The organism is Streptomyces sp. UG1 (assembly GCF_049974585.1).
Taxonomy (GTDB): domain Bacteria; phylum Actinomycetota; class Actinomycetes; order Streptomycetales; family Streptomycetaceae; genus Streptomyces.
The window spans coordinates 1-57,671 of sequence record NZ_JBNGGG010000021.1 but is presented as its reverse complement, the minus strand read 5'-3'; the positions used below and the strand labels follow the sequence as shown (position 1 = coordinate 57,671).

The 57,671-nt window shown below is 70.1% G+C and carries 41 protein-coding genes and 5 pseudogenes (1 of these 46 running past the window's edge); 24 read left to right on the top strand and 22 right to left on the bottom strand.

Annotated elements, in window-relative coordinates; all coding sequences use genetic code 11:
- Both ACP4J3_RS23420 and ACP4J3_RS23415 read left to right on the top strand, forming a co-directional pair.
- Positions 1–1,017 carry the 3' portion of a glycoside hydrolase family 30 beta sandwich domain-containing protein gene (locus tag ACP4J3_RS23420; protein WP_426537494.1) on the top strand. 774 nt of this gene lie to the left of the window's left edge, so 1,017 of the gene's 1,791 nt are visible here — the last part of the coding sequence; its start codon lies off the left edge, out of view; the stop codon is at positions 1,015–1,017.
- A gap of 41 nt (positions 1,018–1,058) precedes the next feature.
- A complete protein-coding gene (locus tag ACP4J3_RS23415) occupies positions 1,059–2,462 on the top strand; it encodes a family 43 glycosylhydrolase (protein WP_426537492.1) in 1,404 nt (467 codons plus the stop codon).
- A gap of 184 nt (positions 2,463–2,646) precedes the next feature.
- Here the strand turns inward: ACP4J3_RS23415 and ACP4J3_RS23410 are convergent, their stop codons facing one another.
- The 7 genes from ACP4J3_RS23410 to ACP4J3_RS23380 all read right to left on the bottom strand — a co-directional run bounded on the left by ACP4J3_RS23410 (position 2,647) and on the right by ACP4J3_RS23380 (position 14,956).
- The gene (locus tag ACP4J3_RS23410; RefSeq protein ID WP_426537490.1) at positions 2,647–3,540 is read right to left on the bottom strand and encodes a carbohydrate ABC transporter permease; all 894 of its coding nucleotides are present in this window, start codon (positions 3,538–3,540) and stop codon (positions 2,647–2,649) included.
- Positions 3,537–4,481 (bottom strand): carbohydrate ABC transporter permease, encoded by a 945-nt coding sequence (locus tag ACP4J3_RS23405; RefSeq protein ID WP_149830766.1) that lies wholly within the window; start codon positions 4,479–4,481, stop codon positions 3,537–3,539. Before ACP4J3_RS23405 ends, ACP4J3_RS23410 begins: the two co-directional genes overlap by 4 nt.
- A gap of 8 nt (positions 4,482–4,489) precedes the next feature.
- Complete coding sequence (locus ACP4J3_RS23400; protein WP_426537488.1) at positions 4,490–5,911, bottom strand: ABC transporter substrate-binding protein; 1,422 nt, start codon at positions 5,909–5,911, stop codon at positions 4,490–4,492.
- A gap of 801 nt (positions 5,912–6,712) precedes the next feature.
- Positions 6,713–9,106: a beta-galactosidase gene (locus ACP4J3_RS23395; RefSeq protein ID WP_426537486.1), complete on the bottom strand. Its 2,394-nt coding sequence runs from the start codon at positions 9,104–9,106 to the stop codon at positions 6,713–6,715.
- A 223-nt stretch (positions 9,107–9,329) separates the two neighbouring features.
- The gene (locus tag ACP4J3_RS23390) at positions 9,330–10,298 is read right to left on the bottom strand and encodes a dienelactone hydrolase family protein (protein ID WP_426537484.1); all 969 of its coding nucleotides are present in this window, start codon (positions 10,296–10,298) and stop codon (positions 9,330–9,332) included.
- A gap of 58 nt (positions 10,299–10,356) precedes the next feature.
- Positions 10,357–13,083 (bottom strand): Tat pathway signal sequence domain protein, encoded by a 2,727-nt coding sequence (locus tag ACP4J3_RS23385; RefSeq protein ID WP_426537482.1) that lies wholly within the window; start codon positions 13,081–13,083, stop codon positions 10,357–10,359.
- Positions 13,084–13,129: 46 nt separating this feature from the next.
- The gene (locus ACP4J3_RS23380; RefSeq protein WP_426537480.1) at positions 13,130–14,956 is read right to left on the bottom strand and encodes a hypothetical protein; all 1,827 of its coding nucleotides are present in this window, start codon (positions 14,954–14,956) and stop codon (positions 13,130–13,132) included.
- Between the two features lie 317 nt (positions 14,957–15,273).
- On the opposite strand from ACP4J3_RS23380, the gene ACP4J3_RS23375 reads away from it, so the two are divergent.
- The 3 genes and pseudogenes from ACP4J3_RS23375 (at position 15,274) to ACP4J3_RS23365 (ending at position 19,187) form a co-directional block, all read left to right on the top strand.
- Positions 15,274–16,302 (top strand): LacI family DNA-binding transcriptional regulator, encoded by a 1,029-nt coding sequence (locus tag ACP4J3_RS23375; RefSeq protein WP_426537478.1) that lies wholly within the window; start codon positions 15,274–15,276, stop codon positions 16,300–16,302.
- 13 nt (positions 16,303–16,315) lie between these two features.
- Positions 16,316–17,323: a hydroxyacid dehydrogenase gene (locus ACP4J3_RS23370; RefSeq protein ID WP_426537476.1), complete on the top strand. Its 1,008-nt coding sequence runs from the start codon at positions 16,316–16,318 to the stop codon at positions 17,321–17,323.
- Positions 17,324–17,448: 125 nt separating this feature from the next.
- A pseudogene (locus ACP4J3_RS23365) lies at positions 17,449–19,187 on the top strand (rhamnogalacturonan lyase).
- Here ACP4J3_RS23365 and ACP4J3_RS23360 read toward each other — a convergent pair.
- The 5 genes from ACP4J3_RS23360 to ACP4J3_RS23340 form a co-directional block, all read right to left on the bottom strand.
- Positions 19,106–21,148, bottom strand: coding sequence for a DUF2264 domain-containing protein (locus tag ACP4J3_RS23360; protein ID WP_426537474.1), 2,043 nt, complete (start codon positions 21,146–21,148; stop codon positions 19,106–19,108). The pseudogene ACP4J3_RS23365 and the gene ACP4J3_RS23360 sit on opposite strands and share 82 nt — an antisense overlap.
- 22 nt (positions 21,149–21,170) lie before the next feature.
- Positions 21,171–22,226 (bottom strand): LacI family DNA-binding transcriptional regulator, encoded by a 1,056-nt coding sequence (locus ACP4J3_RS23355; RefSeq protein WP_426537472.1) that lies wholly within the window; start codon positions 22,224–22,226, stop codon positions 21,171–21,173.
- Positions 22,227–22,287: 61 nt separating this feature from the next.
- On the bottom strand, positions 22,288–23,901 hold the full coding sequence (locus tag ACP4J3_RS23350; RefSeq protein WP_426537470.1) for an extracellular solute-binding protein: 1,614 nt from the start codon (positions 23,899–23,901) through the stop codon (positions 22,288–22,290).
- Between the two features lie 74 nt (positions 23,902–23,975).
- Positions 23,976–24,836, bottom strand: a complete 861-nt coding sequence (locus tag ACP4J3_RS23345; protein ID WP_426537667.1) for a carbohydrate ABC transporter permease — start codon at positions 24,834–24,836, stop codon at positions 23,976–23,978.
- Positions 24,837–24,862: 26 nt separating this feature from the next.
- A complete protein-coding gene (locus ACP4J3_RS23340; protein WP_426537468.1) occupies positions 24,863–25,717 on the bottom strand; it encodes an ABC transporter permease in 855 nt (284 codons plus the stop codon).
- 207 nt (positions 25,718–25,924) lie between these two features.
- Between ACP4J3_RS23340 and ACP4J3_RS23335 the strand changes: the two genes are divergently transcribed.
- Together ACP4J3_RS23335 and ACP4J3_RS23330 are read left to right on the top strand one after the other, a co-directional pair.
- Positions 25,925–26,077 carry a hypothetical protein gene (locus ACP4J3_RS23335; RefSeq protein WP_426537466.1) on the top strand — a complete coding sequence of 51 codons (153 nt, stop codon included), beginning with the start codon at positions 25,925–25,927 and terminating at the stop codon, positions 26,075–26,077.
- A 23-nt stretch (positions 26,078–26,100) separates the two neighbouring features.
- On the top strand, positions 26,101–26,334 hold the full coding sequence (locus tag ACP4J3_RS23330) for a hypothetical protein (RefSeq protein ID WP_426537464.1): 234 nt from the start codon (positions 26,101–26,103) through the stop codon (positions 26,332–26,334).
- 577 nt (positions 26,335–26,911) lie between these two features.
- Here the strand turns inward: ACP4J3_RS23330 and ACP4J3_RS23325 are convergent.
- Both ACP4J3_RS23325 and ACP4J3_RS23320 read right to left on the bottom strand, forming a co-directional pair.
- Complete coding sequence (locus ACP4J3_RS23325) at positions 26,912–27,646, bottom strand: hypothetical protein (RefSeq protein ID WP_426537462.1); 735 nt, start codon at positions 27,644–27,646, stop codon at positions 26,912–26,914.
- A 303-nt stretch (positions 27,647–27,949) separates the two neighbouring features.
- Positions 27,950–28,486, bottom strand: a complete 537-nt coding sequence (locus tag ACP4J3_RS23320) for a hypothetical protein (RefSeq protein ID WP_426537460.1) — start codon at positions 28,484–28,486, stop codon at positions 27,950–27,952.
- A 157-nt stretch (positions 28,487–28,643) separates the two neighbouring features.
- On the opposite strand from ACP4J3_RS23320, the pseudogene ACP4J3_RS23315 reads away from it, so the two are divergent.
- A pseudogene (locus ACP4J3_RS23315) lies at positions 28,644–28,796 on the top strand (transposase family protein); the annotation flags it as partial.
- A 226-nt stretch (positions 28,797–29,022) separates the two neighbouring features.
- Here ACP4J3_RS23315 and ACP4J3_RS23310 read toward each other — a convergent pair.
- Positions 29,023–29,316: a hypothetical protein gene (locus tag ACP4J3_RS23310; RefSeq protein WP_426537686.1), complete on the bottom strand. Its 294-nt coding sequence runs from the start codon at positions 29,314–29,316 to the stop codon at positions 29,023–29,025.
- A gap of 346 nt (positions 29,317–29,662) precedes the next feature.
- Here ACP4J3_RS23310 and ACP4J3_RS23305 point away from each other — a divergent pair, with 346 nt between their 5' ends.
- From ACP4J3_RS23305 to ACP4J3_RS23295, 3 genes and pseudogenes are all read left to right on the top strand, one after another.
- The gene (locus ACP4J3_RS23305) at positions 29,663–30,442 is read left to right on the top strand and encodes an ISL3 family transposase (RefSeq protein ID WP_426537458.1); all 780 of its coding nucleotides are present in this window, start codon (positions 29,663–29,665) and stop codon (positions 30,440–30,442) included.
- Positions 30,387–30,642 (top strand): annotated as a pseudogene (locus tag ACP4J3_RS23300) (maturase); the annotation flags it as partial. The gene ACP4J3_RS23305 and the pseudogene ACP4J3_RS23300, both read left to right, overlap by 56 nt.
- Positions 30,643–30,981: 339 nt before the next feature.
- Entirely contained in the window at positions 30,982–31,932 is a 951-nt protein-coding gene (locus ACP4J3_RS23295) for a hypothetical protein (RefSeq protein WP_426537456.1), read from the top strand.
- Between the two features lie 600 nt (positions 31,933–32,532).
- Here ACP4J3_RS23295 and ACP4J3_RS23290 read toward each other — a convergent pair.
- A complete protein-coding gene (locus tag ACP4J3_RS23290; protein WP_126396174.1) occupies positions 32,533–32,922 on the bottom strand; it encodes a ribonuclease domain-containing protein in 390 nt (129 codons plus the stop codon).
- Between the two features lie 255 nt (positions 32,923–33,177).
- A complete protein-coding gene (locus tag ACP4J3_RS23285; protein WP_426537684.1) occupies positions 33,178–33,810 on the bottom strand; it encodes a hypothetical protein in 633 nt (210 codons plus the stop codon).
- On the opposite strand from ACP4J3_RS23285, the pseudogene ACP4J3_RS23280 reads away from it, so the two are divergent.
- Positions 33,770–33,886 (top strand): annotated as a pseudogene (locus tag ACP4J3_RS23280) (ribonuclease domain-containing protein); the annotation flags it as partial. The gene ACP4J3_RS23285 and the pseudogene ACP4J3_RS23280 sit on opposite strands and share 41 nt — an antisense overlap.
- Before the next feature lie 60 nt (positions 33,887–33,946).
- Here the strand turns inward: ACP4J3_RS23280 and ACP4J3_RS23275 are convergent.
- Positions 33,947–34,147, bottom strand: a complete 201-nt coding sequence (locus ACP4J3_RS23275; protein WP_426537454.1) for a hypothetical protein — start codon at positions 34,145–34,147, stop codon at positions 33,947–33,949.
- A 181-nt stretch (positions 34,148–34,328) separates the two neighbouring features.
- Here ACP4J3_RS23275 and ACP4J3_RS23270 point away from each other — a divergent pair, with 181 nt between their 5' ends.
- Genes ACP4J3_RS23270 through ACP4J3_RS23260 form a run of 3 tightly spaced genes read left to right on the top strand, consistent with a single transcriptional unit; the run spans position 34,329 to position 37,532 of the window.
- Positions 34,329–35,573, top strand: coding sequence for a histidine kinase (locus ACP4J3_RS23270; protein WP_426537452.1), 1,245 nt, complete (start codon positions 34,329–34,331; stop codon positions 35,571–35,573).
- 58 nt (positions 35,574–35,631) lie between these two features.
- Positions 35,632–36,312: a response regulator transcription factor gene (locus ACP4J3_RS23265; RefSeq protein ID WP_426537450.1), complete on the top strand. Its 681-nt coding sequence runs from the start codon at positions 35,632–35,634 to the stop codon at positions 36,310–36,312.
- 41 nt (positions 36,313–36,353) lie between these two features.
- Positions 36,354–37,532 (top strand): cytochrome P450 family protein, encoded by a 1,179-nt coding sequence (locus ACP4J3_RS23260; RefSeq protein ID WP_426537448.1) that lies wholly within the window; start codon positions 36,354–36,356, stop codon positions 37,530–37,532.
- A 454-nt stretch (positions 37,533–37,986) separates the two neighbouring features.
- On the opposite strand, the gene ACP4J3_RS23255 is transcribed toward ACP4J3_RS23260, so the two are convergent.
- A complete protein-coding gene (locus ACP4J3_RS23255; protein ID WP_426537446.1) occupies positions 37,987–39,012 on the bottom strand; it encodes a Gfo/Idh/MocA family protein in 1,026 nt (341 codons plus the stop codon).
- 129 nt (positions 39,013–39,141) lie between these two features.
- On the opposite strand from ACP4J3_RS23255, the gene ACP4J3_RS23250 reads away from it, so the two are divergent.
- The 7 genes from ACP4J3_RS23250 (at position 39,142) to ACP4J3_RS23220 (ending at position 50,433) form a co-directional block, all read left to right on the top strand.
- A complete protein-coding gene (locus ACP4J3_RS23250) occupies positions 39,142–39,879 on the top strand; it encodes a GntR family transcriptional regulator (protein ID WP_426537444.1) in 738 nt (245 codons plus the stop codon).
- A gap of 158 nt (positions 39,880–40,037) precedes the next feature.
- On the top strand, positions 40,038–41,189 hold the full coding sequence (locus tag ACP4J3_RS23245) for an ROK family glucokinase (protein ID WP_426537442.1): 1,152 nt from the start codon (positions 40,038–40,040) through the stop codon (positions 41,187–41,189).
- Positions 41,186–41,767 carry a sugar kinase gene (locus ACP4J3_RS23240; protein ID WP_426537440.1) on the top strand — a complete coding sequence of 194 codons (582 nt, stop codon included), beginning with the start codon at positions 41,186–41,188 and terminating at the stop codon, positions 41,765–41,767. Before ACP4J3_RS23245 ends, ACP4J3_RS23240 begins: the two co-directional genes overlap by 4 nt.
- 113 nt (positions 41,768–41,880) lie before the next feature.
- Entirely contained in the window at positions 41,881–44,703 is a 2,823-nt protein-coding gene (locus ACP4J3_RS23235; protein WP_426537438.1) for a DEAD/DEAH box helicase, read from the top strand.
- Between the two features lie 1,637 nt (positions 44,704–46,340).
- Positions 46,341–47,969 (top strand): SWIM zinc finger family protein, encoded by a 1,629-nt coding sequence (locus tag ACP4J3_RS23230; protein WP_426537436.1) that lies wholly within the window; start codon positions 46,341–46,343, stop codon positions 47,967–47,969.
- A gap of 267 nt (positions 47,970–48,236) precedes the next feature.
- The gene (locus ACP4J3_RS23225; RefSeq protein ID WP_426537434.1) at positions 48,237–48,392 is read left to right on the top strand and encodes a hypothetical protein; all 156 of its coding nucleotides are present in this window, start codon (positions 48,237–48,239) and stop codon (positions 48,390–48,392) included.
- 541 nt (positions 48,393–48,933) lie between these two features.
- A complete protein-coding gene (locus ACP4J3_RS23220) occupies positions 48,934–50,433 on the top strand; it encodes a helix-turn-helix domain-containing protein (protein WP_426537432.1) in 1,500 nt (499 codons plus the stop codon).
- 1,321 nt (positions 50,434–51,754) lie between these two features.
- Here ACP4J3_RS23220 and ACP4J3_RS23215 read toward each other — a convergent pair.
- Entirely contained in the window at positions 51,755–51,988 is a 234-nt protein-coding gene (locus tag ACP4J3_RS23215) for a hypothetical protein (RefSeq protein ID WP_426537430.1), read from the bottom strand.
- Positions 51,989–52,171: 183 nt separating this feature from the next.
- Between ACP4J3_RS23215 and ACP4J3_RS23210 the strand changes: the two genes are divergently transcribed.
- Positions 52,172–52,444 (top strand): hypothetical protein, encoded by a 273-nt coding sequence (locus tag ACP4J3_RS23210; RefSeq protein WP_426537428.1) that lies wholly within the window; start codon positions 52,172–52,174, stop codon positions 52,442–52,444.
- 295 nt (positions 52,445–52,739) lie between these two features.
- Here the strand turns inward: ACP4J3_RS23210 and ACP4J3_RS23205 are convergent, their stop codons facing one another.
- The gene (locus ACP4J3_RS23205) at positions 52,740–53,126 is read right to left on the bottom strand and encodes a hypothetical protein (protein ID WP_426537426.1); all 387 of its coding nucleotides are present in this window, start codon (positions 53,124–53,126) and stop codon (positions 52,740–52,742) included.
- 256 nt (positions 53,127–53,382) lie between these two features.
- Here ACP4J3_RS23205 and ACP4J3_RS23200 point away from each other — a divergent pair, with 256 nt between their 5' ends.
- Positions 53,383–57,231: an XRE family transcriptional regulator gene (locus ACP4J3_RS23200; RefSeq protein ID WP_426537424.1), complete on the top strand. Its 3,849-nt coding sequence runs from the start codon at positions 53,383–53,385 to the stop codon at positions 57,229–57,231.
- 214 nt (positions 57,232–57,445) lie between these two features.
- Here ACP4J3_RS23200 and ACP4J3_RS23195 read toward each other — a convergent pair.
- A pseudogene (locus tag ACP4J3_RS23195) lies at positions 57,446–57,538 on the bottom strand (helix-turn-helix domain-containing protein); the annotation flags it as partial.
- Positions 57,539–57,671 lie beyond the last annotated feature (133 nt).

Below are 57,671 nucleotides of genomic sequence, written 5' to 3'. Positions count from 1 at the left end.
GACAGCACAGCACGCGGGCTGGTCGACCTGCACACGGGTCACTCGTACGGCAGCTACCCGAGCACACCCCTGCCCACATCGAAGCCGACGTGGATGTCCGAGTGGTCACCGGACGGCACCACGTGGAACGAAGCCTGGGACGACGGCAGCGGCTACGACGGATACCGGGTGGCCAATGAGATTCACACGGCGCTGACCGGTGGCAACGTCAACGCCTACGTGTACTGGTATGGCGCATCCACCGGGGCCACCCGCGGCTTCATCCAGCTCGATGGCGATGCATACCGCGTGTCCAAGCGGCTATGGGCGATGGCCAACTACAGCCGGTTCATTCGTCCGGGGGCGACCCGAATCGCAGCATCGACATCGGACAGGAATCTGCGCATGTCCTCCTTCCGCAACACGGACGGCACCGTGGTCATGGTCGCCCTCAACGCGGCAACGAGCGCCAACGAGGTCACGTTCTCCTTGCGGAACACCGGTATCGGCGGCGGCATGGCGACGCCGTACCTCACGAACGGCGGCAACAGCATGACGGCCCAGCCCGCGCTTGCCGTGACGGACGGTGCTTTCACCGCAACCGTGCCGGCGCGGTCGGCCGTCACCTACGTCGTGCGGGGCAGCGACTCCGCCTCGCGGTACGAGGCGGAGTCGGCGCCGACGGTGTGCAGCGGCACCATCGACGCCAACTGGCCCGGCTATTCGGGCACCGGATTCTGCAACGGTGACAACGCCGCCGGCGCCTATGCACAGTTCACCGTCAACGCGGCCGGCGCGGGCACCGCCACCATCGCGGTCAGGTTCGCCAATGGCACCACGACGGCCCGGCCCGCGGATCTCATCGTCAACGGCACGCGAGTCCAGCAGGTGTCGTTCGAGGGCACGGGCGCATGGTCCAGGTGGATGTCGAAGACGCTGACCGTCAACGTCGGCGAGGGCAGCAACATCATCCGCTTCAACCCCACCGGCGGCGGCGGTCTGCCCAACCTCGACTACGTCGAACTCGCCCCGGGCTGAACAGCACCCGCATTCCTCCGATCACACCTTCAGGAGTTGTCATGCGAACGGCAGGCAGAACGGCGCTCACCGGCATACTCGGCCTCGGGTTGGCCCTCACCACCGTCTCCCCGGCGGCGGCCGCCCACCATCTGACCGACGGGACCTCGGTCGAGCTGATCGCCCGGCACTCGGGCAAGTGCGCCGACGTCGTCAGCGCCTCGACGGCCGACGGCGCCGAGGTCGGCCAGTACACGTGCAATGACGGGCTGAATCAGCTGTGGCGCATCCGCGACCTCGGTAACGGGTATGTGCAGCTCGCCGCCCGCCACTCCGGCAAGTGCCTGGACGTCTCGGGTGCCTCTGCCGCCGACAACGCGGCGGTCATCCAGTGGCCGTGCTCCTCCAGGACCAACCAGCAGTGGAAGATCGAGAACACCGGCGCCGGCCACACCCGGCTGATGGCGCGGCATTCCGGCAAATGCCTCGAGGTCCCGGGCGCCTCGACCGCCAACGGCACCCGCCTCCGGCAGCAGACCTGCGGCACCGGGACCAACCAGCAGTGGGAGCTGAACACGGTGTCGAACCCCGCGATCCCGGGACTGTTCGCCGACCCCAACATCGTGCGGTTCGGCGACACGTACTACCTCTACGCGACCACCGACGGCTTCGCCGGCTGGTCGGGCACCCAGTTCCGGGCCTTCTCCTCCAAGGACCTGGTCAACTGGACCGACCACGGCGTGATCCTGGACGTCGACAGCGACATCGCATGGGCGGACAACTCGGCCTGGGCCCCGGGCATCGCCGAGAAGAACGGCACGTACTACTTCTACTTCTCGGCCGGTCGCGCCGGCGGCGACACCCGCAAGCACCTGGGTGTGGCGGTGGCCGACTCACCCACCGGCCCGTTCCGCGACGCCCTCGGCAAGCCGCTCGTGCCGGCCGGCTCCCATGCGGGCCAGATGATCGACCCGGCCGTATTCACCGACGCCGACGGCAGGTCGTACCTGTACTGGGGCCAGGGCTCCTCGCACCAGGTGCCGCTGAACAGCGACATGGTCTCGTTCAACTCCTCGCAGGTGCGCACCTACCGGCCGGCGAACTACAACGAGGGCAGCTTCGTCGCCAGGCGCGGCAACACGTACTACTTCATGTGGTCGGAGAACGACACCCGCTCAGAGGACTACCGGGTCGCCTACGCCACCGGCTCCTCACCGACCGGGCCCTGGAGCAACCGCGTCGGGACGATCCTCCAGAAGGACCTGAGCCAAGGCATCAAGGCCACCGGTCACCACTCGGTCGTCCAGGTCCCCGGCACCGACCAGTGGTACATCGCCTACCACCGCTTCGCCATCCCGAACGGCGACGGCACCCACCGCGAAACCATGATCGACCGCCTGTACTTCAATGCCGATGGCAGCATCCGACCGGTCGTGCCGACCATTGACGGCGTCGACCCGATATAGGGATCTTCATCAGCGGGGGTATGGCGGCGTGAGGTCGGGTGGGCAGTGTCCAGCAGGCGGGCGTCTTCGGACTCGGTGAAGCCTTTGCGGCGGCCGTGGCATGGACCGCGGTCGCGTTCACGGCGGATGCGGTGGATCGGACGGTCGCGCCATCCGCGACCGCCAGAACCAGGCGTATCGAGGTTTATCCCTTCAAGCCCGAACTGACGACGCCGCGGATGAAGTAGCGCTGAGCGAACAGGAAGATCACCAGGACGGGTACCACGTAGAGGGTGGCGGCGGCCGCCTGCACCGTGGCGTCGGGGTTGCCATGAGGGTCGACGTACAACGAGGCGATAGCGACCGACAGTGTGGTCTGGTCGGGATCGAGGAACAGGGCCGGGGCGATCCAATCGCCCCAGGTCCAGGTGAACGAGAGCACAAAAGAAGTCAACAGCACGGGCCGGGACAGCGGCAGGAAGATCTGCACGAAGATCCGGCCGTACCCGCACCCGTCGATGATCGCCGCCTCCTCCAGTGAGGCGGGGATGGCGGCGAAGAACTGGCGGAACAAGAACACCAGGAATGGCGACGCCGCGAGGCCCCACATCACCCATGGCCAGTACGTGTTGACCAGTCCCACCCTGGCGAACAGCACGTACGTCGGGATCAGGGTGAGGATCTGCGGCAGCATCATGGTGGACAGCACCAACACGAACAGCGGGCGTTTGCCGCGCCCACGCAGGCGGGCGAAGGCAAACCCGACCGCCGCACTGGACAACGTCACAAGAGTCGCGAACACGAACGACAGGAACGCCGAATTCCCCAGGTACGCCAGGAAGTTGATCTCGGTGAGGGCCTGCGTGAAGTTCCCCCACTGTGGATCCTCCGGCAGGATGGTCGCCGGGATCGTCACCCATTCCGCCTTGGTCTTCAACGCGGCAAGCACAAGCCACACGAAGGGGCCGGCGAACAGCACCGCGAGCGCCATCAGGATCAGGTAGGTGCGCGCCGCGTTGCCCCGACGGCGTGGGCGCCGACGCCGGGCAGTCGGCGGTGTGCTGACGGCGGGCGGCGTGGCCGCGGTGGTCTGCGTCATCGGTCAGCCTCGCTGTCGACCTCGTAATGCACCCACAGCCGGCTGGACCGCAGCACGATGAGCGTGACGACCAGGATGACCAGGAAGAACACCCACAGCATCGCGGAGGCGTAACCGTAGCGATTGTTGGCGAAGTACTCCTCGTACACCTGCACCATGAACAGGTGGGTGCTCTCCGGCACGTGAGTCACCTGGCCGACCTCGCGCGTCTGCGACAGCAACAGCGGCTGAATGACGATCTGGAAGGTGAAGATGACGCCGGTCACCACCTGGAAGAAGATGACCGGCGAGATCATCGGAACGGTGACGTTCCGGAAAACCTGCCAGCGGTTGGCGCCGTCGATGATCGCCGCCTCTTCCAGTTCAGCCGGCACGCCCTGCAGGGCGGCAAGCATGATCACCATCCCGCCGCCGAGTCCCCACAGGATGAGGATGACCAGCGCGTAGAACGCGTTCGGGTCGACCAGCCAGGTGACCGGAGGGATGCTGATCACATCGAGAATCTCGTTGAGGATGCCGACGTCCCGGTTGAAGATCAGCTTCCACATGATGGCCGCGGCAACCATCGGGACGACCGATGGCAGGAAGAAGATCGCCCGGAACAGGCCGACCGCCTTCAGCCGCTGGTTGAGCAGCACCGCCAGACCGAGCCCGCCGGCCACCATGATCGGCACCGCGATCGCAGTGAACGCGAGGGTGCGGACCATGCTGGCGAGGACATCCGCGTCGTCAAAGAGTTCGGTGTAGTTGCGCAAGCCCACCCAGCGCCAACGTGGGCTGCGACCGTCGAAGTTGGTAAAGCTGATCGCCAACGCGTAGCCGAGCGGTAGCGCCGTGAGCAGTGCGAAGCCGAGCAGCCAGGGCGAGGCGAACAGGTAGAACGTCCGGCTGGAATACCGCTGCCAGCCTTTCCTGCGTCGCCGGGTCCCTTTCGTTGTCATGGCGGTCACTAGCCGATCTGGTCCTTGCCTTGCTGCAAGAGCTTGTTGATCTCATCGGTGATCGCCTTGCCTGCGGCCTCGACGGTGACCTCGTTCTTGATGGCCCGCAGAAGGTGCTTGTTGAGTACGGGGTCCCATGCGGTGGCGCCGCCGATGTAGGGAGAGTCGGGCAGTTGCTCGGCGTACTCCAACTCGGCCTGCTGCGTCTGATAGACCTGCTTCTGGTACGGCAGCTCCTGAGGCATCATCTCCAGCTGCGACTTCAAGGCCGGAATGCCCCAGCCGCTCTTGGCCCGGTCCTCCGACGGCTTCCCGGCCATGAAGTACTCCATGAGCTTCCAGGCCTCGTCCTTGTGCTTGGCCTTCGCGGGGATGTAGGCGCCCCAGCCCGCGTACGTCGGACTGATCCGCTTGTCGCCCATCACCGGCGCAGGCGCCATCGCGATGTTGTTCTTGATCTCGTCGGACTCTTCGACGAAATTGCCGCCATACCAGTAACCGTCTTGGGTGATCGCCATCCGCTTGGCGAGGAACAGCGACAGGTCTGCGCCGTCCGGCGCCGGGTCGAGGGAGGTGGGACCGACGCCGGCCTTGGCGAAGTCGACGTACCACTTCAGCGCTCGCAGGGCCTGCGGCGTGGTCATATCGGTCTCGGTCAGGTCCGAGCTGTAGACCTCGCCGCCCTGCTGGAGAATCATCATCGAGAGCGGCGCGTACAGGTTCCATGCCCATTCCACGCCGAGGCCGTAGACCTGAGTCTTGCCGCCGCTCTTCTTGGTCAGCTTCTTCCCGATCTCCAACAGCTCGTCGTAGGAGATCGGCTCGGTCGTGCTCAGCGGCTCGATCTTGGCCTCTTTGAACAGCGCCCGGTTGTACCAGAGCGTCGCGTCCTGGCTCCAGTCCTTGACGAGCCCGTAGTACGGGCCACTGCCGATCTGCTTGCCGTCCCACCGGAAGCTGTCGTTGACAGGCAGCAGGCTTTCCTTGTTCAACACGCTGCTCTTGTCCAGGTACTGGTCCAGCTCGGTGGCCAACCCCTGTGCATTGGTCCGCGCACTGCCGACGGCCGGCCCGCGCACGAAGTCCGGCGGCTCGTTCGAGGCGAGCATCGCGTTGAGCCGGGTGCCGTCGTGCGCAATAAACTTGATCTTGATATCGGGGTTCTTGGCCTCGAAGTCGGCGATATGCTCCTTCGTCAGCTCGTTGGCCATGTACATGACGGTCAGGACGGTCTTGCCGTCGCCGGACTCCGTGCTGGCGTTGCAGGCTCCGAGCAGCGGCACTGATAACGCGCCACCGGCCGCAAGCGCCGAACTGGTGAGGAAGCGGCGCCGGCTGATGTGTTGGCCTGCCGGCGGCCTGGGGAACTGGCTCACGGCGCCGGCCGGAGCGGCGCCGATCAGTTGGGTGCGGCGGGGAAGCTGAGGCACGAGCACTCCACTCGAAGGGTGTGTTGAAACGATTTAACATTTGGGACTCGGAAGCTAGCCCCACGCCCGAATAGTGTCAATACAAACGGTTAAACTTTCGATTGCTTGCGCCTGTTGGCCGGCCCCGTACAGCAGCGCCGTGGCGGCGACCGATGTGATCCCGTTGCCGGCGGTGAAGTGACGGGGGAGCGGCAGAGCAGCCCATCGCGCGGAACCGGGCGGAGAAGCGTGAGCAGGTGCCACGCTGTGTCGGCGGCTGCGGTGAGACTCGCGGCCGTCTTGTCGTGCGCCAGGTCATCACAGATGCCCTCTACGAACGCGAAGCACGCACCGGGTCGGCGATCAGGGCCCTCGCCGCGGCAACCTGAGGCCTATGGCGGCAAGGAGGTCGGGGAGCTCATCACCGATGGTGTGCAACCAGCGGATTGACCACGGCTCGGCCGCGGCGGCGTAGTAGCTGTGGGGTACCCGCTCAAGGGCCGCGCCTGGGGACGCGAGCTCGAGGAGGTCGTCCCCGAAGGGCCGCACGGTCTCGGTCGGGTCGGTGAACAGGTGCTCGGCGAACGCCTGGGACCGTCGCGGGGGAACCGGTCGATGACGATGCCCGCCAGGTCCGGAGTGTCGCCGTCGGCCAACGCGCCTGGGCCATCATGCGGGTCACGATGTCGGTGGCCGCAGGTCGTACGTCCAAAGGCTGGGAGTGCGCGGTGCCGCACGCGGCGAGGGCGGGTGCGGCGAGCAAGGCCGAGGCCCAGTCCGGTGCCGCCGCACAGCAGGGCGCTGCGGCTGACCGGGGTGCGGTCAGTCATGGCCGGATCCCCGCGGTGCGCGAAGTGTGAGCCGCCGCAGCGGCAGGAGCGACACGGCGTCCACGGACGTCCGGGCGCGGGCGGCGTCCAGGCCGTCGCGCGCTGTGGGGTCCACATAGATGCGGCTCTCGCGGGCCGCCGGGAGGACCCGGAGCTCGATCCCGTGCCGGACGACCTCGGCGGCGAAGCGCCGCAGCCCGATCTCCCAGACCGGGCCGTACCAGAAGTGGTCGGCGATGAGCTTGCCGCCGATGTAGGCCCGGGCCACGTCGCCGGTGTACTGGATGCGCAGCAGGACCTCACCCGCCTCCTCGCTCTCGTCGAAGACCTCGGGCAGGACGGCGATGTGATGGACACCGGCCCGTTCGAAGTCGGCGTCCAGCGGTGCGGAGGCCCGGCCGTGGGAGCCGCCGGTACGGGCCGGGGCGGCGACGGCCTCGGACCGCACGCACGTGACGGCGGGCGCGGGCGGGGGCACAGACGCGGGCGGGCTCAGGGTCCAGCGGGTGAACGCGCCGTCCCGGACGCCGGGTCCTGCGGTGGTGCCGGTCAGCCCGGGCGGCGCAGGGAGGAGGGCGATGTCCGGGGCGGCGGCCGTGTGCACGCGCAGTTCCTCGCCGTCGGCGAGCACCAGGTCGTCGCAGAGCACCAGCCGGTCACATCCCCAGATATGGACGCGGCTGACTTGCCGCCCCTGCTCGGCGGAGAGCACCAGCACGCGGACCGGGCCGTGCGGTCCGTGGACCGTCAGCAGCGCGCCGGTGCCGGGGTCGGGCACGGCCACCAGCGTGCCGTCGGCCGCTTCCCGTACCCGCACCGTCGTGTCCGGCCCCTCGACCCGCGTACCGGCGGGCAGGTGCAGCCGCGGTGTGACACCCTCGGTGGCCGCCAGTACGGCGGTGGGTGTGCCGCCGATCTCCAGGCGGGTGAGGGGCTGCGCGGCCGCCCAGTTCAGGCGCACGCCGGGGCCCAGCTCGTATCCCAGCGGCCAGACGAAGTGGGCGCCGGAGGGCACGGTCACCGGCTCCTCGGGCAGGGTCACCGTGCCGCCGGTCAGCTTGACGGCGAAGCGCACGTCCTCGTGGTCCGGCAGCGGCTCGTGCGGCTGGTGGTTGTTGACGAAGAGGAAGCCCGTGTCGCCGCGCGAGCGTACTGCCCAGCGCAGGGTCATGCGGTCGTCGAGGCCGCCGGGCCCGGAATCGGGCAGCGACAGCGGCATGTCCGCCAGCTCGGCGCCGGCGTCCTGGAGGAGGAGATGCTGCCGGCGCAGCGCGTGGTAGGCGGGCCGGACCTGGCCGTACTCGCCGAGCGGCGCCTGGAAGTCGTACGTGACCGAGGGCAGGTCGTTGGGATAACCGGTGGCGTGCGACTCCTGGTTGGGAACGCCGTGCTCCAGCCGCTGCGAGCAGCCGTGGTAGAGGTAGTAGCCCTGCCACACCGAACCGCTGCCGATCTTGGTCAGCGCCAGCGCCGTGACGTCCCGCTCGGGCACCAGCGGCCGCCGGTGGTAGGCGATGGCCATGCCGCCGCCGAGCTCGCAGGTGGCGTACGGATAGCGGCGGTCGTCCGGGCCGCCGGCGGGCGCCGCGTTGCGGAGGTCGGCCCCGATGGCATGGTCGTCGCGGACTGGGGTGAAGAAGTAATGGCGGCGCATCTCCCGCGCCCACCCCGGGTGGGCGTCCTCCCAGAACGCCTCCGGGTAGCCGCCGTACAGCGGCAGCAGCACGTCCGGGGGTATGCGGGCCCCGCCCCAGGCGGTGGCCGTCCACAGGGGGGCGTCGGCCCCGGCTTCCTCGGCCATGCGCCGCAGCGTCGCGAGGTGCCCGGGCTGGTCGTACAGCTCGTTCTCGACCTGTACGGCGATCACCGGGCCGCCGTCGCGGTGCCACAGACCGCGCAGCTCGTGGGCTATGCGGGCGAAGTAGGGCCTGACAAGCGCCAGGTACGCGGGGTCGTCCGTGCGCGGGACGCATTCTGTGCTGGCCAGCCAATCGGGGAAGCCGCCGTTCCGGCATTCCCCGTGTGACCAGGGCCCGATGCGCACGGCTACCGACAGTCCCAGCTCCGCGCAGAGTTCGACGAACCGGCGGATGCCGAGGTCGCCGTCAAAGCGGTAGGCCCCCCGCTGCTCCTCGTGCTGGTTCCAGAAGAGGTACGTCGCCACCAGGTTGATGCCGCCGGCTCGCATCTTCAGCAGCTCCTCGCGCCATTCGGCGGCGGGGTACCGGCTGAAGTGGAATTCGCCCATCACCGGAATCCACGGCCGGCCCGCCCGCAGCACGCGTCTGCTGTCCACGGTCAGGGGCACGGGTGGCCCGTGCGGGCTGCCCATCGCGAGATGGCCGGTGAGGGGAGCGGATGGTTCTTGGGCGCGCAGCGACAGCATGGCAGGTGCTTCCTGCAGGGGGCGGCTCGGGAAGTAGGTTCATCGAAAAGGAAGTCGGCATGGTGTCCTGCGCCGAGATCTGGTGCCGGCGCGTTGCAGGGCAGACCCCAACAGGTCGCTATCCAGGCTCCAGGAGTTGTCTTCGGCGTCCCAGGCGCCGCGCCATGCCGTTGGATGCGGCCGTGCATCTTTCTGTCATGGCGAAATCTCCGTTCAGTGAGGGCTACCGCACAGGCGGCGGTTCTTCGGTCGTGGGCTCGTAGGGGCAGGTGTTCTCGTACCGGGAGATGTCGTCGGTGTCGGCCAGGTCCGGACAGAGGAACTGGGTATAGCGGGTGTCGTGGTCGATGAAGATCTTCAGCCAGGGGATCGCCAGGCGCGTGACGGATATGTTCCGCGACGTGGGGAAGGCGTGGCTGCCGCTGGAGAGCTGGACGTAGGAGCCGGGGGTGTCGGCCGGCAAGGTGGCGTAGAGCTCGTCGAGGTACTCCGGTGTGACAGTTGGGTCGTCGATCGCACCCATGACCATGGTCGGGACCTTGACGCCGGACAGGTCCTGCGAGAACGAGGCGGGGGCGAACAGGACGGCGGCCTGCAGCTCCGGCCGCTGGGTGGCGGCGTGGATGGTACCGCCGCCACCCATGGAATGTCCCATCACGCCCAGCCGGTCGGGGTCGACTCGGCCGGCGACGGGGCTTTCCTCGGTGAGGTAGTCCAGCGCGGCCAGCAGCTGCCGGCCGCGGGCGTCGTCCCGGTCGGTGGGGCTGTTGGTGTCGATGCCGATGACGACGAACCCGAACGAGGCGATCCAGTGCCCCATCCAGGCACCCTCGTCCTTCCAGCTGGCGGTGTAGCCGGGCACGACCGCGACCGCGCCCCGGGTGCCCAGGCCGGTGTCCTTGGGGTAGTACATCTTCCAGCCGTTGAACCCGTGGCCGGGCTCGACGTCCAGCTCATCGGTGGCGAAGGTTCCCCTCTCGGCCGCGACGCTCTCCACGGTGGGGTCCGGGCCCCGCTCGTACGGGTTCCCATGGGCGGAGGCCGGCGGCATCGCGACCACTGCCGTGATCATGCCCACGATGGCCGCGAGCAGGGCCACGCCGAGTCTGCGCGGCTCGCTCCTTCCGCGGGGTACTGCCCGGCCGGTTCCGGTGCCGGCGGGCGCCGGGAGTCCGGTGACGCTTCGCTGCATTGCCGTGTTCCTCCTTGCGGTGACGCTCGACGGACCCGGGAAGGGCCTTGCGTGCGGGTTACTCGAGGTGCTCGCCGACAAGGGCGAGGCACTGGATGGCCGCCAGGCCGAACTGGGCACTCGCATTGGTGGAGAACTTCGCCTCGTCGATGGGGTTGAGCACGGCCGGACCTTCGATGCGCTCCGATGTGAAGGGGTGATCCTCGGGGTAGCCCGCATGCCCGGTACGCAGCTCCTTCCAGGCACGCTGCGCGAGCGCCTCGTCCCCCAGCTGCTTCGCCGCGTACGCGGTGGCCCGCGCATACGCCTGCCGCAGGTTGAGGTTGCCCCAACTGGCTCCCGTGGCCGCGCGCTGCTCCTCCGGTGTGGCGTTGTAGAGCCGGCAGAAGGCCACCCACGCGTCCTCCACCGCCGGTTCGTCCACCAGGTCGATCAGCTCGGTCATGACCTCGATCAGCCCGAAGACGGAGCTCAGCGCGCCCACGGCGATGATCTTCTCGTCCGGTCCGGAAAATGTGCCGTCGGACAGTTTGTACGTGACGTTGCCGCCCTGCACCCAGCCGTTGGGCAGGGCGGCGATCGTCCTGGCGCCATTGATCAGCTTCGTGCGGGCGACCGGATCGCCGCCCCGCTCCCACCCGGTGAGCCACGCCCCCGCGAGCGCGCCCCAGTCGGTGGAGATCCCCACCGGGAGCGCCTCGGGGTCAGGGTCGAGCGGACCGCCCTCGCGTATCTTGCGGAGCGGGTCGAGGGCGAGGAAGCTGCGGTCGGAGTCGATCAGGTCGTGCATCAGGTCGCCGGCGCGTTCGTCGGCGGTGAGGAAGTAGTAGAAGCGCCGGTAGCCGGCGTTACTGATCCGGACCTGCTTGGCGCTGTCGGCCCAGTGCGTGACCCCGTGCCGGGTGCCAAGGCCCCGGTATTTGCCGAGGTGGTAGACGTCGACCTCGCCGGTGTGGCGGGTCATCGCCTCGGCGAAGCGGAACGCCTTTGCGTCGCCGCTGCGCAGGTAGTGGTACCACAGCCACAGATCCGTGGAGAGCTCGGAGTTGTCCCAGGCGTAGCCCCCGACGTCGTACCGCCACACGTGCCGGTCCGGGTCGTAGGTGTGCATGATGTCGCCGTAGTCCCAGAAGCCGTACCAGGAGCGCTGGTCGACCTGCTCCCGGTGGAAGCGGTGCATGGCGTCAAGCTTGTCCTCCAGCTCCGCCTTCGCAGGAGTCGAGCGGTCGACTGGTGTCCATGAGCCGAACACCCCCGCCGCATGGTTGTGCTCGGGGTTCGAGACCAGCAGCGGCGGCGTCCCGTTTGCCGCGGCGAGCTCGGCGAAGCGCTCGGCGGTCGGTGTCGCCGCGAGCGCCCAGAGGGTCAGCTCGGTGGTGCGTGCGACGCCGTACGGGGTCCCGAAGCCGGGCTCGTAGTCCTCGTAGGTGATCTCCAGGGCTTCCAGCTGCTCCGGGTAGGTGTCCTGCCCGAGGCCGTCGTGGTAAAAGCGCAGGTCCATTGCCTCCGCCCGGGGTGACCACATCCATACGGCAGCCTGCGCCTCGTCGCCGCCGGCGCCCGTGATCTCCAGCTCGGTCGGGTGCAGCTGCCAGAAGTTGCGCATGCCGAAGGCCAGGCCGCCGGTCGGTGAGCCGACGTAGGCCAGTCCCCGCGACCGGCGGCCGCCGTCCACCCGGACCCACGAGCGGCCCTGCGCGGTGCGCTTGTGGATCTCGTATCCGTGGGCGTTGAGCTGGCGCAGGCTGTAGTCACCGAAGGCCGGGATGTACTGCAGGCGGGAAGTGACCCGTTGGTCCCAGGTGGCGGTGTCGGGCGTCGTCCGTCCTTCATACTGGGCCCGCCTGACGTTCTCTCCCGGGTCGCGGCGCAGCCCCGTTATCCCGCGTACCGCCTCCGCGAGCACGCCGTTGCCGTCGCCGGCGAAGCGGACGTGCCGGTCGTGCAGCGCTCCGCGCATCGGCACCGTGAACTGCATGCCGAGGCCGTTGATGAAGTCCTTGTCCTCATTCCCGTCGAAGACGAAGGTGTGCACCACACGGATGGCGTCCGAGCCCGCGTACAGGTAGAACCGCACCACGAAGGGAAGCCAGGCGCGCCGGCCCTTCTCATGCTTGCCCTCGACCTTGATCACCGCGCGTACGGGGCCGTCCTGCTCGACCTGCACCGAGCGCACGACGCCGCTGAACGACTCGGTCCTGACGACGGCAGCGCCGTCGGTGCCCGGCTGGTCTTGCCGGGAGGCGACCAGGCGTCCGCCGTTGGCGATGACCGTGCCGCCGCGCCGGACGGCCGTGACGACCTGCTTGCCCGAGCGCCCGAAGGACACCTCGATCACGCCGGTGTTCACGGTGACTTCGGCACCGCCGGTACGGACGGTCAGGGGCGTGGCGGGCAAGGCCGGGGAGCCGGACCGGAGCCGGTATGCGGCGGCGCGCGGCGCGGCTCCGCTGATCGCGTGGGCCGTCCACTTCACGGAGCCGTCCGGCCACCGGCCGGTGGGCCAGCTCTGCACGGGGACCTGCTCCCCCGAGTCGGTGGCGAGCGAGAACTCCTGATCGGGTGCGAAGGAACCGCGGGGCCACGGCACGCCCCAGGTCGTGCCCGCCGCCATCTCCGCCGGAGCGTCGCCTTCGAGCCATCGCAGGCCGACCGGGTCGTGCCCCTTCAGCTCGGGGAGCGCCGCCCGGCGAGCGGGCTCGGCGTGGGCGCGGCCGCCCGCGGAGGCCAGCACGGCCGCGGCCGTCGCACCGGCGGATGAGGCCAGCACTGCACGTCGACTCATGGGAACCACGGTGATCAACTCCTTGAAGTGCGCGTATGGCTGGTCCTCAGTCGCTGCCCGCGTAGCTGATGTCGGGCCGCGGGGGCTGCTCCATGCCGGCGCCGAGGAAGTAGTCGACGTGGTGGGACTGCATGTAGCCCTTGACGGTCATGTCGTTGCGGTAGACCGGGTTGTGGGCGAGGGTGTACAGCCGGATGTCGCTCGGGCGATCGGTGGTGAAGACGAGCAGCTCGTCGGAGCTCCCGTTGGGCAGCACGACCTCCTCGCGCCAGTCGCCGTGGATGTCGCCGAGGAAGCCGGGCTGGCTGCGGGGCCCAACGGTCCCGCCGTAGTCCTGGGCCCGCAACAGGCGCGGCACGCTGTTGGTGGGGGTGGGGTTGTCCGGGTCCCACTTCTCGAACTTGCCGTCGTTGAACAGCTCCATCGTGATGTCGCCGTCCCACCACAGGCCCATCTGCGGCCACGGCCGGAGGTTGGTGTCGGGCTCGGCCAGCTGGTTGCTCGGGGCGTTGTAGAGCCCGTCGAAGGACCAGACCTCCATGCCCGGGTGGTTCGGGTCGATGTCACCGGCCATGCCGCGCCCCACGTCCGCGACGGAGCCGTAGTGCTCCCAGATGAGCTCACCGGTCGCGGCGTCGTAGTAGTACTCGTGCAGGCCGCTGGGGTTGTCCTGCTGCACGCCGTAGCCCTCCAGGCCCGGCCGCGACGGGTCCATGTCGGCGATGTGGAAGCGGTCACCGTGGACGATGCCCTGGCCTCCCATCGAGTAGAGCAGCGAACCGTCACCGTCCAGGACGAACCCGATCTCGGCGAACTCGTCGTCGCCGTCGCTGTCCACGTCGAGGCAGCGGCTGTTGTGCCCGTCGGGGTGGTTCCCGTTGCGCAGCCACTTCCACTGCATGTCGACGTTGCTGCCGTCGAAGCTCCAGGCGGTGACCATGAGGTTGAACCCGCCGTTGCCGACGCGGTTCTTCATGTAGCTGACCAGGCTCGGTGTTTCACCGTCGAGATAGCAGGCGGCGAACCGGGCGTACATCGGGCCGTCCGAGATGTAGTCGGTCGGGACCGGGGCCGACGAGCGAAGTGCGCCGGTCCGGCCGTCGAGGATGGCGATGAACTGCTCGGTGTCGTTGTCGTGGCTGAAGGTCTCGCCGTCGCCGAAGGTGACGCCGTCGGCGATCCGCACGGCGACCTCGGAGCGGCCGTCGCTGTCGAAGTCGTAGACGGTGACGCCGTCGTTGTGTCCGACGTCGATCGTGGCCGATCCGCCCTCGATGTTGTTCTGATCGGTGCTGTTCGGCCCCATGTCGACCTCCCACAGGAAGTCGCCTTCGCTCGAATAGGCCTCGATGCTCTGCGGGGAGGTCTGGCGGTCGATCACGTAGTCGTACTCGCCGTCGCCGGTGAGGTCGCCGACCCACACGAACTGGATCCGGCCGCCGTCGCGCAGCGGGACGCGGACCACCGGTTCGTCGGCGGCATCGGCGTCCAAGGTGAATGCGCCACTGGGCTCGCCCTCTTCGCCGTCGACCACGGGCATGACCCGGTAGCTGTTGGACTGCGAGAGGTCGGCACCGGAGTCGACGAAGTTGGTCCCATCGGTGAGGACGTCGTCGTTGATTTGGGACCAGTCGCCGTCGTCGCCGGTGGTGCGGTAGACGTTGAAGCCGATGTTCTCCGGGTCCAGGCCGAGCAGCCGCCAGGAGACCAGGACGTCGCTCTCGCCGGAGCGCACGGCCACCACGCCGCGCCCCAGGTTCTCCATCGGACGCGCGGCCGCCGCGGTCGTGCCCTGAGCCGTACCGGTGCCGGGGGAGGCGGTGCCCAGCTGCGAGAGGCCGACGACGAGGATCATCGCCCCGGCCGCTGCCACCGCGGTGGAACCTGCCCGGCGTAACCCGCTCCGACGTCTGTGCCTGTGCTCCATGGGAGCTCCTCATGCTCGTATACGTGCGGAGTATCAGCGCATGTTGAACCGTTTACACAGGGCGCGATGCAAGCACTGTGAGGAGGGCATGTCAAGAGCGGTGTGTTCTCGCCTCCCTCGTGCTTGACGTGTCACATCGATCGGCTCATCATCGAGTTCAAACGGTTAACAGGCCGAGGCAATAAAACGGGATGCAGGGAGGTCGGATGCCGCGTCGGGTCGCTTCCGGCGACGGAAAGCCCCGCCCTGCGACGATCAAGGACGTGGCCAGACATGCCGGCGTCTCGGTCGCCACCGTCTCGCGCATCCTCTCCGGTACGTACCCCAACGCCCCTGCCACGCGCAGCAAGGTCATGCGGGCCGTGCGCGAACTCGACTACGTGGCCAACGCCCACGCCCGGGGACTCGCGGGTGTGCGGCCCAAGAGCGTGGCCATCGTGGTCAATTCCGTCATCTCCCCGCACTACGCACATGTGGCGCAGGGGGTACACGAGGAGGCCGCGCGTGCGGGCCGGCTCTGCATTGTCGGCACCACCGGCGGAGATCTCGAACGCGAGCTGGCCGCGATCCAGTTGATGCGCGAAGAGCACGCCGAAGCGGTCATTCTCGTGGGGAACATCAACCCCGACGAGGCCTACCGCGAGCGCATGGCCGGCTATGCCCGCGCACTGGCCGCGGTCGGCTCGCAGCTGGTGCTGTGCGGCCGCCCGCCGCTGGGCCCCGACGTACCGGCCATCGTGGTCGAGTACGACAACACCGGGGGCGCGTTCGCCGCTACCAGCCACCTGCTCTCGGCGGGCCACAAGCGCATCCTGTTCCTCGGCCGGCGGTCCGGGTACACGACGCCGGAGAGCCGGGTCGCCGGTTACCGTGCCGCCCTGGCCGCGCACGGCGTACCGCATGATCCCGGGCTGGAGGTCGACGGCGCGAGAATGGTGCGGCGCGAGGGCTACCGCATGATGCGCGAGCGACTCGACGCAGGGCCGCGGGACTTCACCGCCGTCTTCGCCAGCAACGACCTGATCGCCGCGGGCGCGCGCGAGGCGCTGCGAGAGCGCGGGCTGCGCATTCCGGAGGATGTGTCGATGGTCGGATTCGACGACCTCCCCCCGGCCGCCGACATCGACCTCACCACCGTTCACATCCCGCACGAGGAGCTGGGGCGCACCGCCGTGCGGCTCGCGCTGAAGAGCGAGACACCCGGGGCCTCCGAGCACGTCCTGCTGGGCACGCACATCGTCGTCCGCGACTCGGTCTGCCCCAACGTGGGCGAAGCCTCAGGCCCGGACTAGAAGGGTTCACCCGATGAGCCGGCGTCCCACGGCCATGTTCGCCATGGATGCACCGAATCTGCCCCAGCTCTTCCCGCCGGACCTGCTGGCCCGGCTGCGCGAGCTGCTCGACATCGACCCCGCGGGCGTAGTCACCGATTTCGGCGATCCCGCGCTGCGCTCCCGACTGGCCCGAGTGGAGGTGCTGGTGACGGGCTGGGGATGCCCGCCCCTTGACTGCCACGCGCTCGACGCCCTGCCGCGGCTGCACACCGTACTGCACACCGGCGGGACGGTGAAGCGGCTGCTTCCGCCCGAGGGCAGAGCGCGCGGGCTCACCGTATCGTCGGCCGCCGCGCAGAACGCGCTACCGGTGGCCGAGTACACCCTCGGCATGATCCTGCTGCTGGGCAAGGGCGTCTTCGCGGCGCAGGAGGACCGCCGTGCGGCCTGGCACCGGCTCCCGGACCTGGCCCGCTCGGACATCGGCAACATGGGGCGCCGCGTCGGGCTCATCGGCGCTTCCGCCGTCGGGCGACGCGTGATCGAACTGCTGCGGCCGTTCGACTTCGACGTCGTTCTCTACGACCCGTATGTCGACGCGGCAGCCGCGCGGAGCCTCGGGGTACGGAAGTCGGGGCTGGAAGACCTGCTCGCGGACAGCTCGATCGTTTCGGTACACGCCCCGGCCACGCCCGAGACGCGGCACATGATCGACGCGGGCCGGCTGGCGCTGCTGCCGGACGGGTCGGCGCTGATCAATACCGCCCGCGGCAGCCTCGTGGACACCGAGGCACTGGTACGCGAGCTCGCCACCGGTCGTATCAGGGCCGTGCTCGACGTGACCGACCCCGAGCCGTTGCCGGTGGACTCCCCGCTCTTCGATCTGCCCAACGTCATCCTGACCCCGCACATCGCCGGATCCCAGGGCAATGAACTGCGGCGCCTGGGAGCCGCCGTCGTGGCCGAAGCCGAACGGCTGCGCATGGGTGCACCCCTCGCCCAGCGTGTCGAGGTCGCTCACCTCGACCGCACGGCGTGACGCGGCCGCGCCGGGTCTGCCGCACGGTCCGGTGACATTCGCGGAGACTTTTTCCGGACGGCAACCTGTGCGGAGCGCGGTGGCCACTACCGGTCAACTACCACCGTCGACAACCCGGAGGACGCATGTCACCCGCACACCCCCCACCGCTGCCGCATCGCAGACGCCGCCGCTCAACGCGGGGCAAGGTGGTGCCCAGTACGTTCGCCGCAGGTGCACTGACCGCAAGTGCTCTGGTCGCCCTCTCCGGCGCCGCGGGGCCGGAGTCCTCCGGCAACACGGCCGCGGCACCGCTGCTGGAGAACCTGGACCGCGGGCGGTCAGCGTCCGGTCCGGCGACGGCAACCTGGTGAGCTGGCGCTGGCTGGCCGAGGACGCCGACGATGCCGCGTTCAACGTCTACCGCGACGGCGAAGCCGAGTACTCCGTGGCCGCAGTGGTGGACGGCGAAGAGCAGGAGCCTCAGGACGCCCGCCCGATGGCAGACGGCTACACGGACGTGCCGATCGAGGGAAGCCCCGCCCGGCGGCGACGACTATTCGTACACGGCCAACGACACCTCGGTCGGCGACCTCGACGGGGACGGCGACCTGGACTTCGTCGTCAAGTGGTACCCGACGAACGCCAAGGACAACGCGCAGTCCGGTGTGACCGGACCGACGATCCTCGACGGCTACACCATGGAAGGTGAGCGGCTGTGGCGGGTCGACCTCGGTCCCAACATCCGCTCGGGCGCCCACTACACACAGTTCCAGGTGACGGCGGCGCCAACTACGCCAACGACGACGGCTACGTCCTGGACGGGCCGGAGTTTCTGACCATGTTCGACGGCGCCACGGGCGCGGCACTGGACACCGTCGAATACGCACCGCCGCGCGGCACCCTCGGCGACTGGGGCGACGACTACGGCAATCGCGCGGACCGCTTCCTGGCCGGCACCGCCTACCTCGACGGCAAGACCCCGTCACTGATCAGCGCCCGCGGCTACTACACCCGATCGGTCATCGCCGCCTGGGACTTCGCCGACGGAAAGTTCAGCGAGCGGTGGGTATTCGACAGCAACGACAACTCGGGCTACGCGGGCCAGGGGAGCCACTCCCTGTCCGTCGCGGACGCCGACGGCGACGGAAACGACGAGATCATGTACGGCTCGATGGCCGTGGACGACGACGGCTCCGGCCTGTGGAACGCGGGCACCGGACACGGCGACGCGCAGCACGTCGGCGACCTCGACCCGGGCCGTGACGGCCTGGAGGAGTTCAAGGTGTCGGAGGACTCCAGCCAGCCGGGCTCGCTGTTCCTCGACGCCGCCTGCGGCGAGGTGCTGTGGAAGACCGACTCCCGCTCCGACAACGGCCGCGGTGTGTCCGCCGACGTCTGGGCCGGCAGTCTGGGCGCCGAGTCCTGGTCCGCCGCCGACGGCTCGATGCGCGACCCGTCCGGCGCCGAGGCCGGCGCCGGACCCTCCAGCATCAATTTCGTCAGCTGGTGAGACGGCGACCCGGTGCGCGAGCTGCTGGACGGCACGCACATCGACAAGTACGGCCCGGACGGCGACAAGCGCCTGCTGACCGGCGAGGGCGTGCTCGCGAACAACGGAAGCAAGGCCAATCCCGCGCTGTCCGGCGACATCCTCGGCGACTGGCGCGAGGAGGTGGTGTGGCCCATCGCCGACGACTCCGCGTTGCGGATCTACTCCACACCGCACGAGACCGACATGCGCATCACCACGCTGCTGCAGGACCGGCGGTACCGCACCGGTCTCGCCTGGCAGAACACCGCCTACAACCAGCCGCCGCACCCCAGCTTCTTCATCGGCGACGGCACGGACACCGCCCCCCGGCCCACGATCGGGACCCCGTAGCCGCCGACCTGCTCGACCGTGCCGTCCGGGAAACGGATCTCGACGCTGCCGTCCGGCACCTGACGGGCTCGGGTGCCGGTGCGCAGGGCACGGCTGTCGCCGTACAGGCTCGGGTCGGCCGTGAGGACGACCAGGGTGACGAGCAGTCGGGTGCCGCCGGGATGCGGGGGCAGGGTGAGTACAGGCGTCGCCGAGTGGTCACCGTAGGCGTTGTGGCCGCGGGCGTGCACGACGCCACCGGGGGCCGGGGTGCCGTCGTCCTCCCAGCCGAGCAGGCCGACGAGGGCGCTGGTCAGGCCGTCGCGGCGGCGGGCCAGCGCCCAGCCCGCGCCGGTCTCCGCGGCGGGCGGCGCGCTGTCGCAGGCCACGGCCCAGCCGCCCTCGCGCACGGCGGTGCCGGCCGGGGCACACAGGCGGTGCAGACGGACCTCCCAGGGGCCGTGCACCACGCTGACCGTGGTGATGCGCGGCTCTGATCCGTATCGCTCCCGCTCGATGGGCTCGGTGGGGGAGTGCCAGGACGCCGCCTGCCGCCCGGCGACGTACAGCGGCTGGATGCGGCCGCGCCGGGAGGCCCCCGACGCGGCGAGGAACGTGATCTGGTTGTCGGGGCCGGCGACTCCGTCGTCCGGCGGGGTCTCCGGCGCGGCCGCGCTGGAGTACGCGAACCGGGTGTAGTGAGGGTTGTCCTCGGCGGCGGCGGGCGGCGGTGGCTGCCGGTCGCTGCCGTGGTTGACCAGCCGTACGATGCCGTCGGCGCAGGTGGAGTGCAGTAGCCAGCCGGGGGCGGGCAGCGCGAGGCAGCGGTCGGCGGTGTCGACGGGGCCGGGCTCCTCGGGGGCCGTCCAGACCGGATGGCGGGCGGGCAGCAGCAGGCCGAGGAACGCCTTGCTCGCCCAGTACGGCGAGGCGGGTCCCGAGTAGCGCTGGGTGACCGGGAGATACGGCCCGTACCAGCCGAGTCTGAGCAGTCCGGCGGCGTCGGGGGCGCCGCGGCCGGCGAAGTGCTTCAGGGCGCCGGAGGCCAGTCGGCGGATGCGGCCGGGCGGCAGGGACGTGGCGTCGGCCAGGGCGCCGGCCCACAGGGGGGCGGTGACGGCGTAGCGGTAGGTCAGCGACCGGCCCTGGTGGACGGGCGCGCCGTCGGAGCCGAAGAAGTACTGGTGGGTGCCGAGGAACATGCGCAGCCGGGCGCGGTGGGTGGCGATGAGACCGGGGTCGGCGCGGGGCCCGGCGATGCGGGCCCACAGCACGGGGTACAGGTGCAACGCCCAGGCGTTGTAGTAGTCGAACTTCTGCCCGTCGCCGTCGGTGTACCAGCCGCCGCCGCGGTACCAGTCGTCGAGCCTGGCCAGGCCTGCGTCGATCTCGGCGCGGCTGTGCGGCGCGCCGACGGAGGCGAGGAACTCCTCCGTGACGACCTGGAAGAGGCGCCAGTTGGAGTCGTTGGCTCTCGCGCCCACGAAGCCGCCCAGCCAGGCCGCGGCCCGCTGGCGTACGGCGTCGTCGAGCCGGTCCCACAGCCACGGCCGGGTCTCGTGCAGGGCGATGGCGATGGAGGCGGCTTCCACCATGGACTGGGCGCCGTCCGTGATCGGCGGCCAGTGCTGCGGGTGGCCGGGGTCGGTGCCGGTGGCGAGTCCAGTGGCATAGCGGTTGATGAGGCCGCGGATGGCGGTGCTGCCACTCCGGTCGGTTCCGCGTGCGCCGGCGATACGGAAGGCGGCGAGGAGGAAGGAGCGGGCGTAGCCCTCCAGCCCGTCGGACCGGGTGCCGGAGTGGCTGGGTCTGCCGGGGAGGCTGTACTGGGCCAGGCCGGGGGAGGCGTAGGGACGGATGGCGGCCAGGAGGGTGTCGGCCGCGCTCTCCCAATGCGCCCTGGTGTAGCCGGTGAACGGGGACGTAAGGGGGTCGGCGGGTGGCGGGGCGCTGGTGTCGGCCGAGGGTGGCGTGGTGGTCATGCCCGGTGGTGTCCTTCGTGTGTCACCGCGTGCGGCCTGCACGGGGCGGGCCGACGCTGTTCCGTATGACGACGTGGGTGGCGAGCACGTGGCAGGTTCCGGGGAGCTCCCGCGGCTCGCGCAGGGCGAGGTCCACCGCGGCGCGGCCCAGTTCCTCGGCTGGGGTGCGGACGGTGGTCAGGGGTGGGCCGAAGTCCTCGGCGAGCGGGATGTCGTTGTAGCCGACGACGGAGAGGTCGCCGGGGACGCTCAGGCCGGCGTCGGCGATGGCTCGCAGGGCCCCGGCGGCGACCATGTCGTCTCCGGCGAAGACGGCGGTGAACCGCGGTCCGTCCGCGAGGAGCGCCGTCATGGCGCGCATTCCCGCGGTCCGTCCCAGTCCGCAGTCGATGACATGGGCGGCCTCGGGCGGCAGGCCGTGCGCGGCCAGGGCCGCGCGGTAGCCGGCGACCCGGGCGTCCATGGCGGTGTTGCCGGGCAGGCCGCCGAGGAACACGATCCGGCGGTGCCCGGCCGACAGCAGGTGGGTGGTCGCTGCCCTGGCCCCGGCCTCGTTGTCGAACTCGACGACCAGGGCGGGCAGGCCGGGGTCGGGCGACGGGCGTCCGCACAGCACCAGGCGCGAGCCGGCGGCGTCCAGCGTCTGGGCGTAGCGGGTGACGCGCTTGCGGTAGGCGGCGTCCTCGACGATCCCGCCGACGAGGATCACCACGCGTGCTCCTTCCTCGCGCATGAGCTGGATCACCTCCGTTTCCCGCCGGGGGTCGCCGCCGGTGGCGCCGACCAGGCACAGCCAGCCCTGTGCCGCGGCCTCCGCCTCGATGCCTTCGGCGACCTGCGCGTAGAAGGGGCTTGTGACCTGCCGCAGGATGACGGCGACCAGCTTGCGGCCGCCGCCGACCAGGGCGCGGGCGTGCACGTTCGCGACATAGTCCAGGGTGCGCACCGCGCGCAGCACCCGGGACCGGGTTTCCGGCGGTACCCGGTACTTGCCGCTGAGCACGCGCGAGACCGTGGCCGCGGACACGCCTGCCTGCGCCGCCACGTCCCGGATGGTGACGCGCTCCTCAGTCGCCATGCCGCCGGCCATTCCCTTCGCCTGTTCCCGTGTCCGTCCGTGCTGTCGTTGCCGTGCCGGTTCACTTGATGGCGGCGTATTCCTCGGCGTACTCCTCGGCCATCCTGTCGCCGCCGCCGGAGCGCCACTTCTTGACCGCGGCGTCGTAATCGGACAGCGAGGCGCGCCCGGCGATGACCGCGGTGATGGTGTCGTCCATGGATGCCCGGAGAGTGGTCCCCTGCTTGGTGTTCGTGCGCGACTGCAGTCCGAAGGACGCGTCGCGGATCGTCACCGGGACCACCTTCTGCTGCCAGGCGTGCAGGGCTCGTACGGCCTTGGGCTGGCCGGCCAGGAAGAGCACCTGAGGACCCTCGGCCAGGTACTTGACGGGGAAGTTGGTGTTGTTCTCCACCTCGCCGAGCTTGGTCGGCTTCGGCGAACCGTCCTTCCCGCGGGTGAAGTGCACATCCTCGAGGCCGAAGTGCGTGAGCTCCCACTCCTTCGTGCCGAAGGGGGCGGCCAGGTAGTCGAGCAGCCGCAGGAGCATCTCGATGCGCTCCTTCTTGGCCTTCTTGAGGATGGTGTAGCCGAAGGAGCGGCGCGCGGCGACGACTCCACCGGGGGTTCCGTCCACGCTGTAGGGCAGCGCGGGCGCCGGGGTCAGCAGTCCCTTGGAGTCGTTGTAGATGGGGATGTACCCGCCGAAGCCGTCCTGCTTCGAGCCGACGGTGCCGTTGAGGAACAGCGTGTGCAGGTCGGGGGCGGACAGCGAGGTGGCCTCGGGGTGGTAGGAGCCGTTCTTGCGCAGCTGCGCCTGGAAGGCGACGGACGCCCGGTACCGCTTGTCGGTGTAGTTCGAGCGGAAGGTGCCGTCCTTTTCCACCGCCCAGCGCTGCGGGGCGTTGTGGGCGGCGGCGTGCACCGCGTTGCCGAACAGCGAGTCGGCGGACGCGCCCAGCGCGTACGTCGTGCCGCGGGTTCCCTTCTTCACGACGGCGGCGAAGTCGTCGGAGGTCCATCCCTCCTTCATCCCCGCGTCGGTGAACTGCCCCTGGTTGATCCACAGCGTGCTGCCGGGCACCGGGCGCTCCAGCGGGATGCCGTGGATGCGCCCGCCGATGCGGCCCATATCGCGCCAGGCGTGCGTGGGGATGCCGGCCAGGTTGGGGTAGTCCTTGACGGCCTTGCCCGACAGGAACGGCGTCAGGTCCTCGGCGCGGCGCTGGACGAACTCGGCCTCCCGGGGCAGGACGAAGCCGGAGAAGACGTTGATGATGTCCGGCAGCGATTCCGGGTCGCCGGCCATCACCGTGGCCATCTTCTGCTGGTAGTCGGTCTGCGGAATGACCGTGTATTCGATCTTGACGCCGAGGGCTTTCTCGATCGCCTTCCAGAACCGGTTCTGCGCCGCTCCCTTCGGCGGGGTGCCGAAGGTGACGGACATGACCTTGACCGTGGAGCCGTCGCCCGGTGTGCGGGAGACCGAGGCGGTCAGGTCGGCGGGATAGGAGGTGAAGCCGGGCTGGACCCCCTGGTCGGTCGGGGGGAGATCCGGCTTGGCTCCCGGGGTCGGCTGGTACGCGGGCCAGGGGGCGAGGTCCTTGCCCGTGTTTGTGGTGCCGTCCCCGCCCGAGCCGCTGGAGCAGGCGGTCAGGAGCCCCGGGACGGAGACGGCGGCGCCTGCTGCGCCCATGGAGGACAGTAAGGCACGTCTGGACATTCCGATCATGAGGGAGTGACCTTTCTGGCTGGGGTCGGATGACGGTGTCAGCTCTTGATGGCGCCGGTGAGCACGCCTTTGGTGAAGTACTTCTGCAGGAAGGGGTAGACGAGCAGGATCGGCACGGTGGCCAGCACCAGCACGGCCATCTGGATCGTCTGTGGCGCGTTCACCGTGGCTTCTCCGGTGGTGGTGTCCGTGAGCCCGGAGCCGGCGATGACATACGTGCGCAGCACCTGCTGCAGCGGCCAGCGGTCGCTCTCGAGGTAGAGCGAGGCGTAGAACCAGGCGTTCCAGTACGCCACGGCGTAGAACAGGCCGACGACGGCGAGGGCGGCCTTCGACAGGGGCAGCACGATCGTCAGCAGCACCCGGAGGTCCCCGGCGCCGTCCAGCCGCGCGGCTTCATGGAGCTCCTCGGGGATGCCCTGGAAGAAGGCGCGCAGGACGACCAAGTTGAAGACGTTGAGCAGCACCGGCAGGATCAGCGAGGCGTAACTGTCCAGCAGCCCCAGCTCCTTGACGATCAGGAAGTTGGGGATCATGCCGGGCGGGAAGAGGAACGTGAACAGGATCAGGAGCAGCACGGGCTTCCCGCCGAGTACGCCGGGGCGGGCCAGGGCGTAGGCGAGGGTCACCGTGCAGGCGAGGCTGAGCAGGGTGCCGGCCACGGTGACGCCGGCGCTGACGCCGAGGGCGTGGGTGACGATGCCGCCGTCGAGGACGTCGCGGTACGCCTTCAAGGTCGGCTCCTGCGGCCACAGCACCCAGCCGCCGTTACGGACCACTTCGCGCTGGGAGGCGAGCGAGGTGGACACGATGACCAGGAACGGCACGCAGACCAGCAGCACGACCGCGATGAGGGCCACGGCCTTGGCGGCCTGAGTGAGGGGCTTCGGCTTCTCCATCCAGCCGGGCCGGACGACGCGGGTGCTCACTTGTAGACCCCCTGTTCGCCGAGGCGGTGGGCGACCTTGTTGGCCGCGTACACGAGCACGGCGCCGATCACACCCTTGAACAGGCCCGCGGCCGCGGCGTATCCGTAGTCACCGCCGACGATGCCCTGGAAGTAGACGAAGGTGTCGATGACTTCGGCGGCCTCCGGGCCGACCGCGTCGCGCTGCAGCAGCATCTGCTCGAAGCCGACGGAGAGGATCTCGCCGAGCCGCATGATGAGCAGCAGGATGATGACCGGCCGGATGGTGGGCAGGGTGACGTGCCAGAAGCGGCGCCAGGGTCCCGCGCCGTCGATGGCCGCGGCCTCGTACAGCTGGTCGTCGACCATCGAGAGCGCGGCGAGGAAGATGATCGTTCCCCAGCCGGCGTCCTTCCAGATCACCTGGGCGACGACCAGCGGCTTGAAGGCGTCGGGGTTGCCGATGATGTCGACGGTGTGGAGGCCGGCGTCGCCGAGGTAGCTGTTCAGCATGCCGGTGTCGCCGAGGACCTGCTGGAACAGGGCGACGACGATCACCCACGAGATGAAGTGCGGCAGATACGCCACCGACTGCACGAACCGCCGGACGGTGCTCCAGGTGAGGCTGTGCAGGAGCAGCGCGAGGGCGAGCGGGACGGGGAAGAAGAAGACGAGCTGGAGTACCGAGATCAGGAGGGTGTTGAGCACCGAGTCCCAGAACGCGGTGTCCTCGAACATCCGCTGGAAGTTGTCCAGACCGATCCATGGGCTGTCCCAGAGGCCGTCGAAGGGCACGTACTCCTTGAAGGCGATGACGTTCCCGACCAGCGCGCCGTACTGGAAGACAAGGAAGTACGCCAGCCCAGGCATCATCAGCAGAAACAGCGTCCAACTGCGGCGCTTTTGAAAGCCTTTTCGCTTGGATGGAGCGCCTGACGGGTGTCGGGAACGGCGGCGCACCGCCGGTTTCCCGGGGCGTTCGCGCAGCATCGCTGCCACGGAGCCTCCTCGGCTGCGGTTGCGGAGTGAGGGAAAGTTAAAACGGTTACAGTCGGCGGTCAATACTTCTGACACGCCGCCGTGAAGATCGGCATCTGCAGTGCCGGCAGTCAGCGTCTGCGCGTGCACCGCCGCTATGGCCGGCGGCTGTACCAGCAGGAGCGCTTCGAGGTGGGCCGTACCGCCCGCGACGTCGAGCAGGCGGTACTGGGGGCATTGAGAGGCCGGGGCTGAAGCCGTTTCTCTCGGCGTGGGAGATGCCGCAGGCCGGCTGGCGCGAGACGTTCGACCGCGCGGTCGTGATGGAGAAGGAGCTCTGGTCGGTGGCCGCCGCGGAGGCGGCCAGGCGCTCGCGCCTCGACGCGCCTCGGCGCTTGTCAGCGGGTGAGGAGCACGCCGTCGATCGCACCGTGGTGCCGTTGATGCCGAGTCCCCGCGGCATCGGCCGCTTTGAAGTGCTCAGCCTGTTCGAGGACGCGGTGAGCGACTGAAGTCCGACGTCTGCCGGACCCGCGGTGGGCGACGCCGGGGTCGTGGTTGGCGTGCGGCCGCGCCGACCGCACGGAACGACCTGGTCGTGGCGGCCGCGGCGCCAATTCGACACGGTCGTCATGGGGCCGGGGTACCTGCGACCCCGGCTTCCAGGCATGCCTCACGAACCCGTCCGCCCATCTCACCCAGTACGTCGTCTCCACCACCCTGGAGTCCACCGACCCGGACATCCACGTCGTACTCGGGGACCCCGCGGGCACCGTCCGCAAGCGTCATCGGCTCCGGCATCCCGCTCTTCGCGGGCCCGTTCGGCCCGATCACCTTCACCCCCGTCTCGACCCGCACGTCTCGAGGCGGGCGTCGCGATCACTACGTACACCCGATCCGCATGACCCCCGCAGCAGGGACAGGGCCCCGGCGGCGCCGGGGCCCTGTCCTCATGACCCTGTCCTACGTCACCGATGAGCCAGGCCTACGTCACCGGCTTGTACCCCAGCGCGAAGGTGTTGGGGTGGCCGAGCACGCCGCCCGCGAAGTCCGGCCACGCCAGCGCGTACACGGGCACGCCGACCTCCGTCAGCGCCTCCAGCATCCTGGCGTGATGCGGCGCCGCACCGACGTAGAGCCGGAACTCCCCAAGGCTGCCCGTCTCCGCACCGGGCGGTCCTCGAGCGGCACATGGACGTCGAAGAGCGTCCCCTGGTCGTACGGACCCGCGGCCGTGAACGACCCCTCGTTGTGCAGCACCGGCCGAGCCGAACCCGGATCCGGACCCGCGAACCCGTAGTCGCTGGCGAATTCCACCCGCGGATGGTCGGCCTTGACGGTGACGAACTCCCTCGTCGGCGTGGGCTCGACATCCCAGTCCACGACCCGTCGGTACGTGACGTGCGGCCAGGCCTCCGGAGGAGCGAGCGACTCGACGGACACGTCGACCTCGATCAGCTCGGGCCGGGTGGAAGAACGCCGGTACTCCTGGGTCACGTACACCGGATAGTCCGCACCGACGAGGCGGACGACGGACGTCACGCCGAGGGAGTTCACCTCGTGCCTGATCACCTCGGCGTTCGCCGACAGCCCGTGTACCCCGTGCGACCAGCCGCTCCACTGCCCGACGCCGTCCGGCGGGTTCACCAGGATGCCCCAGCCCTCGCAGTGGCAGCCCACCGCGGACACCGCCTCGTAGTTCGTGGTCGTGTGCCGGAGTCCCAGTTCGGTGGTGAGCGTGCCGGCGCTGGGTGGCGCGTCGGGGGTGATGAGGTTGCCGCCCGGCCGCACCCCGATCTCCACGTCGCTGCCGGCGCCGCCCACGATGCCTGACGGGCGAGGTGTACTCGGTCTCCCAGCGCCCCTGCTCGGGGGACAGGGAGGGGGAGCCGTGAGTCAGCATCAGGGTGACCACATGGCACTTGCCGCCGATGCGCGTGTGCATCGTGGCCTCGGGGTCCGGATACGCGACCCGGTCATCGGGTCCGCAGCGACGGGGCAGGGGATCCCACGCCACCACGGTGGCGTGGAGTTGGCCTCCCGCGCTCTGGAACGCCTTGACCGCGAAGTTCCAGATCGCCGCCCGGTCCCCGACCAGGTCGACGAAGTAAGCACCACCCCCGTGGATCACGGCCTGCCCGGACGCCCGGCCGTCGGGAGGCAGAACGACGGTCTCGTGCTGGGGGCGGGCGGCTGGGAAGGTGGTGTCACTTCCCGTGCCGGCCAGGAAGCCGCACCAGGCTCCCACATCCGGATCGCTGTAGTGCCAGCGTCCTGCTGCACGGTCCCCGTGATCTGCACGTCCGCCTCAGGGAACCAGGTGTTGTCGGTCCGCTCCCAAGTACGTCTGATCGCCTCGACACCGAGCCTCTCCTCGGGGAAGGAGGCGAAGATGAAGGCGCCGTATGGGCGTCGGTCGGTGATCGTGCCCTTCAGAAGCTGGCCTCCCGGGTCCTGAAGGAACCGCTTGAGTTCCGATGCGTACCGCTGCCGTGCCGCCGCGTCCACGTTCGAGTCGTCGCGCGGCGCCTGGTGCGCACCCCATTCCGCGGTGGCCTCCATCCACGCGAGCAGCTTCCGCACGTTCAGCACCGCATCGAAGTCGATGTGGTTGTACTGCATCACGTGGAACAGCGAGTGCCGGGCCAGGTAGGGCTCGCACACTCCCGACGGGGGTTCTGATCCACTCTCTGGGGAGCCGTGACTGGGCGTCACGGGTGCCTGAAAGGATGGGTGTTCGTGTGACTTCAGCGTGCTCTGGGCCGCCTTCTCCCATCTGTCGACGGTGGCGGTGGAGGAGGTTGTGGTGGACGACGGCGTGATGACCTATTCGGCGCGTACCGCGATGCGGCAGGCCGTTTGTCCGGGGTGCGGGACGGTGTCGGGCCGTGTCCACGGCGGATACCGGCGGCGCTGGGCGGACGTGGCGGTGTCCGGGCACCGGACCGTGATCGACCTGCTGGTGAGCCGGTTCATATGCCCAGCCCGGGACTGTGATCGCCGGACCCTCTCGAGCAGGTCGACGGGCTCACCGAGCGGTTCGCCCGGCGCACGGCTTCGCTGCACCGGGCGCTGGAGAAGATCGCGCTGGCCCTCGCCGGGCGCCCGGCGGCCCGGCTGGCGACTGCGGGGGAGATGGGCTCGCCGGGCCGCCGAACAGGAAAGAGGCGGATACCGGGACGTTGCCCGGCGAGGAAACCTCAGCTATACATCCAGACCCACCAGCCCGCGGCGACGCCGTCCGAGCCGTCCTTGTACCTGCAGATATGGAATATTCGGGTCTCTTCCGTCCAGTACTGGGCTCGGGTCTTGCAGGCCTCAAAACCTTCTTCGTCCGAGCTGAACGGCCCTTCAATCAGGCACGAAGAAGGTTTCGAGGGGTTGCAGGCCTCGACCACCGGGGAGGCCCCGGCTGCAGGCGCGAGACCGACCACCACCCCGCCCGCAGTCGCGGCCAGCAGAAGCCCGGTCGCCAATCGAACGCGAATACCCATTGCTCTCCTTCTCGGATTACCGTCCGAACTGCCATGGGAATCAGAGAGAATAATGGACTTGCCTTTGCCGTCCTCTCTTGTCCAGTAGTTTTCCAGGGTAGTTCCAGAAAAACAAGGCCACAAGTAGGAGATAGCAACCAGAGACGCTATGGACGCAACCATTTGAATCCGGAATAAGTACCCTACTGATGCTTCATCAGGTCTTCATGTGATTTGGCTGCTTTCCGGCCAGGGTGCGATGACCGTGGCCGCGACATACGGTTCTGATCCACCTCTTGTGGGGCGGTGACAGGGCGTCACAATCGGCTGGAAGGATGGGCGTTCATGTGATTGCAGTGTGTTTTCGATGTTCTCTGCTGTGTTCTCCCACCTGTCATCTGTGGTGGTGGACGAGGTCAGGGCGGACGGCAGCGGGATAGCCCTCATGGCGCGATCGGCGACGCGGGAGGCGGCGTGCCCGGACTGCGGTGCCGTGTCCGGCCGTGTCCACGGCGGTTACCGGCGGCGCCTTGCCGACCTCGCAACGGCTGGGCGGGAGGTCGTGATCGACCTGCTGGTGCGACGGTTCCTCTGCCCGGCCGCAGAGTGCGGCCGCCGCACGTTCGTCGAGCAAGTCGACGGACTCACCGAGCGATTCGCGCGACGCACCCCGCTCCTGCGCCGCTCCCTGGAGAAGATCGCACTCGCACTCGCGCTCGCCGGACGTCCGCGCGCCCGGCTCGCCGCACACCTGTCCATCCCGACGAGTGCGAACTCCCTGCTCAGACTGGTACGTAGGCTTCCGGACAAGCACGTCGGTGCCGCACCCCGGGTGCTGGGTATCGATGATTTCGCACTGAAGAAGGGGCACGTCTACGGAACGATCATCTCGGACATGGAGATCGGAGAACGCGTCGACGTCCTGCCCGACCGCACCGCGGACACCCTCACCGCATGGCTCCGCGCACACCCCGGAGCGGAGATCGTCTGCCGGGACAGGGCCAGTGCCTACGCCGATGCGGCCGACACAGCGGCACCCCAGGCGGTCCAGGTCGCCGATCGCTTCCAGTGCGTCATGCGGCGCCGGTCGGTCGATGCAACGCGCCCGCAAGCGCGGCGACCGCACTCAACTGCGGGAGCTGCGTAAGCAACTCCGCAGCATGCCCAGCATGGATACTCAAGATCCCGGCTATCGGCGGCTGCGGTATGTGCGCTACTGCGATGACACCGTGCTCGGGTTCGCCGGAACCAAAGGCAGAAGCCGAGGAAATCAAACAGCGACTGGCGCAATTCCTGCGTGACGAACTCAAGTTGGAACTGTCGCCGGAGAAGACCCTCATCACGCATCTACATCGAACATAGGAAGCGCAATCCCAGCGCTGACTCTCGTGGACATCGCCGCGGCGCTCGGTGTTGCCACTGGTGAGCTCATCAATCACCTCGCGGAGGGGCGCTCTGGCAATACCGCCCAGTAGCGAGATGGCTCGTCGGCACAGACGCCGGCCAGCACGTGCCAGGCCGCGCTGTTGAGGGCACGGGATCTGCGATGGCACAGTTTGCGAGCAAGATCGCTGGCCTAGGGGCCAGCGTCGATCGGCTGGGGGACACATGGCATCCGAAAGAGCGGGCGACACCGCGTCAGTTCGGCCGTTGCGACCGCGGTGGCGGCAAGCTGCCCCTGTACAGGTGGATTTCCCGCCGATTCGCAACGGGATCGACTACCTCGTCAGCGTCGTCGAGCACTTGGACTCCGACACGTGCACCGGCCCCCGCGAGATCAAGTACGCGGTCCTGCACCTCCAGGCTGCCGCCGAGGTGCTGCTGAAGTCGCGCCTGCTGCGGGAACACTGGAGCCTGGTGTTCAGCGACCCAGCCAAGGCCACCTCCGAGAAGTTCTGGGCCTCCGACTTCACCAGTTGCGGAACGGACGCCGCCGTGGAGCGACTCAGGAACATCTGTGGCCTTAACATCACGAGGAAGGACGCCGAGGCCCTCAAGAACCTGGGCAAGGACCGCAACGCCTTGCAGCACTACGGATTGACCCACAGCGCAGAGGCCGTGGAGTCACGAGCCGGAACGGTGCTCGACTTCTTGCTCCGGTTCCTCGACACTCAACTGCTTCCGCTCCTCGACACGCAGGAGCGCGAGAGCATTGAAGAAGACATGTCGCGCGTGCGCAGTGGCCTCAACACCATCGACGCGTTCGTCAACGAACGCATGAACCGCCTGCGCGGTAACGAGCTCAAGGGCGCGACCGACTCGGTTCTGCCCTGCTCCGTGTGCGGACAGTGGGCTCTCGCCGTCATCCCGAACGGTGCCCACTGTCACTTCTGCGGCACCGACGTGAGCGCCGAGGAGCTGGCCCCGGCCTTCCAGGAGTTCGAGCCCGGACACCCGGTGAACGAATGCCCCCAGTGCTGCGCTCCGACGCTGGCCTGCTTCGCCTTCATGGACGGCGCTGGCGAGGAGGTGTACTACTGCTTCACCTGCCAAGCCCGCTACAACCCACAGGAGTTGACGAACTGCGGGGGATGCGGGTGCCTCTGGCCGCACGAGGGCGACGATGACGGGACTCCCCAGACACTATGCGGCGACTGCCGGCGCGGTATCGAGGAGGAGGAACTGGCCAGCCGATAGTGACACCCCGCCCCCTCGCTGCGTACACGCTCACATCGGCTGCGGATGGCAAGAGACCGTTCGCCCGCCCCGCTCTGGCTACGACGACGCATCACACGTGTGACCACGGCACCCACCCTCACCCCGACGCCGTGAGGTGCTGACGACGCCGCGGAGTCCGGCGCATGCTCCGTCGGGACGTCCGGATCGGTTCGCTCTCAGCGGCCGACTGCTCCGCGAACACCTGCGCGACGATCTCCTATGTGATCTCCCGTCGCGGCAAATCTTTCCGGCCCCGCTCCAGCTGCACGGCCAACTCGGCCGCCGCAGTTTCAAGTTCCTGCCTTGCCCCGCGGCCTACGGCGAAGTGGGGGGGGAACACGGGGCAAGGGGCTCTGCGGTCAGGGACTCGGTCGACGTCAAGCCGCGCCGCTGTCGCCCAGACGCGGCGAACCGCGAGGCCGGGAGTTTGGCGAGTGACGGGCCTGTTTCACCTGTCGGATGCCGCATGGACCTGCTTAGTGATGCAGACCAATTGCTGGTGGCAGCTGGAGGTCCGGCTGAACGCAGGACCGGACCTCCAGCCCGTTGCGCTGTACCTCGGACTGAGTCGTGGGGGACTCAGCAGCCGTAGTTGATCAGATCGAAGGACTCGTAGTGGTCGGCCGTGTAGTAGTCCTCCCGAGTCTCCTCACCGGTGACGATGCGGCGCGCGCCGCGTGTGGAGGAGCCCGGCGTGATCACGGTGTACTCGTGATAGTAGCCAGAGGACTGACTTGGCAGGATGCCTTCCCGGTTCTGGAAGACGGTCCCGTCCTGGGAGTACGGGTAGGGGCCGCCCTGCTCGATCAGGTCCAGGGTGTCGTACGCCTGGGAGGGCAGGTCGCTGTAGCAGATGCTGCCGACCGCGGCGGCTGCGGGGGAAGCCGTGGCGACGGTTCCGCCGACGAGGAGGGCGGACAGGACGGCGGCTGCGGCGCCGATGCGAGTGATTCGTGGGGGGAATCTCATGCCCTCATGATGACGCGCGTAGAAAGTGGCATGTCAATGACAACTCCGGAGATTTTCCCGTCAAGTCCGATGAGTTTTCGCGGAGTTAACTTGTGGCCGAGTGTCACCACGCCGTCCTCACAGGCGGCTGTACTGCCCGGTGACGTACCAACGGAGCCGCTCGACCTCCACGCCCCGAGCAGGGCCGATATCTGGCGCTGGCGCGCGGCTACTCACCTGCGGAACAAGAGTCAGGTCGCCCCTCGGCGGCCTGCGCTACACGTGCCAGCGTGCGGGATGTGCAACTGGTAGGACTGGTACGTAGTTCACGGGTGGATGGTGCCCGACTCGAACCAGGCGTGGAGCGTGGACTTTGCTCCGTCCGGGAGAGCAGCAGACGTAGAACAGGTTGCGTGAGCGTTCGGTGCGGTCGGGTTTGTCGGTGCCGGCGAGCATCTTGCCTATGCTGTACCTGTTCCAGGCGCGGTCGTCGACCACCACTACGACGTTTTCGAATTCGTCACCCTTGACGCCGTGCTGGGTCGAGAACGGGGTGAGTTCATCGATGAAGTGGGCGATGCTGATGACCTCACGGTAGGACACGGTGCGGAGGTTGTTGGAGAAGTCCGCTCGTCGCTGGTCGCGCTCGTCCAGGTGTGTTGCGGATCTCCGGCGTTCCAGGTCCTTGAGCTTTCCCGGCAGGGCTAGGAGATGGCCGTCGGCCATCAGATCGAGCACCTCGCCGATGGTGCCGGTTGTGCGTACGGCGTCGAGTGCACGGATCGCGTCACTGATCGCGCGTTTGTGGGCGTGACGGGTGATCCGGGTCCGTCCCTCGTCCAGCAGGTCGGTCAGCTCGGCGAAGTCGACCCCTGGCTCCTCTAGGCGCGGAGCTCGCCGGATCGTCACCGGTGAGGAGAACCGGGAGGACTACTACACGGCCGACCACTACGAGTCGTTCGACCTGATCAACTACGGCTGCTGAGCCCGAAGATCACGGTCGGCGCCGAGGACGGGTGCGACCAGCCGGGAGTCCGGTCCGCGTTCAGCCGGACTTCCGGCTCTCGGCGGCGGCGAACAGCGCGAACGCCAGCACGAGCAGGGCGACACTCGCGTAGATCTCGAAGCCGTCGAGGAAACCGATCCGCTGCACGAGACCCCAGTCCCAGTCGGTGAACTCGTGCAACAGGCCCGCGATGCCCTGCACCAGGGCGATGAATCCAAGGATCTCCAGCAACTGCTTCATGCCATGACTCTCGCCCCGCGGACCCCCCCCACACCAATCGGCCGCGGGGCGAGCCATGCCCGACGGAAGTCCAGGTTCCGGGTGGGGCCTGCGCACCAAAGTCGCCGGTGATGCGACTTTGGTCTTCGATCGCGCTCGAGGAGGCGCGCCGAGGGCCGGGTAATGCGTAGATTTGTCGACCGTGAGTCGTGACAAACCGGAGGCCGCACAGCAGGCGTTCCCAGGACGCCGCTGGCTGTTGCCGTCGGCCCTGGTGAAGGAGCTCGATCCCGACCCCGACCGCCCCGGACGACCCCGCCGCACCGCGCGCGACTGGGTGGTCGACTTCTCCTGCTTCATCCTCGCCGTGCTCATCGGGCTGGCGGCCGCCGACACACTGCGCAACGAGGACCTGCCGCAGGGCTACGCCGCCTTCGACCAGGTGCTGGGCGCGCTCGCGTGCGCCGCGGTGTGGCTGCGGCGCCGCTGGCCGGTCGGGCTCGCCGTCGCGATGATCCCGATCGGTTTCGTGTCGAACACCGCGGGCGGCGCGGGCGTGGTCGCCCTCTTCACACTCGCCGTGCACCGGCCCTTCCGGTACGTCGCCTGGGTGGCCCTCGCGGACGTGGCGCTGATCCCGGTGTTCTTCTGGCTGCGCCCCGATCCGGACGTGCCGTACTTCTGGGCGAGCGTCTTCGGTGTGCTGCTGACGGGGGCCATCGTCGGCTGGGGCATGTTCGTACGGTCCAAGCGCCAGCTCATGCTGAGCCTGCGGGACCGCGCCCGGCGCGCCGAGACCGAGGCGCGGCTGCGGGCCGAGCAGGCCCAGCGGCTCGCCCGCGAGGCCATCGCCCGCGAGATGCACGACGTCCTCGCCCACCGGCTGACGCTGCTCAGCGTGCACGCGGGCGCGCTGGAGTTCCGGCCCGACGCGCCCCGCGAGGAGATCCACCGGGCGGCGGGCGTGATCCGGGAGAGCGCCCACGAGGCCCTCCAGGACCTGCGGGAGATCATCGGCGTGCTGCGCGCGGGCGACACCGACGACTCCGGCCGCCCACAGCCCACCCTCGCGGCGCTGGAAGCACTGGTCACCGAGTCTCGCGAGGCCGGCATGAAGGTCACCCTCGACCAGCGCGTCACCGACCCCGCCGCCGTCCCCGCCTCCGTCGGCCGCACCGCCTACCGCATCGCCCAGGAGGGCCTGACCAACGCCCGCAAGCACGCCCCCGGCACGGAGGTCACGGTGACGGTGACCGGAGCACCCGGCGAGGGCCTGTCCGTATCGGTGCGCAACCCCGCACCCGAGGGCGAGGTGCCCGCTGTCCCCGGCTCCGGCCAGGGCCTGATCGGCCTGACGGAACGGGCGACGCTGGCCGGTGGCACGCTGGAGCACGGGCCGCCGGCGGACGGGGGTTTCGAGGTGCGGGGGCGGCTGCCGTGGGGGTGACGCGGGGTCCTCACGGTCCGGCTCCTGAACGCCGCGCAACCGTGATTACGTAAGCGACATGACTGTGATCAGAATCCTCCTCGTCGACGACGACCCGTTGGTCAGGGCAGGGCTGTCCTTCATGCTGGGCGGGGCCGACGACATCGAGATCGTCGGTGAGGCGGCCGACGGCGCCGAGGTGGAAGCGCTGGTCGACCGGGCCCGGCCGGACGTGGTCCTGATGGACATCCGGATGCCGTCGGTCGACGGGCTCACCGCCACGGAGCGGCTGCGCGGCCGCAAGGACGCCCCGCAGGTCGTGCTGCTGACCACCTTCCACGCCGACGACCAGGTGCTGCGCGCCCTGCGCGCCGGTGCCGCCGGGTTCGTGCTCAAGGACACCCCGCCCGCCGAGATCGTCGACGCCGTGCGCCGTGTCGCGGCCGGCGATCCGGTCCTGTCGCCCACCGTCACCCGGCAGTTGATGGCCCACGCGGCCGGCGCCGCCGCCGACACCCGCCGCACGCGCGCGCGTGAGCGGCTCACCGCCCTCAACGACCGCGAACGCGAGGTCGCCGTCGCGGTGGGCCGGGGGCTGTCCAACGCGGAGATCGCCGCCGAGCTGTTCATGAGCGTCGCCACCGTCAAGACCCACGTCTCCCGCGTCCTGGCCAAGCTCGACCTCAACAACCGTGTGCAGATCGCCCTGTTGACCTACGACGCGGGGCTGCTGGAGGAAGCGGAGGGCGACGGGCACTAGTCCGGGCTCTGGAGCGTTGTCGGTGTGTCGAAGGGGGCGTCATGGCGGAAGTGATCGACCTGGGGGAGTTCGGAGCGGGGTTCCGCGAGAACCCGCATCCGGTGTACGCGCGGTTGCGTGAACGGGGCCCGGTGCACCGCGTCCGGCTGCCCGACTGGCAGTCCGAGGTCTGGCTCGTCGTGGGGCACGAGGAGGCACGCGCGGCGCTCGCCGACCAGCGGTTGGCCAAGGACGGCACCAAGATCGGCCTGAAGTCGGCCGAGGAGGAGCTGATCGGGAAGAACCTGCTGGCCACCGATCCGCCCCAGCACAGCCGGCTGCGCGGGCTCATCTCGCGCGCCTTCACCATGCGGCGCGTGGAGGAGCTGCGGCCCAGGATCCAGCGGATCACCGACGACCTGCTCGACGACATGCTGCCGCGGGGCCGCGCCGACCTCGTGGAGTCCCTCGCCTACCCGCTGCCGCTCACCGTCATCTGCGAACTGCTCGGCGTGCCCGAGATGGACCGCACGGAGTTCCGCAAGATGTCGACGGAGGTGGTCGCCCCCACCAGCCCGGGCAACGAGGTCGCCGCCTTCACCCGGCTCGGCGCGTACTTCACCGACCTGATCGAGGACAAGAGGTGCGCCGGGCCCCAGGGCGACCTGCTGAGCGACCTGATCCGCACCACGGCCGAGGACGGCGACCGGCTCTCCCCGGACGAACTGCGGGGCATGGCCTTCATACTGCTGATCGCCGGGCACGAGACGACGGTCAACCTCATCACCACCGGCGTGCACGCCCTGCTCACCCACCCCGGCCAACTCGCCGCCCTGCGCGCCGACATGAGCCTGCTCGACGGCGCGGTGGAGGAGATGCTGCGCCACGAGGGCCCGGTGGAGACGGCGACGTTCCGGTACGCCGCCGAGCCCCTGGAGATCGCCGGCACCCCCATCGAGAAGGGCGAGCCGGTGATGGTCGGCCTCACCGCGGCCAACCGGGACGCGAGCCGCTATGCCGCTCCCGACACCTTCGACATCCGCCGCGACACCCGCGGCCACGTCGCCTTCGGCCACGGCATCCACTTCTGCCTGGGCGCACCCCTGGCCCGTCTGGAGGCCCGCACGGCGATACGGTCCCTGCTGGAGCGCGCGCCCGCCCTGGCGTCGGACGGCCCGCCGGGGGAGTGGCTGCCGGGGGTGCTGGTCCGAGGGGTGCGGAGTCTGCCGGTGCGCTGGTAGCGGGTCCGGCATCCGGAAGCCGGGGCTTCCGGTGCGCTGGTAGCGGGTCCGGCATCCGGAAGCCGGGGCTTCCGGTGGGCTGGTGGTGGGTCCGGCATCCGGAAGCCGGGGCTTCCGGTGGGCTGATGGTGGGTCCGGCATCCGGAAACTGGGGGCTTCCGGTGGGCTGGTGGCGGGACCGGAACCTGGGGCTCCGGGTGCGCTGGTGGCCGGTCCGGAAAACCGGGGCCCCTGGTGCGCTGATGCACTGGTGGCGGACCGGAACCTGGGGCTGCCGGTGCGGCCGACCGGAACCCGGGGTTCCCGGTGCGCTGGTAGTGGCCGGGAGCCGGGACTGCCGGTGTGCTGATAGCGGCCGGGGCCCGGGGCGGCCGGTGTGCTGATAGCGGCCGGGGCCCGGGGCTGCCGGTGCGCTGGTAACGGTCCGGGAACCCGGGGCTGTCGAGTCCGGTTCTCACAGAGACGCAGTCGTCGCGGCCCCGCCCGCGATCTCCGTGAGTGCGACCGGTCTGCGCTCGCGTCTCGACACCTCGCAGGCCTCCGAGATCCGCAGTGCCTGCAAGGCCTCCCGCCCGTCGCAGGGGTTGGCCCGCTCGCCGTGCAGGAGCTCCACGAACGCGTTCAACTCCGCCTCGTACGCGGGCCCGAACCGCTCCAGGAACCCGGACCACGGCTTGTCGGCCGCGGGCGGCCCGGTCGGCTCGGTGGACGCGATCGGCGTACGGTCGTCCAGGCCCACCACGACCTGGTCCAGCTCCCCGGCCAGCTCCATGCGCACGTCGTACCCGGCGCCGTTCAGCCGCGTCGCCGTGGCCGTGGCGAGCGTGCCGTCGTCCAGCGTGAGCACCACGGCCGCCGTGTCCACGTCGCCCGCCTCGCGGAACATCGCGGGCCCGGCGTCCGATCCGGCCGCGTACACGTCGACGACCTCGTGCCCGGTCACCCAGCGCACCATGTCGAAGTCGTGCACCAGCGTGTCCCGGTACAGCCCGCCCGACAGCGGCAACCAGGCGGCCTTCGGCGGCTCCTGATCACTGGTCAGCGCCCGCACGGTGTGCAGCCGTCCGAGCCGCCCGGAGCGCACCGCCTCGCGCGCGCCCACGTAGCCCGCGTCGAAGCGCCGCTGGAAGCCCATCTGGAGGATCGTCCCGGCCGTCTCGACCTCCCCGATGGCCTGCAGAGTGCCCGGCAGATCGAGCGCTATGGGCTTCTCGCAGAACACCGGAAGCCCCGAGCGTGCTGCCCGACCGATCAGTTCGGCGTGGGCGGACGTCGCCGTGGTGATCACCACCGCGTCCACGCCCCACCGGAAGATCTCGTCCACTCCGGGCGCCGCCGTCTCGCCCAGCCTGTGAGCCAGCTCCTGGGCCCGCGTCGCGTCCGCGTCCGTGAGGATCAGGGAGCCGACGTCGCGGTGGCGACTGAGCGTGTTCGCGTGGATCGTGCCGATCCGGCCCGTACCGATGACCCCGATGCGCATGGAAACAAAGTGCGGGTTCAGTGCGTAGGCTGTCAATGCAAATGTCCGGACAATCAAACTACACGACTTCCCGTCAACAACGCGTAGAGCTACAGTCGGGCCGTGCCGAAACCTGAAGTGGATCCAACCGTGGAACTCGAGCTCAGCGTGGACCGGAGCAGTCCGGTGCCCTTGTACTTCCAGCTCTCCCAACAGCTCGAGGCCGCGATCGAGCACGGAGCGCTCACCCCCGGCAGCCTGCTGGGCAACGAGATCGAACTCGCCGCGCGCCTCGGCCTGTCCCGGCCGACCGTCCGACAGGCCATCCAGTCGCTGGTCGACAAGGGCCTGCTGGTGCGCCGCCGGGGCGTCGGGACCCAGGTCGTGCACAGCCAGGTCAAACGCCCGCTGGAACTCAGCAGCCTCTACGACGACCTCGAATCGGCCGGCCAACGCCCGGCGACCAAGGTGCTCGTCAACACCGTCGTCCCGGCGTCCGCCGAGGTCGCGGCCGCGCTCGGGGTCGCCGAGGACAGCGACGTGCACCGCATCGAGCGGCTGCGCCTCGCGCACGGTGAGCCGATGGCGTACCTGTGCAACTTCCTGCCGCCCGGCCTGATCGACCTGGACACCGCGCAACTGGAGGCCACCGGCCTCTACCGCCTGATGCGCGCCGCCGGCATCACCCTGCACAGCGCCCGCCAGACCATCGGCGCCCGCGCCGCCACCGCCGCCGAGGCCGAACGCCTCGCGGAGGAGGAGGGCGCCCCGCTGCTGACGATGCAGCGCGCGACGTTCGACGACACGGGCCGGGCGGTGGAGTACGGGACGCACACGTACCGGCCGAGCCGCTACTCGTTCGAGTTTCAGCTCCTCGTGCGGTCATGAACGTCGGCCCGCACGCTCCTGACCAGCCGGAATAGACCACCTGGTACGTTGCAATGTCAGGACAAAGTGACGTCCGCAAGCGGACTGCGTATGACGTGAACCACCCCGTTGTTTCCCGGTACGGCACCCGTACCGGCGGTGAGGCAGAATCGGCCCTGATGAGCACCTACCGCGACTTCACCGCTCCCATCGGCTCGAGGCGGGCCCCCGTTCTTCGGACGGTGGGCCCCAGAGAGCGCCGCTCACACCTGTCGGCGCCCCGGGTGCCGACCGTGGGCATCGACATCGGCGGCACCAAGGTGATGGCGGGCGTCGTGGACGCCGACGGCAACATCCTGGAGAAGGTCCGCACGGAGACCCCGGACAAGTCCAAGAGCCCGAAGGTCGTCGAGGACACCATCGTCGAACTCGTCCTGGACCTCTCCGACCGGCACGACGTGCACGCCGTCGGCATCGGCGCGGCCGGCTGGGTCGACGCCGAACGCAACCGCGTGCTGTTCGCGCCGCACCTGTCCTGGCGCAACGAGCCCCTGCGCGACCGCCTGGCCGGCCGGCTCGCCGTCCCCGTGCTGGTCGACAACGACGCCAACGCCGCCGCCTGGGCCGAGTGGCGCTTCGGCGCCGGCCGCGGCGAGGACCACCTCGTCATGATCACGCTGGGCACCGGTATCGGCGGCGCGATCCTGGAGGACGGGCAGGTCAAGCGCGGCAAGTACGGCGTCGCGGGCGAGTTCGGGCACATGCAGGTGGTCCCCGGCGGCCACCGCTGCCCGTGCGGCAACCGCGGCTGCTGGGAGCAGTACAGCTCCGGCAACGCGCTGGTCAGGGAGGCCAAGGAGCTGGCCGCCGCCGACTCGCCGGTGGCGTACGGAATCATCGAGCACGTCAAGGGCCAGATCGGCGATATCACCGGCCCGATGATCACCGAGCTGGCCCGCGACGGCGACGCGATGTGCATCGAACTGCTCCAGGACATCGGCCAATGGCTGGGCGTCGGCATCGCCAACCTCGCGGCCGCCCTGGACCCGTCCTGCTTCGTGATCGGCGGCGGCGTGTCGGCCGCCGACGACCTGCTGATCGGCCCCGCGCGGGACGCCTTCAAGCGCCATCTCACCGGCCGCGGCTACCGCCCCGAGGCCCGCATCACCCGTGCCCAGCTCGGCCCCGAGGCCGGCATGGTGGGCGCCGCCGACCTCGCCCGCCTGGTCGCCCGCCGCTTCCGGCGCGCCAACCGGCGCCGGGTGGAGCGGTACGAGCGTTACGCGCGGTTCGCCGAGGCCCGCCGGATGTCGTCGCAGGGGCCGGCGTGACCGTGTCCGTACCCCGCCAGGCCGATTCCCCCGACGAGCACGCCCAGCCGCCCGAGGGCCGCCGTCACATGATCCGCCGCAGGGCGCTCACCCTGCTCATCATCCTGCTGCTCATCGGCGTCCCGGCCGGCTATCTGGTGATCTCCGCCAACCAGAGCCGCGACAGCGGCAGGGACAAGGAGGAGAAGTGGGCGGCGACCGGCCTCACCCCGCACTGGCCGTCGAAGGTCCAGCGCCGCATCTACCAGGTGCCGATCCCGCTTCCGTCGTACAACGTCGGGTACTACGAGACGAACAACTGGCGGACCAGCCGTCTCTACGTCCAGTTCCAGACCACCGACAAGAACCTCGACGCCTACCTGAAGAGCATGGGCCTCGGCCGAGACGACCTGAAGCCGGACAAGATCGCCATCGGCGCCCGCGACCAGAAGATCACCGGCTGGGACTTCAAGGCCCCCGGGCCGTGGTACGGCACCGTCCACGAGCAGAAGAACCCGGCCCCGACGCACGACATAGTCGTGAGCATGGCCGACCCGGAGAATCCGTTCGTGTACGTCGTCTCGCGCACGGTCCCTTGATCACCCCGTGAGACGCCCGGTCGCCCGCACCGGCCGCCGGAGCCGATTGTCAGACCCCGCCCGTAGAGTCGAAGACGGTTGATCCGACTCATGGGCGGGAGGTGACAGGACGTATGAGCGACAGGACCGCGGTGGCCGAGCGCGCGGGGGAGACCGTCCCCGTCCGGCTCGCGGCCGTCTTCCTGCCCGCGCCCCTCCCGCGCGAGGGCCGGATCGCCTTCTGGGACCCGGAGGGCGGCCCGCTGCCGACCGAAGACACGGAGCTCACCGTCGTACGACGGCATGGCGCCGGAGTCCGCCGCAGGACCACCCCGGCGCTGTCCCTGCCGCTCGGCCAGGCGCTGCCGCTGCTCGTGCGGGCCCGGCGCGACCCGGCCGCCCACGTCGCCACCGCCTGCTGGGGCGCCGCCGCGCTGCACGCCCTGCGGCTCACCGCGCGCGGCCGGCTGCTGCCTGGCCTGACCCCCACCGGCCACGACGCCTGGCGGGCCGGGCCGCTCGACCCGGACGACATCGCGCACCTGCGCGCGGTCGCCGCGGCCCTGCCCCACGAGGGCCACGCGGTCCCCCTGCCCGGCCCGGGCCCGCTGCGACTGCCCGAGCCCGAGGCGCTGATGCGCGCCTTCCTGGACGCGGTCGCCGACACCCTGCCCCGCACCCCCGCCGCACCGCACGTCTCGGGCAGGCCCTTCGCCGCGCGCGAGGCCCAGCGCCTGCCCGACGCGCACGACTGGGCGGCCGAGGTCGCCGCCGGCATGGACGCGGGCGTGCGGATCTCGCTGCGCCTGGACCTGTCGGCCTACGACCTCTTCGACGACCGCGACGCGGGCGCACGCAGCGCGGGCGCGGCGATCGTCCAGGTGCACAGCCTCGCCGACCCCACCCTGGTGGCCGACGCGGCCGCCCTGTGGTCGGGCGAGGCGGACGCGGCCTTCGGGCCACGCGCGCGGGTGGACACGGCGCTGGCGGTGCGGCGCGCGGCCCGGGTGTGGGCGCCGCTCGACCGGCTGTCCGAGCAGGACGTGCCCGACGTACTGGCCCTGTCCGACGAGGAGTTGGGCGATCTGCTGGGCGTGGCCGCGACCCGGCTCGCGGCGGCCGGGGTGGCGGTGCACTGGCCCCGGGACCTGGCACACGACCTCAGCGCGGCGGCGGTGGTACGGCCCGCGCCGGGCTCGGCGACCGACGGCACCGGCTTCTTCGAGAGCGAGGAACTGCTCCAGTTCCGCTGGCAGTTGGCGATCGGCGGCGACCCGCTGACCGAGGCGGAGATGGACGCGCTCGCCGAGGCGCACCGCCCCGTCGTCCGGCTGCGGGACCGCTGGGTGCTGGTCGACCCGGCGCTGGTCCGCAAGGCCCGCAAGCGTGAACTGGGCCTGCTCGACCCGGTCGACGCGCTGTCCGCCGCCCTCACCGGCAGCGCGGAGGTCGACGGCGAGACGGTCGAGGCGGTACCGGTCGGCGCGCTGGCCGCCCTGCGCGACCGGCTGACCGCGGGCGTACGACCGGCCGAGCCGCCGCCCGGACTGCGGGCGACGCTGCGGGACTACCAACTCCGGGGCCTGGCCTGGCTGGACCTCATGACGTCCCTGGGCCTCGGCGGCTGCCTGGCCGACGACATGGGACTGGGCAAGACGATCACGGTGATCGCCCTGCACCTCAAGCGCGCCCGGACGGCCCCGACCCTCGTGGTCTGCCCGGCGTCCCTGCTCGGCAACTGGCAGCGGGAGATCACCCGTTTCGCCCCCGGCGTCCCCGTCCGCCGCTTCCACGGCCCCGACCGCACCCTGGAGGACACCGACGCCGGCTTCGTCCTCACGACCTACGGCACGATGCGCTCGGCGGCACCGGCGCTGGCCCAGCACACCTGGGGCATGGTCGTCGCCGACGAGGCACAGCACGTCAAGAACCCGCACTCGGCGACGGCGAAGGCGCTGCGCACCATCCCGACGCCCGCGCGCGTGGCGCTGACCGGCACACCGGTGGAGAACAACCTCTCCGAGCTGTGGGCCCTGCTGGACTGGACGACGCCGGGCCTGCTCGGCCCGCTCAAGGCCTTCCGCGCCCGGCACGCCCGCGCGGTGGAGAACGGCGAGGACGACGAGGCCGTGGACCGCCTCGCCCGCTTGGTCCGTCCCTTCCTCCTGCGGCGCAAGAAGTCCGACCCCGGTATCGTCCCCGAACTGCCGCCCAAGACGGAGACCGACCATCCCGTCCCGCTCACTCGTGAACAGGCGGCGCTCTACGAGGCGGTGGTGCGGGAGTCGATGTACGCCATCGAGACGGCGGAGGGGATGGCGCGCCGGGGCCTGGTGCTGAAGCTCCTGACGTCCCTCAAGCAGATCTGCAACCACCCGGCGCTGTACCTGAAGGACGAGGAAGTGGCGACGACGGAGCGACTGGCGGCCCGCTCCGGCAAGTTGACACTGCTGGACGAACTGCTCGACACCCTGCTGGCCGAGGACGGCTCGGCGCTGGTCTTCACGCAGTACGTCGGGATGGCCCGCCTGATCGCCGCCCATCTCGCGGCCCGGGCGGTCCCGGTGGACCTGCTCCACGGCGGCACACCGGTCCCGGACCGCGAACGCATGGTGGACCGCTTCCAGAGCGGCGAGACCCCGGTCCTGGTCCTCTCCCTCAAGGCGGCGGGCACCGGCCTGAACCTCACCCGCGCGGGCCATGTCGTCCACTTCGACCGCTGGTGGAACCCGGCGGTCGAGGAACAGGCCACCGACCGCGCGTACCGCATCGGCCAGACCCAGCCCGTCCAGGTCCACCGCCTCATCACCGAGGGCACGGTCGAGGACCGCATCGCGCAGATGCTCGAGTCCAAGCGCGCCCTGGCCGACGCGATCCTCGGCTCCGGAGAGTCGGCCCTCACAGAACTGACGGACCGTGAGCTGACGGACCTGGTGTCGCTGAGGAGGGAGTCGTGACCGGGGTGGAGGGGCGGGGGAGTGTGGGTGGTGAGGAGGTGGAGGTGTGTGCTGAGGGGCCAGAGACGGGGGTGCAGGCTGAAGCGCCGGAGACGGGGGTGCAGGCTGAACGGCAGACGAGGGTGGAGGCTGAGGGGCTGGAGACGGGGGTGTATGTCGAAGGGTCTGAGGCGGGGGTGCAGGCCCAGGGGCGGGACGCGGAGGTGCACGGCGATGAGCCAGCGGTGGAGGCGGCGTCCCCCGCGCGTGCCGATGGGCGGGCGGCAGACGTGGATGCCTATGGGCGTGAGGCAGAGACGCACGCCATCCCGACCGCGGACGAGCCGAGGCGACCGGGCGAGCCCGAATCCCGACCGGCCGATGCCGCACGCCGGGCACTGCGGGCTGCTCGGGAGCGGAGGGTGGGGGCGTCGGGGAGGGACGGCGGTCGTGGTTCGGTGTCGGGGAGAGACGGCGGTCGTGGCCCGGCGTCGGGGAGGGACGCCCGTCGTGGTTCGGCGCCGGAGGGGGACGGCGGTTGTGGCTCGGTGACTGGAAGGCCGGGGGATCGGGGGTCAGGGTCTCCGGAGTCGGCGGGGCAGGGTTCGGGGGCGGCGGCGGGGGAGCGGGGCTCGGGGGCGGCGGCAGCGGCCGGGGAGCGGGGCTCGGAGGCGGCCGCAGCGGCGGGCGAGCGGGGCTCGGTGTCGCCGTCGTCCGAAGAGCGGACTTCAGCCTCTGCTGCCTCGGCGGGGCGGGCTTCGGGACAGGGGGCGGCTGCCGGCGGTGAGTCGGCGGGGGCCAAGGGCGAGCCGCACCGCTCCGGGGCACGGCCAGGTGATGCGGCTCGTGCGGCACTGCGGCGTGCCATTGCCGCGCGGCGGGGGGCGGGCGAGGGCGGCGCCGGTGAGGCGGAGGGGTCGGCGGACTCCGACGGCTTGCAGGGTGATGGGGCTCGTGCGGTGGTGCGGGGTTTGAGCGAGGTCGGCGCGGGTGAGGGGGAGGGTTCGGCGGACTCCGACGGCTTGCAGGGTGATGCGGCTCGTGCGGTAGTGCCGGGTGTGAGCGAGGACGGCGCGGGTGAGGCGGCGGGCTCGGCAGGCCCCGACGGCTTGCGAGATGGGACGGTGCTGGACGGTCCGACGCTGGACGGGCGACCCGATGACTCGGGCGGCGACGAGGCTGTGGTGGCAGGCGGATCGACGGAGGGGAGGCCTGCGTCGGAGGGAGCTTCTGGCGGGAAGCCTCTGTCGGGGGCTGCTTCTGCCGCCGGGAAGCGTGGGTCGAAGGCTGCTTCTGCCGGCAGCGAGCCTGCGTCGAAGGCTGCTTCAGTCGGCGGGAAGCGTGGGTCGGAGGCGGCTTCCGCCGAGGGGACGGAGGCTTCTGCTGGAGCGCGGCGGGCGTCGTCCGCGCCCGAATCCGAACGCGAACCCTCCATCCCGGCGCGCCGCGCGGCGGACGGTGCCCGTGCGGCGCTGCGCGCTGCCCTGGCGGAGCGGGAGAGGCAGCGGGCGGCCGAGTCGGACGAGGCCGGCCGGAGGGCTCCGGGCGCTCGACGGTCGCGTCGACCCGCATCGACCGGTTCCAGGGGCCGCCCCGACACGGGAGCCGACAGCCGCCGCAGCCGTGACGTACGGAGTCTGCTCGCCGGCGCCTTCCAGATGCCTCCCTCGGACGCGCCCCACGAGGGCGACGCGGCGGCGATGCCGGACGCGGCGCCCGAACGGCACGGGCACGAGCCGACGAGCCCCACCTCGCACTCGCCCTCGCATCCGGCAGGGCCACCCGCATCCGCAGCAGGGTCGACACGCTCACGCGGCGGTTCCTCGGCCATGCCCACCGGTGCCGACGCACTCGCGGCTCGTCCCCCGACCGACCCCAACTCTCCCGCCTCCCACTCCACGCCCGCCCCCGACACACCCAAGTCCCACCCCCCGACCGGCACCACCCCCACCCCCACCCCCACCTCCACCCCTCCCATCCCTCCCTCCACCCCCCAGATCCCCCACTCCATGGCCGCCCCAGGCCGAGACGGCGAACTCCGTCGTACCTTCCCCGCCTTCGCGCCCCGGCCGTCGTCCGACGAGGCCCGTTTCGCCGAGAGCTGGTGGGGCAACGCATGGGTCCGAGCCCTCGAGGAGGGTGCCCTCGATCCCAAGCGGCTTGCCCGCGGACGCGGTTACGCACAGGAGGGTCACGTCGATGCCATCACCGTGACGCCGGGGCTTGTGCTGGCGTATGTGCGCGGGAGTCGGCCGCGGCCGTACCGCGTGCAGGTGCGGCTGCGGACGCTGGACGACGCCGACTGGGCGCGGTTCCTGGACACCGTCGCCGAACGGCCGGGGCACATCGCGGCGCTGCTGGACAAGGAGATGCCGCAGACTCTCGCAGAGTGCGGCGTGCCGTTGCTGCCGGGGCCGGGCGATCTGGACCCCCGTTGCAGTTGCCCCGACCGCGGCCACCCCTGCAAACACGCCGCCGCCCTCTGCTACCAGACCGCGCGCCTGCTGGACGCCGACCCCTTTGTGCTGCTCCTGCTGCGCGGGCGTGGTGAACGCCAGTTGCTCGACGCCCTGTCCCGTCTGAGCGCCGCCCGCGCGGCCCGCGCCGCACAGGAGCGGGAACCGGCGCCCCTCGCGGGCGTACGCGCGACCGAGGCGTTGGATCCGCAGCGTCAACTGTCGCCGCTCCCGGCGCCGTTGCCCATGCCTCCGCACCCCGAGCAGCCGCCCGTCTACCCGGCGGCCCCGGGCGGCCCCGACCCCTTCGCGCTGGACCAGTTGGCGACCGACGCCGCCGCACGCGCGCACGCCCTCCTCGGCACCGGACGCGACCCGGTCGGCGAACTGACCCTGTGGCAGGACGCGGTCCGGCTCGCCGCCGCCCGCCCCGGTTCCGGCCTCACCGCCGCCACCCGCGCGCTGTACGCCTCCCTCGCCTCCGCCGCCGACCGCACCCCGGCCGACTTGGCCCGCGCGGTCGCCGCCTGGCGTCAGGGCGGCTTCGAGGGGCTCGCCGTACTCGAAGAACCCTGGGACCCGCCGGCCGGCCGGTTCGACCGTGCCCGCCCCCTGCTCCTCGCCGCCGACCTCCCCGCCTTCCGTCCGTGGCGGAACCACCTCACCCACCCCCGCGGCCATGTCCAGCTCCGCTTCGGCCGCGACGGCCTCTGGTACCCCTACGAATCGGAACCGGGGCACGACGACTGGTGGCCACGCGGCACCCCCGACCTCGACCCCGTGGGAGCCCTCACCGGCCTCGACTCGGTCGGAGCCGCGCCGGAACTCTGACCTGGCGCAACAGCCCTGCCCGAACACGGCGTTGGGCGCCACACGCGCCCCAAAAGAACCACATCCGGTCCCGGAGCGGCAGCCCCCTGCCCCTGTTCCTGTTCGCCGGCGGCCTTGTCGTGCACTCCAGGTACCGCATCCGCCGGGCAGCCGAACGGCGACGGCTCCAGGAGATCCAGTCCACCGAGAACGCCCGGCATCACGAGATGAATCCGCGCGAGTTCGAGCAGGCCATCCATCGCTTTTCTCTGCGAGCGCGACGGCTGTATGAGCGCCCGGGTCGTCGGCGGGGCCGGAGACCTCGGCGCCGCGCCCGACGGCCGGCGCATCGTGACCCAGTGCAAGCGGTACGGAATCCGGCTGTTCGATAACACGGCCCACGCCGCCTGGGCGGCCCGCACCGGCCCAGCACCGTGGATGTGAGCAGCGGCAGACCGGTCACGAGGGGGAACGAGACTGCCCCTGCACTTTGGAGCCCGCTGCCCCCTCCACAGAGGGCGGGCTCCTCGCCCCTCGTGATCGGGCAGCACGGCCTCGGCCTGATCGCGCAGGAGCCCGCGGACCAGATGAAGGGTGTATTTGGTGGAGAGGAGGGGCCCCAGAGCCTGACTGCGGGTGCGGGCGGGGCAGATCCCGAGTGTTCTGTCCGAGCAGCGTCGGCAGCCGGGGCCGTACCTTCTGCCGGCGCAAGTGGCCCAGCGCCCGGTGCCGGGCGATCTCCTGCCAGGCGTGGGCGGCCACGTCCTCGGCGCCGTCCCCGAGATTCCCGGCATCCCCAGGTCTCAACTGATCTGGTCGCCCGTAGTTCACAGGGCGCTGGGCTCAGACCAATCCACATGAAACAGGACGCATACTCTCCACAGGCCGACATCGGTAGACAGACATCTCCCACGGGCTGGCGCTCGGGTGCCACCGTGGATCGTGACAGCGGACAACGGGATATCGGCACAGGGGGCATGGGGCCATGTTGGACGCGCAGGGGCAGTGGCAGGCCGGACATCTGGACGGGCTGCTGCGCGAGTTGAGACGCCAAGTGGCCCACGAAGCCGAGCCTGACGTGCGGGGGGTTCTGAGCTGGCTGCACCGACAGACCGGCGCGGAGATCGCGCTGGTCGCGGACAACGCGGGCATCGTGGAGTCGTCCACATCTGGCTTTCCCCAGGAGATACTGCACCCTCTCGCTTCGCTGCTCACGCGATTATCCACCGGGCATCTGGCCGCAGCCGCCACCCAGGCCGACACGCTGCATGTGCGCTGTGAAGCACTCGGTACGCATGCGTCCCGTCCGGTGCTCGTGGCAGCAGCCCGGTCGACATTGAGTCCGGAGTCGGCCGCGCTGATCTCGCACACCGGCAGCATCATCACGCTGCTGCGCCGCGCCGGGGACGGTGAGCGCACCTGGCGCGGCTTCCAATACAAGGCACGCCAGGTACGGTTCGCCGTGCTCCAAGCGCTGCTGGCAGGAGAACCGGCACTGGCCCGCCGCATGACGACCGGTGCCGTACCACCGCTGCTGGAGGCCGACCGGCTACGGGTGCATCTGCTGCACTGCCCGCCGGCCGACCGCGACCGGATCGCGCAGGCCCACCAGGATCCCTCCGGCTACCACGGTTCGGACCTGATGGTGCAGTGCCCTGCCTTCAAAGAGCACCTGATCTGTCTCATCGCCGACGCCGCAGGAAACCGAGATGGGGACGGCCCCGGAGGCCAGGACCGCGGGGAGGAGGTGCTGCGCCGCCTGGTACGCGACAACCCCGGCTACGCGCTGGGCGTCAGCGGACCTCACCCGCTCGACGCGACGGCCGGCGCCTACAGCCAGGCCGCCCACGCCCTCGCCGCCGCCCGCACCACACCCGGCCGCGTGGTCTCCTACCGGGGGCAGACACCGCTGGACGGGGTCCTACCGCATCGACCCGCTCTGGCCTGGGCACGTGACCTGCTGCGCCCGCTGGAATCCCTCCCGGCGATCACCGTCGACGTCACCCGTTTCCTCATGAGCGCGCCCCGTGCGGCTGTGGCCCGGCTGCTCGACCTCAGCCGCAACACCGTCACCGCACACATCAGACGCGCGGAACACTCTCTCGGCCTGGACCTGGCTGATGTCCGCTCCCGGGCCGCCGTCCACCTGGCCCTCGCACTCACCAGCGCCTGCACCACACCCGAACCCGACGGGCAGCAACCAGCCCCCACACTGGACGACTTGCTACGCACCGAACGAGCCGCCGCCTGGGCCCAAACATTCCTCCGGCCTCTGGGGGCCACGCAGCGCCGCACCCTTCAAGCCTGGATCGACGCCAACACCGACGCCCAGCAGGCCGCCCGCCACCTCGGCATCAGCCGCAACACCGTCCGCGCCCACCTGCGCACCGCCGAAGCCCAACTCGGACGCGACCTGCTGACCACCGGCGCCGGCTGCCACGATGTCGTCCACGCCCTCCACATCACGGCTGCCCAGGCTGTCTGAGCATTGTGCACAACCGATGCCTGGATTTGAGCACCGTGCACATTGGCCCGCGGGTAGGGCATCTTCTACGGTCTTGGTGACAGACCGTCCGTTGCACGAACTGTCAAGCACGCGACGGAATTGATTCCGTCGCCAGTTGGTGCGATTACATTCTCGGCAATCGAGCAACAGGGGGAATTAGTGTTCAAGGGTGTGACGCGATTCGGTAGAAGGATCAGAACGCGCCTCGGTCTGGCGCTCCTCCTACTGGTACCCGTAATGGTCGTGGCCGCCGAAACGCCGGCCTCCGCGCATGGCGGACTTGAGGGAATCGCCTTCTCTCGCAGCGGTTGCGGCTGGAACTATGTTGGCGACGATGTCCCAGCCGTGGTCCTGGACCAGCGCGGGGTCATCGGCCGGGACGCCCTGCAGAGCCGATTCGGTGAGGTCTTTCTTCTCTGGAATCCCATCGCTGGCGAAAAATGCGTTATCACGAAGCGGTACTGGCACCACGGAAGTGCTCAGCCCATGAGTGCGGCGCTCGCAGTCAGGAGTTCCAACGGGACAACCAATTACTATTCCGACTACGGTGACTACGGCCATTACGCTGCTGTCGCAGCACCTGCAAGGAATCGCTGTGTCTCCTATTCCGGAACGGTCTCGGTCGGCGGTATCGGATCATGGGGCGGCAGAAATGGATTCGGATTCTGCCGCTGAACTGCTTCCCGTCCAGAACGTCACTCAGAACAACACCTGCCGGGTCGACCCGGGCATGTTGGTTCAGTTGGCCCGCTACGTGCACCCGCCGGGAGGAAGCCGAACTGGCCGCCCTCGACACTGGTCGGCGGGCCCAACTCGCCGCGGGACGGACCCGGCTGGAGAAGGAGCACCGGCGCCAACTGGCGACGTGCTGGAAGCGGCCCGCGGCTCCTACGATCACGCCCTGGAGGCGATCGAACGCCGCTGCGGGACGCGGGCGGTCGGCAAGTGCCAGGCCGAACAGCTCGTGCGGGCGGCCGCGTGGACATCGCCGCCTTCTATGCCGCCCGCACCCCTGACCCGGCAGTGAGCACGACGCTGCTGGTGCTCAGCGTCGACGGCAAGGGGATCGTGACGCGTCCGGGCATCTGCGGGAGGCGACACGGAAGGCCGCGGAGCGGACGACGCGCACCTTCCGCACCTGTCTGTCCGCAGGAAAGAAGACCCGAGGCCCGCGCGAAGTGGCTCACGCCTCGGTTCAACACGACGCGGACCAGGTGATCGCCACCGCGTTCGACGAGGCACAAGCCCGTGATCCCCAGCACCGCCGGTGCTGGGTGGTCCTGGTCGACGGCGCCGAGCATCAGTTGGAGTTGATCCCCATGCCGAGGACGCCCGACGCGGCGTCACCATCCATGTCGTTCTCGACATCGTCCACGTGATCGAGAAATTGTGGGCGGCCTCGCGATGCTTCCACACCGCCACCGATCCCGCCGCCGAGACCGGGGTAGGAGCTCAGGCCGATCGGATGGGCCTGTCCGCAGACCAACGGGCCGCAGCCGACCGGGCCTGCCGCTACCACCACCGAGAACGCCACCCTCAAGCAGCGGGTCCGGCAGCTCACCGCCGACAACCGCACCCTTGACGAACGGCTCACGGCCGTCCGCTCCAACCTCCGCTTCCAGGACCGGCGCGTCGCTGATCTCGAAGTCCGCCTCGCCGGCTCAACGGTGCATTGAGTCCCTTGGACCGCGTGTAGACGGCGGTTCCACCGGCCAAGGTGTCAAAAGAACGTTTTGTTCATGCAGGCGTGTTTGACAACCACGGCTCCGGCCGGGGGTTACGGCTGTTCGGCAGGTTCAATGTGGGCGTGGAAGATTTGCTGTGGAGCAGGCTGTCGACCGAGGCGCGAGCGGAGGTGGACGGGCTTATCGCCGCTGGTCGCAGCGTGCAGGCCATCGCGGTGATGCGTGAGTGCGCCGGCCTGCCGCGACCTGGGCTTCATGAGTGCGTTGATCTTCTGGCACAGCGGTTCGCGGTGATGCGGGAGTAGGTGGTGGCACGGTGGGGTCGATCGGGTGTCGCACCGGTTCGGGGTGACTTCGTGGGGTGAGCCGGCGGCACAGCAACGGCCCCACCCAGGGCGTCAACACCAAGACCAAGCAGATCGCGCGCCAGATGCACGGACGAGCAGGCATCGCCCTGCTGCATGATCCTGCTTCAGTGACCGTCCGCGACGACACCCCGTACACCAACAAGCCCCTTCCGAGCGTCACCCCTTCACCACGCGATACGTGGTGAAGGGGCCTTCACGTTCCGGCCGCGGTCGAACCAGCGCTGAGCTCGGATCAGTTGTAGGCGGTGCATCCGATCACGCCGCGACTGATGTCCTTTCCACAGGCACGCCACGGTGACCCGAAGGAGCCGACCGTGCCGCTGTTCATCGAGGTCGCGCCCGTGGGCACCGTACGCCAGGCGGTCACACGGCCCGATGCGTTCGTCACCCAGATCTCATCCCCAGGGGTGGCACCAGTGATCTGCCCGTGCCAGCCGTTGTCGCACAAGAAGAGGTGAACCCGCGCCGCCCCGGCGCTCACGGGATTCACCGGCTGGCTACAGGCGGCGGCCTGGTCGAAGGGAGTCATCTCCGGGGAGGCGGCGGCCGGGGACGTGCTGAACAGTGCGGCCGCGATGGCTGTCGCTCCGACTGCCAGAGTCGTACGAAGGTTCTTCATCAACGGACCCTTTCGGGAGTGTGAGTATCCGTTTCTTGCGGTTCCGGACAAACGGGGCCGGCGAATCTCATCCTGCATTCCCGTTCCGTTCCTCAACCTCGGCCGTTGGCCGTCACGAGTGCGGCCGGGCCGGTCGCTCCAGGTGTAGTGGCCCGCGCGTTGTTCGCCTTCGGAGCACTGGTGCCGAACAAACAACTCATGAAAAATGTGACGCGGCTGTCAGGCCGTCACCTGGGGGAAGCGGGGAGGTGTGGCGATGCCGCGCAAGGAGCGACCGCTGGACGCGGGGGACGGTCCGTTACCGGAGTTCGCCGCGGGCTTGCGGCAGTTGCGGCGAAAGGCAGGCAATCCGCCCTACCGGACACTGGCGGAGCGGGCGCACTACTCGATCTCGACGCTGTCCTCCGCGGCGTCCGGGCGGCGGCTGCCGACGCTGGCGGTGACCCTGGCGTACGTGCGCTCCTGCGATGGGGATGTCCAGGAATGGGAGCTTCGTTGGCGGGAGGCGGCGGAGCACCTCGGTGATGGGGATCCCGCCCTCGGCCTAACGGAGGAGTCCGGCACGCCACCGCCGTATACGGGTCTGCGGCCGTTCAGGGAGCAGGACGCGGAGTGGTTCTTCGGCCGGGAGCATCTGGTGGAGGAGCTGGCCGAGCGGCTGGAGCGGCAGCGGTTCGTGTTGGTGATCGGGGCTTCGGGTTCGGGTAAGTCGTCGCTGTTGCGGGCCGGTCTGGTGCCGCGCCTGCGGGACGCGGCGACCGTGGTGGTGCTGACGCCGGGGCCCCGGCCGGTGGAGGAGTGCGCGGTACGGCTGGGCGCGCTGGCGGGCATCTCGCCGGGCGGGCTGTACGAGGAGCTGCGCCAGAACCCGGAGAACCTGGCACGGGTGCTGCGGCAGATCGTCGCCCGCTCTGAAGGGGCCGAAGGGGGCGACGGCGTCGTGCTGGTCGTCGACCAGTTCGAGGAGACATTCACGCTGTGCCGGGACGACGCCGAGCGGCAGTGCTTCGTCGCGGCACTGGTCACCGCCGCGTCGGCCGGGTCCGGGCAGTGCCGGGTGGTGCTCGGTGTGCGCGCCGACTTCTACGCGCACTGCATCCGCGACCCGCTTCTGGTGGAGGTCATGCGCGAGGCGCAGGTGCCGATCGGGCCGATGAGCCTCGACGAGTTGCGCAGGGCCGTGGTGAGACCCGCCCAGCAGGCCGGTCTCACCGTCGAGGGCGCACTGCTGGCGTCGCTCACCGCGCAGGCGCACGGCCAGGCCGGAGCGCTGCCGCTGCTGTCGCACGCGCTTCTTGAGACCTGGCGGCGACGCCGTGGTAACGCGCTGACGCTGGAGGCGTTCCAGGCAGTGGGCGGACTCGAAGGCGGTCTCGCTCGCACCGCGGAGGAGTTCTACGGACAACTACGCCCAGAGCAAAGGGATTTGGCGCGGAGGGCTTTTGTGCGACTGACCGCGCTGGGCGAGGGGACGGAAGACACCCGGAGACCGGCGCGCCTGGCGGAGCTGCGCGGGCTCGCCGAGCAGGAGGACGGCGACGACATCGTCGCCGTGCTGGAACAGGCCGCCCGAGCACGGCTGCTGACGCTGGACAACGAACGGGTGGAGCTGGCGCATGAGGCTCTGATCCGCTGCTGGCCCCGGCTGCACGGATGGCTGGCCGAGGACCGGGAGGCCCTGCGGGTGCTGCGCCGGCTCACCGATGCGGCACTGGCCTGGGAGACGCTGGGGCGAGATCACGGCGCGCTGTACCGAGGCACGCGTCTCGCCATGGTCGCCGCGCTCGACCGCGCCTCCCTGTCCGTGCAGGAGCGGGAGTTCCTGGACGCGAGCCGGGCCGCCGCGCACAGCGAGCAGGCCGCCGCCCGCCGCGGTGTCCGCCGCCTGCGCCGGCTCACCGTGTTGCTGACCCTGCTCCTGATCACCGCCTCGGCCACCACCGTCTACGCGGTGCGTGCCCAGGGCACCGCCACCCGGCAGCGCAACATCGCCCTGTCCCAGAAGGTCGCGGAGCGGGCCACCGCGCTGCGCTCCACCAATCCCGCGCTCGCCACCCAGCTCAGCCTCGCCGCCTACCGCCTGGCCCCCACCACCGAGGCCCGGAGCAGTCTGCTCAGCACCTTCGCGACCCCGTACGCGACACGCCTCACGGGGCACACCGACAACGTCAACGCGGTGGCCTACTCCGCCGACAGCCGCACGCTGGTCACCGGCAGCAACGACGACACCGCCCGCCTGTGGAACGTCACCGACCCCCATCGCGCCCGCCCGCCGGCCACCCTGACCGGCCACACCGGCAAGGTCAGCCACGCCGCCTTCAGGGCCGACGGCAGGACCCTGGCCACCGCGAGCTGGGACGACACCGCGCGGCTATGGGACACCACCGCCCCGGACAGCCCCCGCCTGCTGGCGGTCCTGCGCGGCCACACCGGCGACGTCAACGCCGTGGCGTTCAGCCCGGACGGCACCACCCTCGCCACCGCGAGTACCGACGGCACCTTACGGCTGTGGGACGTCACCGATCCGCGCCGTCCCCGCACGAGGGCCTCACTGCGCGCGGACGACGACACGGACGCCGCGCTCGTCTCCGTGGCCTTCGGTCCCGACGGCCGCAACCTGGCCGCCGCCGGCTTCGACCGAGCCGTACACCTGTGGACGCTCGACGCCTCCGGGAACGCCCACCGGGCAGCCACCCTGACCAGCCACACCGCAGCCGTCAGCTGGGTGGCCTTCGGTCCCGACGGGGAGACGCTGGCGAGCGCGAGCTGGGATCGCACCGTGCGGCTGTGGAACCTGGCCGCCCGCGGACACCCGGCCCCGCTGGCGACCCTGACCGGCCACACCGACGGCGTGCGCTCCGTCGCCATCAGCCCGGATGGACGCACGCTCGCCAGCGCGAGCCTGGACCACACCGTGCGGGTGTGGGACATCGGCGATCCGCGCCACCCCAGGCAGCAGACTGGGCTGACCGGGCACACCGACGCCGCCGTCTTCGTGGCGTTCAGCCCCGACGGCCGAACCCTGGCCAGCGCCGGGGACGACCACACCGCACGGCTGTGGGACCTGCCCCTCCCCGCTCTTCACGGCCACACCGACGCCGTCTGCGGGCTGGCGCTGAGTCCGGACGGCCGCATGCTGGCCACGGCCGGTTACGATCGCACGGCCCGGCTGTGGGACATCAGTGTTCGCCGCCGCCCCCGCTCGCCGGCCACCCTCACCGGCCACACCGACGCCGTCTGCGGGCTGGCGCTGAGTCCGGACGGCCGTATCCTCGCCACGGCCGGTTACGATCGCACGGCCCGGCTGTGGGACATCAGTGTTCCCCGCCGCCCCCGCTCGCCGGCCACCCTCACCGGGTACGGCGACCACGTGAACACCGTGGCCTTCAGTCCCGACGGCCGCGCCCTGGCCACCTCCGACCTGGACGGCACCGTACGGCTGTGGAACGTCTCGGACACCCGCCGCCCCCGCGAACTGGCCTCCACCACCGCCCACCCTGGTGGCGCCAATGCGGCCGTCTTCAGCCCGGACGGCAAGACCCTGGCCACCGGGGGATGGGACCGCAGGGTAAGGCTGTGGGACGTCGGCGACCTCCGCCGCCCTAGGAGGCTGGCCGTCTCCCCGGCTCTCCCGGACGGGGTCAACGCCGTCGTCTTCCGTCCGGACGGCAAGACCCTGGCCACCACGGAATTCGGCGGCGTGACGCGCCTGTGGGATGTCGCCGACCGCCGCCTGCACCAGAGCGCGGCTTTCGGCGGCCACGTCGGTGACGCCTACTCTCCCGCCTTCAGCCCCGACGGGAACACGCTGGCCACCATGGGTGCCGACGGCACCGCCCGGCTGTGGGACACGACCGATCCGGCGCACCCTCAGGCACTTGCCTCGCTGACCGACGATGAGCCCATCACGCCGGTGTTCGCGGCGGCGTTCGGCTCCGATGACCACACCCTGGCCACAGCGGGCGCGGACGGCATCGTCCGTCTGTGGGAGACGGACCCTGAGCGCGTCGCGGACCGCGTGTGCCGACTCAGCCGTCCCGCCATCACCCGCGCCGAGTGGAACACGTACTTCGGGAACCTTGCCTACCGGCCCCCGTGCCCGTAACAGGCCACCTGTGAACCCGCTCAAGGGCAGTGCCGCTGCGGTGGTGGACGACGATGGACAGCGCGGGTTGGTCCGAGGCCGACGAGTGGTCGCATCGGGACGTGGAGCTGGCTCGGACGCCGGAATCGAACTGATGCGGCACCAGCGCCGGCCCGGATCGCCGACGCCGCCCAGGTCGCCTGGCGGCCAGGAAGTCCGCCGGCTAGGTCGGGATCCAGGTGGAGAAGGGCAGGTCGTGCTCGGCCGGCTTGGACTTCGCGATCTTCTTGATCTCGCGCCGCTCGGGCAAGGTGAAGGCGCTGGTGCGGCGGGAGCTCGCAGCGGCGGTCACCCTCGCGGGTCACGATGAGCATGGTGACCCCTTAAGACGTCATCTCATTTGGGTCGGTAGCCTGTTGGTCGTGGTTTCGATCGTTGAGCGGCTGGTGCCGGATGAGTTG

Coding starts and splice junctions, on each gene's coding strand:
- ACP4J3_RS23415 (WP_426537492.1), top strand. CDS start 1,059: ATGCGAACGGCAGGCAGAACGGCGCTCACCGGCATACTCGGCCTCGGG.
- ACP4J3_RS23410 (WP_426537490.1), bottom strand. CDS start 3,540: ATGACGCAGACCACCGCGGCCACGCCGCCCGCCGTCAGCACACCGCCG.
- ACP4J3_RS23405 (WP_149830766.1), bottom strand. CDS start 4,481: ATGACAACGAAAGGGACCCGGCGACGCAGGAAAGGCTGGCAGCGGTAT.
- ACP4J3_RS23395 (WP_426537486.1), bottom strand. CDS start 9,106: ATGCTGTCGCTGCGCGCCCAAGAACCATCCGCTCCCCTCACCGGCCAT.
- ACP4J3_RS23390 (WP_426537484.1), bottom strand. CDS start 10,298: ATGCAGCGAAGCGTCACCGGACTCCCGGCGCCCGCCGGCACCGGAACC.
- ACP4J3_RS23385 (WP_426537482.1), bottom strand. CDS start 13,083: ATGAGTCGACGTGCAGTGCTGGCCTCATCCGCCGGTGCGACGGCCGCG.
- ACP4J3_RS23370 (WP_426537476.1), top strand. CDS start 16,316: ATGAGCCGGCGTCCCACGGCCATGTTCGCCATGGATGCACCGAATCTG.
- ACP4J3_RS23360 (WP_426537474.1), bottom strand. CDS start 21,148: ATGACCACCACGCCACCCTCGGCCGACACCAGCGCCCCGCCACCCGCC.
- ACP4J3_RS23355 (WP_426537472.1), bottom strand. CDS start 22,226: ATGGCGACTGAGGAGCGCGTCACCATCCGGGACGTGGCGGCGCAGGCA.
- ACP4J3_RS23350 (WP_426537470.1), bottom strand. CDS start 23,901: ATGGGCGCAGCAGGCGCCGCCGTCTCCGTCCCGGGGCTCCTGACCGCC.
- ACP4J3_RS23345 (WP_426537667.1), bottom strand. CDS start 24,836: ATGGAGAAGCCGAAGCCCCTCACTCAGGCCGCCAAGGCCGTGGCCCTC.
- ACP4J3_RS23340 (WP_426537468.1), bottom strand. CDS start 25,717: ATGATGCCTGGGCTGGCGTACTTCCTTGTCTTCCAGTACGGCGCGCTG.
- ACP4J3_RS23330 (WP_426537464.1), top strand. CDS start 26,101: ATGCCGCAGGCCGGCTGGCGCGAGACGTTCGACCGCGCGGTCGTGATG.
- ACP4J3_RS23310 (WP_426537686.1), bottom strand. CDS start 29,316: ATGGGTATTCGCGTTCGATTGGCGACCGGGCTTCTGCTGGCCGCGACT.
- ACP4J3_RS23305 (WP_426537458.1), top strand. CDS start 29,663: ATGTTCTCTGCTGTGTTCTCCCACCTGTCATCTGTGGTGGTGGACGAG.
- ACP4J3_RS23290 (WP_126396174.1), bottom strand. CDS start 32,922: ATGAGATTCCCCCCACGAATCACTCGCATCGGCGCCGCAGCCGCCGTC.
- ACP4J3_RS23275 (WP_426537454.1), bottom strand. CDS start 34,147: ATGAAGCAGTTGCTGGAGATCCTTGGATTCATCGCCCTGGTGCAGGGC.
- ACP4J3_RS23265 (WP_426537450.1), top strand. CDS start 35,632: ATGACTGTGATCAGAATCCTCCTCGTCGACGACGACCCGTTGGTCAGG.
- ACP4J3_RS23260 (WP_426537448.1), top strand. CDS start 36,354: ATGGCGGAAGTGATCGACCTGGGGGAGTTCGGAGCGGGGTTCCGCGAG.
- ACP4J3_RS23255 (WP_426537446.1), bottom strand. CDS start 39,012: ATGCGCATCGGGGTCATCGGTACGGGCCGGATCGGCACGATCCACGCG.
- ACP4J3_RS23245 (WP_426537442.1), top strand. CDS start 40,038: ATGAGCACCTACCGCGACTTCACCGCTCCCATCGGCTCGAGGCGGGCC.
- ACP4J3_RS23235 (WP_426537438.1), top strand. CDS start 41,881: ATGAGCGACAGGACCGCGGTGGCCGAGCGCGCGGGGGAGACCGTCCCC.
- ACP4J3_RS23230 (WP_426537436.1), top strand. CDS start 46,341: ATGCCTCCCTCGGACGCGCCCCACGAGGGCGACGCGGCGGCGATGCCG.
- ACP4J3_RS23225 (WP_426537434.1), top strand. CDS start 48,237: ATGAGCGCCCGGGTCGTCGGCGGGGCCGGAGACCTCGGCGCCGCGCCC.
- ACP4J3_RS23220 (WP_426537432.1), top strand. CDS start 48,934: ATGTTGGACGCGCAGGGGCAGTGGCAGGCCGGACATCTGGACGGGCTG.
- ACP4J3_RS23205 (WP_426537426.1), bottom strand. CDS start 53,126: ATGAAGAACCTTCGTACGACTCTGGCAGTCGGAGCGACAGCCATCGCG.
- ACP4J3_RS23200 (WP_426537424.1), top strand. CDS start 53,383: ATGCCGCGCAAGGAGCGACCGCTGGACGCGGGGGACGGTCCGTTACCG.